At 67.2% G+C, this 49439-nt stretch carries 40 protein-coding genes and 5 pseudogenes; 29 read left to right on the top strand and 16 right to left on the bottom strand.

Features of this window, described 5'->3' with window-relative positions:
• Nucleotides 1-90: 90 nt before the first annotated feature.
• From ACIQNU_RS39425 to ACIQNU_RS39440, 4 genes are all read right to left on the bottom strand, one after another.
• Nucleotides 91-345, bottom strand: coding sequence for a DUF6087 family protein (locus ACIQNU_RS39425; RefSeq protein ID WP_401376193.1), 255 nt, complete (start codon nt 343-345; stop codon nt 91-93).
• 208 nt (nt 346-553) lie between these two features.
• A complete protein-coding gene (locus tag ACIQNU_RS39430) occupies nt 554-2050 on the bottom strand; it encodes an immunity 49 family protein (protein ID WP_401376196.1) in 1497 nt (498 codons plus the stop codon).
• Between the two features lie 546 nt (nt 2051-2596).
• Nucleotides 2597-4591, bottom strand: coding sequence for a hypothetical protein (locus ACIQNU_RS39435; protein WP_401376198.1), 1995 nt, complete (start codon nt 4589-4591; stop codon nt 2597-2599).
• A 1593-nt stretch (nt 4592-6184) separates the two neighbouring features.
• Nucleotides 6185-6907, bottom strand: a complete 723-nt coding sequence (locus ACIQNU_RS39440; protein ID WP_401376201.1) for a type 1 glutamine amidotransferase — start codon at nt 6905-6907, stop codon at nt 6185-6187.
• Nucleotides 6908-7066: 159 nt separating this feature from the next.
• Between ACIQNU_RS39440 and ACIQNU_RS39445 the strand changes: the two genes are divergently transcribed.
• Nucleotides 7067-7258, top strand: coding sequence for a hypothetical protein (locus ACIQNU_RS39445; RefSeq protein ID WP_401376203.1), 192 nt, complete (start codon nt 7067-7069; stop codon nt 7256-7258).
• Between the two features lie 125 nt (nt 7259-7383).
• Nucleotides 7384-7539, top strand: a pseudogene (locus tag ACIQNU_RS39450) (DUF6243 family protein); the annotation flags it as partial.
• Nucleotides 7540-7750: 211 nt separating this feature from the next.
• On the opposite strand, the pseudogene ACIQNU_RS39455 reads toward ACIQNU_RS39450, so the two are convergent.
• Together ACIQNU_RS39455 and ACIQNU_RS39460 are read right to left on the bottom strand one after the other, a co-directional pair.
• Nucleotides 7751-8125, bottom strand: a pseudogene (locus tag ACIQNU_RS39455) (IS5/IS1182 family transposase); the annotation flags it as partial.
• Between the two features lie 78 nt (nt 8126-8203).
• Nucleotides 8204-8656, bottom strand: a pseudogene (locus ACIQNU_RS39460) (DinB family protein).
• Between the two features lie 282 nt (nt 8657-8938).
• Here ACIQNU_RS39460 and istA point away from each other — a divergent pair.
• The 3 genes and pseudogenes from istA (at nt 8939) to ACIQNU_RS39475 (ending at nt 11879) form a co-directional block, all read left to right on the top strand.
• Nucleotides 8939-10547: pseudogene (gene istA, locus ACIQNU_RS39465) on the top strand (IS21 family transposase).
• Nucleotides 10544-11338, top strand: coding sequence for an IS21-like element helper ATPase IstB (gene istB / locus ACIQNU_RS39470; RefSeq protein WP_401376206.1), 795 nt, complete (start codon nt 10544-10546; stop codon nt 11336-11338). Before istA ends, istB begins: the two are co-directional and overlap by 4 nt.
• Before the next feature lie 49 nt (nt 11339-11387).
• Complete coding sequence (locus tag ACIQNU_RS39475; RefSeq protein WP_401376208.1) at nt 11388-11879, top strand: hypothetical protein; 492 nt, start codon at nt 11388-11390, stop codon at nt 11877-11879.
• 252 nt (nt 11880-12131) lie between these two features.
• Here the strand turns inward: ACIQNU_RS39475 and ACIQNU_RS39480 are convergent, their stop codons facing one another.
• A complete protein-coding gene (locus ACIQNU_RS39480; protein ID WP_401376211.1) occupies nt 12132-13091 on the bottom strand; it encodes an AraC family transcriptional regulator in 960 nt (319 codons plus the stop codon).
• A gap of 113 nt (nt 13092-13204) precedes the next feature.
• On the opposite strand from ACIQNU_RS39480, the gene ACIQNU_RS39485 reads away from it, so the two are divergent.
• From ACIQNU_RS39485 to ACIQNU_RS39500, 4 genes are all read left to right on the top strand, one after another.
• On the top strand, nt 13205-13957 hold the full coding sequence (locus ACIQNU_RS39485) for an SDR family NAD(P)-dependent oxidoreductase (RefSeq protein ID WP_401376214.1): 753 nt from the start codon (nt 13205-13207) through the stop codon (nt 13955-13957).
• Between the two features lie 238 nt (nt 13958-14195).
• Nucleotides 14196-14588 (top strand): ester cyclase, encoded by a 393-nt coding sequence (locus ACIQNU_RS39490; protein WP_401376216.1) that lies wholly within the window; start codon nt 14196-14198, stop codon nt 14586-14588.
• A gap of 33 nt (nt 14589-14621) precedes the next feature.
• Entirely contained in the window at nt 14622-14786 is a 165-nt protein-coding gene (locus tag ACIQNU_RS39495) for a hypothetical protein (protein WP_401376218.1), read from the top strand.
• Between the two features lie 836 nt (nt 14787-15622).
• Entirely contained in the window at nt 15623-16279 is a 657-nt protein-coding gene (locus tag ACIQNU_RS39500; protein WP_401376221.1) for a hydrolase, read from the top strand.
• A gap of 460 nt (nt 16280-16739) precedes the next feature.
• On the opposite strand, the gene ACIQNU_RS39505 is transcribed toward ACIQNU_RS39500, so the two are convergent.
• The 6 genes from ACIQNU_RS39505 to ACIQNU_RS39530 form a co-directional block, all read right to left on the bottom strand.
• Entirely contained in the window at nt 16740-17573 is an 834-nt protein-coding gene (locus ACIQNU_RS39505; RefSeq protein ID WP_401376335.1) for a GPP34 family phosphoprotein, read from the bottom strand.
• 211 nt (nt 17574-17784) lie between these two features.
• Complete coding sequence (locus ACIQNU_RS39510) at nt 17785-18627, bottom strand: alpha/beta fold hydrolase (protein ID WP_401376224.1); 843 nt, start codon at nt 18625-18627, stop codon at nt 17785-17787.
• Nucleotides 18628-18765: 138 nt separating this feature from the next.
• Nucleotides 18766-20073 (bottom strand): glutaminase, encoded by a 1308-nt coding sequence (locus ACIQNU_RS39515; RefSeq protein ID WP_401376227.1) that lies wholly within the window; start codon nt 20071-20073, stop codon nt 18766-18768.
• Between the two features lie 122 nt (nt 20074-20195).
• A complete protein-coding gene (locus ACIQNU_RS39520) occupies nt 20196-20552 on the bottom strand; it encodes a GNAT family N-acetyltransferase (protein ID WP_401376229.1) in 357 nt (118 codons plus the stop codon).
• A 112-nt stretch (nt 20553-20664) separates the two neighbouring features.
• Nucleotides 20665-21333, bottom strand: coding sequence for an NADPH-dependent F420 reductase (locus tag ACIQNU_RS39525; protein WP_401376231.1), 669 nt, complete (start codon nt 21331-21333; stop codon nt 20665-20667).
• A complete protein-coding gene (locus ACIQNU_RS39530; protein ID WP_401376234.1) occupies nt 21330-22400 on the bottom strand; it encodes an LLM class flavin-dependent oxidoreductase in 1071 nt (356 codons plus the stop codon). The genes ACIQNU_RS39525 and ACIQNU_RS39530 overlap by 4 nt, the downstream gene beginning before the upstream one ends.
• A gap of 652 nt (nt 22401-23052) precedes the next feature.
• Here ACIQNU_RS39530 and ACIQNU_RS39535 point away from each other — a divergent pair.
• Nucleotides 23053-24315: a serine hydrolase domain-containing protein gene (locus tag ACIQNU_RS39535; RefSeq protein ID WP_401376237.1), complete on the top strand. Its 1263-nt coding sequence runs from the start codon at nt 23053-23055 to the stop codon at nt 24313-24315.
• Between the two features lie 378 nt (nt 24316-24693).
• On the opposite strand, the gene ACIQNU_RS39540 is transcribed toward ACIQNU_RS39535, so the two are convergent.
• On the bottom strand, nt 24694-25161 hold the full coding sequence (locus ACIQNU_RS39540; protein WP_401376240.1) for a MarR family winged helix-turn-helix transcriptional regulator: 468 nt from the start codon (nt 25159-25161) through the stop codon (nt 24694-24696).
• Between the two features lie 209 nt (nt 25162-25370).
• Here ACIQNU_RS39540 and ACIQNU_RS39545 point away from each other — a divergent pair, with 209 nt between their 5' ends.
• The 3 genes from ACIQNU_RS39545 to ACIQNU_RS39555 are packed head-to-tail and all read left to right on the top strand — an operon-like array spanning nt 25371 to nt 26789.
• The gene (locus ACIQNU_RS39545) at nt 25371-25679 is read left to right on the top strand and encodes a GNAT family N-acetyltransferase (protein WP_401376243.1); all 309 of its coding nucleotides are present in this window, start codon (nt 25371-25373) and stop codon (nt 25677-25679) included.
• 32 nt (nt 25680-25711) lie between these two features.
• A complete protein-coding gene (locus ACIQNU_RS39550) occupies nt 25712-26029 on the top strand; it encodes a (4Fe-4S)-binding protein (protein ID WP_401376246.1) in 318 nt (105 codons plus the stop codon).
• A complete protein-coding gene (locus ACIQNU_RS39555; protein WP_401376248.1) occupies nt 25956-26789 on the top strand; it encodes an NADP-dependent oxidoreductase in 834 nt (277 codons plus the stop codon). The genes ACIQNU_RS39550 and ACIQNU_RS39555 overlap by 74 nt, the downstream gene beginning before the upstream one ends.
• Here ACIQNU_RS39555 and ACIQNU_RS39560 read toward each other — a convergent pair whose 3' ends face one another.
• Nucleotides 26790-27218 carry a MarR family winged helix-turn-helix transcriptional regulator gene (locus ACIQNU_RS39560; RefSeq protein WP_401376250.1) on the bottom strand — a complete coding sequence of 143 codons (429 nt, stop codon included), beginning with the start codon at nt 27216-27218 and terminating at the stop codon, nt 26790-26792. It lies immediately after the preceding gene.
• A 107-nt stretch (nt 27219-27325) separates the two neighbouring features.
• Between ACIQNU_RS39560 and ACIQNU_RS39565 the strand changes: the two genes are divergently transcribed.
• The 13 genes from ACIQNU_RS39565 (at nt 27326) to ACIQNU_RS39625 (ending at nt 41732) form a co-directional block, all read left to right on the top strand.
• Nucleotides 27326-28240, top strand: a complete 915-nt coding sequence (locus tag ACIQNU_RS39565; protein ID WP_401376252.1) for an alpha/beta hydrolase — start codon at nt 27326-27328, stop codon at nt 28238-28240.
• Between the two features lie 93 nt (nt 28241-28333).
• Nucleotides 28334-28600 carry an NmrA family NAD(P)-binding protein gene (locus tag ACIQNU_RS39570; RefSeq protein WP_401376254.1) on the top strand — a complete coding sequence of 89 codons (267 nt, stop codon included), beginning with the start codon at nt 28334-28336 and terminating at the stop codon, nt 28598-28600.
• A complete protein-coding gene (locus tag ACIQNU_RS39575; RefSeq protein ID WP_401376256.1) occupies nt 28597-28725 on the top strand; it encodes a hypothetical protein in 129 nt (42 codons plus the stop codon). Before ACIQNU_RS39570 ends, ACIQNU_RS39575 begins: the two co-directional genes overlap by 4 nt.
• 602 nt (nt 28726-29327) lie before the next feature.
• Nucleotides 29328-30281, top strand: a complete 954-nt coding sequence (locus ACIQNU_RS39580) for a DUF5996 family protein (RefSeq protein WP_401376258.1) — start codon at nt 29328-29330, stop codon at nt 30279-30281.
• A gap of 401 nt (nt 30282-30682) precedes the next feature.
• On the top strand, nt 30683-31408 hold the full coding sequence (locus ACIQNU_RS39585) for a flavodoxin family protein (RefSeq protein ID WP_401376259.1): 726 nt from the start codon (nt 30683-30685) through the stop codon (nt 31406-31408).
• Nucleotides 31409-31837: 429 nt separating this feature from the next.
• On the top strand, nt 31838-33874 hold the full coding sequence (locus ACIQNU_RS39590) for a hypothetical protein (RefSeq protein WP_401376262.1): 2037 nt from the start codon (nt 31838-31840) through the stop codon (nt 33872-33874).
• A 187-nt stretch (nt 33875-34061) separates the two neighbouring features.
• A complete protein-coding gene (locus tag ACIQNU_RS39595; RefSeq protein WP_401376265.1) occupies nt 34062-34994 on the top strand; it encodes an RICIN domain-containing protein in 933 nt (310 codons plus the stop codon).
• Between the two features lie 521 nt (nt 34995-35515).
• Nucleotides 35516-36190 (top strand): SDR family NAD(P)-dependent oxidoreductase, encoded by a 675-nt coding sequence (locus ACIQNU_RS39600; protein WP_401376337.1) that lies wholly within the window; start codon nt 35516-35518, stop codon nt 36188-36190.
• Nucleotides 36191-36343: 153 nt separating this feature from the next.
• Entirely contained in the window at nt 36344-36709 is a 366-nt protein-coding gene (locus tag ACIQNU_RS39605; RefSeq protein WP_401376267.1) for a WXG100 family type VII secretion target, read from the top strand.
• Nucleotides 36710-36791: 82 nt separating this feature from the next.
• The gene (locus ACIQNU_RS39610; RefSeq protein ID WP_401376268.1) at nt 36792-37106 is read left to right on the top strand and encodes a WXG100 family type VII secretion target; all 315 of its coding nucleotides are present in this window, start codon (nt 36792-36794) and stop codon (nt 37104-37106) included.
• A gap of 63 nt (nt 37107-37169) precedes the next feature.
• The gene (locus ACIQNU_RS39615) at nt 37170-38516 is read left to right on the top strand and encodes an EsaB/YukD family protein (protein WP_401376271.1); all 1347 of its coding nucleotides are present in this window, start codon (nt 37170-37172) and stop codon (nt 38514-38516) included.
• Nucleotides 38517-38547: 31 nt separating this feature from the next.
• Entirely contained in the window at nt 38548-41331 is a 2784-nt protein-coding gene (locus tag ACIQNU_RS39620; RefSeq protein WP_401376273.1) for a right-handed parallel beta-helix repeat-containing protein, read from the top strand.
• Nucleotides 41332-41411: 80 nt separating this feature from the next.
• Nucleotides 41412-41732, top strand: a complete 321-nt coding sequence (locus ACIQNU_RS39625) for a WXG100 family type VII secretion target (protein ID WP_401376276.1) — start codon at nt 41412-41414, stop codon at nt 41730-41732.
• Between the two features lie 119 nt (nt 41733-41851).
• On the opposite strand, the gene ACIQNU_RS39630 is transcribed toward ACIQNU_RS39625, so the two are convergent.
• On the bottom strand, nt 41852-42490 hold the full coding sequence (locus ACIQNU_RS39630) for a hypothetical protein (protein WP_401376279.1): 639 nt from the start codon (nt 42488-42490) through the stop codon (nt 41852-41854).
• Between the two features lie 213 nt (nt 42491-42703).
• On the opposite strand from ACIQNU_RS39630, the gene ACIQNU_RS39635 reads away from it, so the two are divergent.
• The 3 genes and pseudogenes from ACIQNU_RS39635 to ACIQNU_RS39645 form a co-directional block, all read left to right on the top strand.
• Entirely contained in the window at nt 42704-43138 is a 435-nt protein-coding gene (locus tag ACIQNU_RS39635) for a hypothetical protein (RefSeq protein ID WP_401376282.1), read from the top strand.
• Between the two features lie 57 nt (nt 43139-43195).
• On the top strand, nt 43196-47377 hold the full coding sequence (gene eccCa, locus ACIQNU_RS39640) for a type VII secretion protein EccCa (protein WP_401376285.1): 4182 nt from the start codon (nt 43196-43198) through the stop codon (nt 47375-47377).
• 81 nt (nt 47378-47458) lie between these two features.
• A pseudogene (locus ACIQNU_RS39645) lies at nt 47459-49439 on the top strand (hypothetical protein); the annotation flags it as partial.

Below are 49439 nucleotides of genomic sequence, written 5' to 3' on the forward strand. Positions count from 1 at the left end.
GAACGGGGCTATCCAGGACGGCTCCGACGCCGTGATCACACCAGCCACCACAAGATCATCTCACTGTGACCAGCAGTTACGGGACAACCCTTAGCTGAAGGCGAATCCGATGAACGTAGACCTGGTGTGCGGCTTCTTGGCCTCAGCGAGATCGTCGACGGAGCTCCCCCATTCGGTTTCGTTCCATTCCTGTATCAGGTGTGGCGCGTTGGGGTCGCCGTGTCGACCGTGATGTGGGCCTTCGGTCAGCGGCAATGCGCGGCGTTTGCCTTTCGCGGCCTGTCGGCGTTCCTCCGCGACGTCGTGCTCAGTCTTCCAGTGGCTTCTGTTCGTGCATGTCAGCATTCTGGCGCAGAGACGATGGCCGCTGCCACCGGCTTGGCCAGACGGTACGCGCGCCCCAGCGCGGGCGGGAATCACCGTCGCTGCAGCTCGCCCCCGGCTGCGGCGTCCGCCGTGTCTCCTTGCCCGGCCCGCCGTGAGCAACGTCTGCCGCGGTACAGCGCCCGCGGCCGCCGCTTGGGCACCCGCGGGCCGGGTCGAGGGGGTGGGGTCAGGGGCTGGGGATCTCCTCGATCCGTTCACGGTTGAGCAGGAACAGGGGGAGGTACGGTTGGGCCGGATCGATAGGGAATCCGTAGTCGAAGGCGAGGCTCGCCATGGCCAGCGGGCCCAGGGCCACACGGGCCCGTGGCGCCGCCGACTCGCCCCAGTGAGCGGCGTGTTCCGGCAGGGCTTCGCCGAGCGTCTTGGCGAAGGTTTCGGGGTCCCGTGCGAGGAGCCGGTGGAAGAGCGCGATCGGCTGGTAGTCGATCCCGTTCACGAATTCCATGGGCGCGTGGGACGCTTCACCGGGCCCGGACGTCTTCACCGTGGCGACCAACTTCTCCACGACCTCGTCCGTGGAGCCGTGTTCGGAGAAGTACGTCTGCAGCGTGTCGATCCAGTGCAGCACATACGCGTCGACGGAGTCGTCCCGCCGCAGAGTCTCCAGCGGCACCCGGCACAGTCGCTGGATCCGCTCCTCCTGCCGGCACACGATCGCCAGATAGAGGGCGTCGAGCCAGGTGCGGGCGTCTGCGGGCGGCACGGCGGGTGTGGCCGGCAATCGGAATACGAGGCCGTCGCCCAGTTGGCACTCCTGCGGCTGAGCGCCGGTGAACAGGGCGGAGCCGAGCTGTACGGCGGTGGCCCAGGCATCCCATGTCTCGACATGCGACGCACTGGGGTCGGTGGCGCAGCGGGCATGAGCGAGGGCGAGGGCAGAGACGAAAGCGTCTCTCAGCCCGGTGTCGGGCCTCTGGGCGAGAGCGGCTAGCGCCTCCGCCGCGGAGCGGGTGATTTCGGCCGGATCGCAAGTGGCCGCATCGGCGGCGCTACGAGTGACAAGTCGGCCGTCGCGGCTGAGGCGGACCAGACCCTTCATCAGGCTGAGTAGGGCCGGCGGCGGTTGGATGGAGAAGGCTCGGGTGTCCTTGTCGATGACCGTGAGCGAGGTAAGGGAGCCGCGGTGCCACCAGTAGACCTGCGGGGAAAGGGCCCCCGGCCCGTCCTCGAAGGCGCCCAGCGCATAACTGGCGAGGTGGTTGACGGCGTCGACCACCATGCCGTCGGTGATCGGGTGGTACACCAGATTGTGTCGGCTGGGCATGACGACAAGGGCGCCGGCCTCCGGAAGCGACTCGCCCGTGACCCGCAGGACGGCCGCGGACAGGAAGAGAGCCAGGCTGCCGACGAAGTGCGAGTCGCCGTAGAAGGAGTGCAGGATCGTCCCCTCGACAGGGATCTCCTCGTGTGTGACGGGCACCCGCATCAGATTCTCGTACGCCGCCCGCCCCAACCTCTCCAGGCCGATGCGCTCCACATCTGGGTCGGTGAGGACCCGTACATCGGTGGGCCGGTCAAGGGCATAGGCGAAGACGAGGCTATCGGCCACCAGACGCGCATAGCGCAGGGAGCCGACGATCTCGGGGGTTAACGCGTCGACGGGCAGCAGTCGGGCGTATGTGCCGTGCAGGAGTTCGTTGTCGGAAGCCTGATCCGGGTTCATACCTCCGACCCTACGAGGACGACGCGCCGCCGACACGGCCCGGGGTGGCTTCCCTGGGGGATCCGTAATTGATGGCGAGCCGGGCCTCCCGGCACCGCGAGGACCTGCGGCGCCACCGCATGAGCGACGTGATGGATCTTGCGTTCATACGCCCAATCGGCACCGCTCAACTGCGTGTGCGCACCTGCACCTACCCGCCTGCGGGTGGCAAGCAGCCCCACACGCTGACCTCGGGTCACCACTGTGAGCCCGACCAGTACCGCAGTGATCACCGACGGCAGCGCCGAAGGCCGTAGCTCATCACCGGTACCGCGCCAATGTCACGACGCAGTCGGGCAACCATATGCGAGGAAGTACTGCAGTCTTCTCCATTACGCACCCTCAAGGTGAGGTTGGAAAAGGCTCACTGTCCTGCACCAACAACCGCATCAGCCACGGCGCGATCCGGGCCCCGTACATGCGGGAACCGTCCTTTCCGTCGCCGCTTTCGGCGGGCTCCTTTCGGCGGGCTCCTTCCCTTCGGGGTCCGAGCCCGCCGACAAAGCGTCAGCCTGTGGGAGTCTGTGGCGTTCCGGCCACCTTGAAGGAGTACGACACCGCGAAGGGGCCGTGTCCGTACGTCACGGTGACGGAGTCGTGGGGTTTGGCGCCCAGTGCGGCGAGGTCGGGGGTGGCGCTGAACTTTTTCGAGTTCTTCGCTGTCTGCGTGACGGTCAGATCTTGCGCGGCGCGGTCGCCCACGCGCACGACAACAGTGCCTTGACCGAGGGCGTCGGCGTCCAGATTCAGGGGCGCTTCCAGATCGATGCGCACCTTCGCATCCGCCCGTACTACGCGCGCCGGGGCGCGGTCCTCCGTGCTGACCTTGAGCCTTGTCCGGTCAGCCGCCCGCCAAGCCAGTGTTTCGTTCCATGCGGAATTGAAGGCGACCCAGCCCTCGGTATGACCGATGTTGCCTTGCTCGGGATGGAAGGGATAGTGCCCGTTCTTCGGGCTCCCGTCGAGTACACCGGGAACATCTTCCAGCAATCCCGCCCCGCCGTAGTATTTGGAGAACCATCCGTTCTCCACGCCCTCAAATCCCATCTTCTCTCCGGGAGCGTCGTACGAGGCGTGCCGCCCGGTGGGGTTGCGGCCGAAGATGCTGTCTACGTGCGCGGTGGCGATCTCACGGAGTCGATCGGCCAGCGGATCGTGACCCAGCAGCTTCGCCGCGGCGAGTGCGGAAGCCGGGAATCCGGCTACGTTTCCTACCTCGTTGGGGTCGTCGGCGCCGCCGCCGCTGAAGGCCGGAATGGTCCAGCGCTCGTCGGAGTATCGGCGGAAGTCCCAGAGATTGTCGGAGCGGTCGACGGCGATAAGAGCCCAGTCTTTGACGAACTTCTCGATACCGCGGGGAGCATGGTCCGGATACGCTTCGGCGAACTGCACCAGGCCGGTGATCAGAACGGATTCACTCTGCCGCTGCCCCTTGGTGACGCGCGGATCCTTGAGATCCAGGTTGTCGATCAACCAGGTGGCCTGGTTCCTGGCCGCGAGCAGATAACGGTCGGCGTCCTCACGGCCTTCACGCTTGGCCACCTCGTACATCATCAGGTTCGGCCACACCGAGTGCCCCGGTGCAAGCTCCCCCTTACCGGTCCCCACCTGCGTGTACACCTGGAACAGGTTGCCGGTGTGGGGTGTGAAAGCCTGCCAGGAGTACCGATCACGGTCGGCATCACCCCAGGAGGCGAAGAGGTGATCGGTTGCGCGCCGGTAGACCGATTCCGGAATGTACTTGTCGAGCTGTGGATAGGCGTATACGAAAGCGGCCAACTGCTCCTTGAACTGCGGATCATTGACCTTCCCCTGGAGGAGCGACTCCACTCCCCAGTAGATGAGTCGCATGATGTCCGGAGTGTCGTCCGGCAGGACCACCGGTAGACCCTTGTAGTCGGCTTTCACGTGAATCCGGTCGAATGCGCTGGGGTTGGCCAAGTACATGTCGATGAGTGTTTGGATCTCCCTTGAGTACTGCGCCGCATCGCGCCAGGCGACTGCCTTCATGCAGTCGCGTGCGCCGTACTCGTCGCTCACGGGATCGACCGTCTTGCGCGTGTAGTCACCGAAGTAGCAGCGACTCCCCGCCATGAATTCGAGAGCGCGCTGGTAGGACACGCGGTCTGTCCAATACGCGCCGATTCCGAAGGGAACCGACGTTCCGGTGCCGGCCGCCGCGGTGACAGTGACGACGAAGTCACCCGTGTCGCGCGGGTCGAACGCGGTGAAATCCCCGACGTGGCCTGTGACGTCGCCTCGGTACCGGATCCTGCCGGATACGTCGGTGATGGTGAACTTCGCACCGTCCTCGGCCAGTGGGGCGGTGAAACGCTTGGACTCGCCGAGTCCGAAGCCGCTTTGGTTGAGCAGCACCGGTTGCGCGGCCAAGGGATCCCCTGCCGCCGTTCTGGCGGAGGAAAGGTCATTCACAGCGGATGCCGTACCGGGAACGGCGCTCAGGACGAGCGCTCCTACAGCTACGAGCAAACGAATCTTCATGGCGTACCTCACTGTCCGATGGATGCTTGGGCGTTCGGAAGCCGTCAATGGGGCGATCGGGGTGTAGTCGGCGCCGTGGGCGGGGCGCGGGGGCCGATGGGCCCTGTTTCGGGCTGCGGATGCCGAGCGGAAGAGCAGGGGCGACGGAGCTGCCGCCCTTCGCGCAGCGCAACGGGGGCGGTCGGGGCCACAGGCACCGTCGGGATGGGTGAGCAGAGCCGGCGCGTCCGCGCTCGGACATACCGCAGGCGCGCCCGGAACAACGTCCGGCTGAGCGGCGATGTGCGCACGCATGAGTGCGCTGGAGGGTCATCGGGGACCTTTCCACAGCGCCACCAGCACCCAGCGTTAACCGGCCTGGGCAGAGGGTGGCTTGGCCACGAGAACGTGCGGGATCGGATGATCGGACGTCAGTGGGACGAGGGAGGTATGCGCGAGGTCCCGTCGTGGCGCGCAATGCGGAGGAGGCGGGCGGCAGTTGATGCTGCGCACCGCAAGCGCGCTCAACTTAGGCTGGCCGTACGGGGGTGTCAATGCCGGTGCGCATGGCAGGAACGGCACACCGGAACGATCCGCCCGTTGCTGCGCGGCAGCCTCGACGGCACAGGACCACGCGACGACTGCGGGAACGTGGGGCGCGGGATCACGTGGGCTGATGACACCAAACCCTCATGCACTCAAAGCCGTTGGCTACGAGATTGCGCAAGTGCGGTGCTGGGGAATCCCGTTGGAAGCCGGTGGGGGACCGATTTCCTGAGGACGACCTTCCCGTCGCACTCTTGACGCTCTCGCGCAACGTCCGTACGGTCCCCGGTCATACGTAGGAGCAGAGGCCCCGTCACCCTCGTCAATGATGCTCATACGTATGAGCAATGGTTTGGTACCCGACCGCCCTCATGAGGAGTCAGCGATGCTCACAAGAAGAGCCTCCCCGGCGCGCACAGGCGCGGTGGCCGCGACGACAACACGTCAAGGTGTCGGAACAGCGTGCCTCCAGGGCATGCCAGGAAACGCCGAGGAGAACCCGGGCGCCACCGGCACCGACCCGGGCATGCGGCCGGGCACGGGCCCCGAATTGAAGTTGCGTCCCGTCAACACCCCGGCCGACGTCTTCGTCGGCAAGTTCGCCCTTGTCGAGGTCCGGATCCACGCCTCGCATGCCGCCGGCCCTCTGGTGCGCGCCGGCGCGATCGAGGGCACGACGGACAGCACCGCCGAGGCCATGTTCCATCTGCGCAACGCCGGACCGGGCCGGATATCGGGTACGAGTCTGCGCATCACCGTCCCCGAGGGCCTGAGTGTCGTGGCACCCACGCCACCGCCCGACCCCGACAACGAACTGGAATGGCAGGGGGAGTGCTCCCGCATCGACGAGCACGTGTACACCTGCGGCCCTGACAACCCCCTGGAGCGGGGGCGATACCTGGGAGTCGACCCTCGTCCACGAACTGCTTCCCGAGGCTCTCGGCGAACTCGGCCTCGCCTTCCATCCGGCCGCCAGTGTTGCCGGCCAGGAAGCCTGCGCCCGAGCGCTCGCACGCCGTACGTACGCTCGTCGGCGCACTCACGCCTTGGGAGTTCACAGCGGGGACGCTATCCACGCCGCCGGTGGTTTTGGACGCGTACGGCGAACCGTAGTGCCACCTCTCGCCACACCCGGGCGGCGGCCGGGTCGTCCCGCAGTGCGAGGCGGTGCAACTCCTTCGGATCCACTTCGTAGCGCTCCAGCCGTCCGGCGGGCCACTGGGGAATGCGGTCCGGGCCCGTCTCGGGGTGAAACTGCACCCCCCACGCCTCTTGCCCGACCCGGAATGCCTGATAGGGACAGTGCTCGCTGCTGGCCAGCCACTGGGCACCTTCGGGCAGCCGGACGATCGCGTCCACGTGGTTCTCAATCGCTGTCGGCCGCTCGGGTAGCCCTGTGAACAGCGGGTCCTCTGCCGCCTCTGGCAGCAGTGCCAGTGCCGTGCTCCCGAACTCGGGCCTGCCGTGCTCCGCTTCCACCTTTCCGCCTGCCACGTGCGCGAGCATCTGTCCCCCGAGGCAGATCCCGAACACCGGTACATTCTGTTCCAACGCCTGGCTCATCAAATCCCGAGCCGCTGCCAGCCACGGTGCCCGGTTGTCGTCGTCGGGCAGGTACCCTCCGCCCAGCACGATCAGCGCGTCATGCGTCAGCCGCTTCGGCAACGCATCGCCCATATCGCCCCGGACCACGTCCAACCCCACCCCGCCCTCGGCCAGCCAGTCAGCCCACCGCCTGGGCCCTCCGCGCGCGCTGTTCTGCACCACCAACGCTGTTGCCGCACTCTCCATGGCCCGATCCTGCCCTTCGCCCGCAATGGTCCGGCCCGAATGGCAGCCGGACCGTGGTCAGCCCGGATGCGCTGTTCGTCAAGGCGGTGCCACCGCTGCTCCTCTGCCAATGGCCGCCGTCGTCGGACCCTCATTCTGACCCTGCGCCAGATCAGGTCGATGAACAACTCCAACAACTGCCCCTCGACGTTCCACGGCTTCAACGGCTACCGCACCTGCTACTACCCCGCTTTCGGGATGGGCGGCGCGATATCGGTGCAGCGCGACGCATACACCCGCGCCCGGGAGTGGATGGATTCCCCCATAGGGATGGTCAGAACCGGCGTCACCACCGACCAGGTGAGAGCGTGATGGGCCCCTGCTGACGTCCTTCGACGTCGCCGCGCCCGTCCCCCCCCACCCATCGATGAATCCGTAGATCACTTCACATCATTCCGGGAGAACCCGTGAGCAAGGACATCAACAATCCCGTGGGCATGGGCGGCGGTCAGCACAAGAAGCTGTCGCGTGCCGAACGGCAGAACCACGGTCCGCACCGCAACCTCGACCGCCAGAGTGCCGCCGACAAGAAGGCGGAACTGGTGCGCAAGATGTGCGAGCAGGCATCCGCAGTTGAGGGCGCCGAGCAGACGCCCAGGTCTTGCGCCAGCGCTGTACGACCGAACACTGACCCGCAGGTCGAGCGCGATGACCGCGTTCTCGTCCCCCGGGCGAACCGCTCGGCCGCCTCCATCCTCAGCTTCTCGCGGAAGGCACGCCGCTCGTCGGTCAGCCCGCCTCCTTGCGCATACCTCACGCATTCGGCATACCGGATCACGAACCGTCAGCCCCCGCCGACACCACGCTTGCCGCAGCGACCAGGCCGAGCGGGACGCCGCGAACATCAGTGGCTATCGAGCGTCTCAGGCCCTGCTCCCCGCGATCCACCGGGGACCGGCCCGCGCTCTGGCCGCCGCACGGGACCGTGGTGATGCAACCATCCACGGATATCCCGGACAGTTCCAGGCCGATCATCCGGTCGTACGCTTCCAGGGCGAGGACATGCACTACTTCGGATATCCCCTGCTCAGCCCACTCTTTGACATGGCGACGGATGGCCCGGTCAGAGCAACCGGGGCTGGAGACCCGTGCGTAGCCTGAGCCGTGAACAAAGGCGAGCACCACATGCTCGAACACAGTCCGGTCGGGGACACGGCGGCGGTGGCAGCCAAACGGGTAGCCCGCGGCGACCGTGCCCGTTCTGCTACTCACCCCATTTCCCGGGCACCTGCTGCCGATCCGGTCTGAGGGCGGATCTCAGTCACCCGTTGCCCCGTCGGTCCGCTCCCGCAGAAAGTCGGCGTGGCCGTTGTGGCGGGCGTACTCCTGGATCATCAACACGTAGACCCAGCGCAAACTGAGGGAAACTCCGCGAGAGGACATGAAGGTCTCGTCGACGCCGTGCCCGGCCGCCGCCGCGTCGCACGCTTCGACCTCGGCCTGGAACAATCCGAAGTCCCTCTCCGCATCGGCTGCGTGAACTCCGTCGAGTCACTTATTGCCATCTGACGGGCCGGTGAAGACATCACCGATAGCCTCACCGGCGAAGCTTCGCCGGAACCACCATCGCTCCACCTCCGCCATGTGCCGGACCAAGCCAAGGAGGGTGAGGTCCGACGGCTCTACGGTCGCCCGCTCCAATTGGGCCGACTCAAGCCCGGCACACGTGGCCAGCAACGTTTCCCGATGCCAGCTCAGCCAACCCTCCAACGTCTGACGCTCAGTTACCGTACCAAGGTCGCCTAGCTGCTTGGTGCGCTCGACCGGCGGTGCTGTCCATGTCGTGGATCCACCCTGCACGGCCACCTGGAAGGGGTTCAAGCAGGCAACATGTACAACTGGGTTATGTGGACGTGTTCGAGCAACGTTCGTCGTTCAGTGCGGACAACAGCGGGAGTCCGCGGGGAACGGTGTTGATGAGTTCCAGCAACACCCTCGGGCTTGCGGTGGGAGCATGGGGGTGCTCCATGTTGCTGGGGGCCATTGATGACTTTGAAGTCGAGGACCGATCTGTACGCCGCGATAGGCCGTGATCACCGTGCCGGGTTGGGCAAGCGCGCTCTGATACGCAAGTACGGGGTCGGTCACCCCACGGTGCAGAAGGATCCGGAGTCCGCGTGGCCGCAGCCGCGGAAGAAGCTCCCGCCCCGGCCGACTCGTCTTGATTCGTTCAAGTGGTAGACGACATGCTTCGGGCGGATCTGGACGCGCCGCGCAAGCAGCGGCAGACAGCCAAGCGCGTCTTCGACCGGCTGCTCGACGAGCATCACGGACGGCATCTCCTACGGCATGGTCCGTGCCTATGTCGCGGTCCGCCGCGGTGAGATCCGGGCGGAGGCCGGACGTGGCAGCGCGGAGGCGTTCGTGTCGCAGTCGCACCGACCTGGGCAGGAGGGTGAGGTCGACTTCGGGGACGTCACGGTGTGCCTGGCCGGGCAGACCCTGGTCTGCAGTCTGTTCAACCTGCGCCTGTCCTACTCCGTCAAGGCAGTGCACCGCGTGTTCGCCACCAGCGGGCAGGAGGCGTTCTTGGAAGGACACGTCCGCGCCTTCAGCGTGCTGGGCGGGGTGCCCCGGGGCAAGGTCCGCTACGACAACTTGAAGTTCGCGGTCGCCAAGGTGATCGGGTTCGCCCGCGAGCGGAAGGAGAGTGCCGGGTGGGTCGCCTTTCGTGAGCACTACGCGTCGACGGTTTCTACTGTCGGCCAGGCTTGGTCGGCGCCCACGAGAAGGGCGGGGTGGAAGGCGACATCGGCCGCTTCCGCCGCAACCACTTCGTTCCGGTGCCCGAGGTTGGCTCGCTGGCCGAGCTGAACCAGTTGGTCGAGCGGTGGGACGAGGAGGACGACGCCCGCCGCATCCGGATGCGTCCGCGCACAGTCGGGGAGTACTTCGCCGTCGAAAAGACCCTGCTGGCACCGCTGCCCAACGAGGTATTCGACGCTGGACAGGGCGTCGAGACCCGGGTGGACCGGCACAGTCGCATCTGGGCCGCACCGGGTTCTACTCGGTACCGGCCCGCTACATCGAACGCCGGGTCCGTGTCCATCTGCACGCCAACGAGCTGGCCCTCTACGACGGCGCCACCGAGATCGGCCGGCATGAGCGGCTGGTCGCCAAGGCTGGCGAGCGCCTCGAACTCGACCACTATCTGGAGGTCCTGCTGCGCAAGCCGGGCGCCCTGGCCGGAGCGACCGCACGCGAACAGGCCCGTCAAACGGGCGGGTTCACCCCTATCCATGACGCGTGGTGGGCCGCGGCATGCAAAGCGCGCGGGGACAAGGACGGCACCAAGGCCCTGATCGAGGTGCTGTTGCTACACCGTTGTATCCCGCACGAGTACTTGGTGGCCGGCCTGGCCACGTCATTGCGGGTGGGCGCATTGACCGCAGATGCAGTCGCCCTGGAGGCCCGCGAGGCCGCCGAATCCGATGACGACTCCTTTCCGGAACGACAGCCCGAAGAGCCGTCTTCCGTGGCCTTGTTGACCGAGCGCCGGCTCGCTCACCTTCCGCCTGATCTTCGTCCGCTGCCCTCACCAGCCGCTTACGACCAGCTGCTACACCGTCGTCCCGCCGCCGAGAAGGAGTCGATGCCATGAGTACTCCCAGCCGTCACCGGATGAGCGAGCAGGCGTCCGAGACTGCCGTGGTCGGCGCCTGCCGCATGCTGCGGCTGCCCACCATCCGCACGAAGTTCCTCGACCTGGCTGAGCAGGCATCTCGCGAGCAGATGTCCTACCTCACCTTCCTCGCCGAGCTACTGCTGGCCGAATGCGATGACCGGGCACGGCGCCGCTCCGAGCGCCGGATCAAAGCCGCCGCGTTCCCGAGGCAGAAGTCGATCAGGGAGTTCGACTTCGACACTAACCCCACCATCGGCCCCGCGGTGATTCACACCCTCGCCACATGCGAGTGGGTGAAGAAGGCGCAGCCTCTCTGCCTGATCGGTGATTCCGGCACCGGCAAGTCGCACCTCCTGATCGCGTTGGGCACCGAGGCGGCGATGGCCGGCTTCCGGGTGAAGTACAACCTGGCCACCAAGCTCGTGAACGAGCTGGTCGAGGCTGCGGACGAGAAGCAGTTGACCAAGACCATCGCCCGCTTCGGACGTGTCGATCTTTTGTGCGTTGATGAGCTGGGCTACATGGAACTCGACCGGCACGGCGCCGAGTTGATGTTGCAGGTGTTGACGGAGCGCGAGGAGAACAAGGCCATCGCCATCGCCTCCAACGGATCTTTCGGCGGCTGGACCAAGACCCTCACCGATCCACGACTCTCCACCGCAATCGTCGACCGGCTCACCTACAACGGCACGATCATCGAGACCGGTACCGACTCCTACCGACTCGCCCACACCCGCAGCAAGGCCGGGCAGCCAGCTGGCACCTGACAAAAGAAGCGCCTTGCGGTCTGAGCCGGGAAGCACAGATGATCGCCCCATGCCCATGCGTCGAGGGACCTTCGACAACGCCCCTTTGACAACGCTCTTTCCTGACTTGTCGCTCGCTGACGTGCATTCCCTGCAGTCCGCGGCCAGTGCCGTGGACCGGGCAAGCGCAAACAGAACCGAGTGGGAATGGGCACTGCAGCTCGTGGTCTTCCATGACTCGGAGCCGGGGTCACCCGTCATCCTTGGCGTGGATGTTATTGAACATGCAGACGGAACTGACCGGCTGGAGTTCCTGCTCCAGGTCGTATGGACGGAGAAAGGCCAACTTGCTGTCGATGCGGCGGTCAACGTGGCCTGCTGGTGCGACTCCGAGCACGCCACTCATGACATCGACGCTGTCAGAGTTGTTGTCGACGACGAGACCTCACTGGTCAATGCGTTCCGGGCCAGCGCTGAGCGTCTGACCGGGTGGCTGGCGGATCCTCGGGACGCGGACCACTGGCGCGCTCGGGCTGGACTGCCCGTCCGTCGACCCGAATGACAGGGCGCGCTCACAAGGACCACCAGCAAGGCATAAGGTCCCGCGGTGTTGCTGGAACTCATCAACATTGCCAGCACCGATCGCTCACCTCGTTGCCGGAACTCATCGACAAGCGTTGCTGCCCCTCATCGACATACTCATACAACAGTTGCGTCTATGCGTGTCCGCGTCGCTGGTAGTGGTCTCGGCAGGTGGGGTGCTGATGTTTTCGTCGCCGGCATGAGAGGCGCGGTTGAGCGCAGGACGCCTCCTTCACCCTCCGTTCGCGGCCAAGTGCGTTGACTGCCGGGCCTGGTTGCGGAATTGCGCGGGCGATGAGCCGACCACGCGGCGGAATGCGGTGCTGAACGCGCTCTCGGACAGGTAGCCCGTGGCCCGTGCCAGCTCGGAGATCGACAGAGTGTCGCGGGCGAGGGCGTCGCGCGCCAGGCTCATGCGCCATTGGATCAGGTACTCCAACGGCGGGACCCCGACGTGGCTCTTGAATGCCTGGGCGAACGCGGAACGCGACATGTGGCTGATCTCGGCGAGTTCCTTCAGGCTCCAGGAGTGGGCCACGTCCGCGTGCACGGCGCGCAGGGCGGTACCGATGCCGTCCTCGTTCAGAGCGCCCAGCCAGCCGGTGGGCCGGTCTGTCTGACCGGCGTGTGCACGCAGCATGTGCACGAGCAGGATTTGTGCGAGGTGGTTCTGCACGAGTGGGCCGCCCGCGGCGGCGACCCCGACTTCGGTGGCCAGGAGATCGATCAACTGCGCGAGCCGCTTGCCATGAGGATCGTCCACGTGGACGACCACGAGCGGCGGCAGAAGATCGGTCAGGAGGGCCGCGTTCCTGTCGTCGAACGCGATGTGCCCGACGCAGAGGTAGAGACTCTCCTCGGACTCCGGGCCGATCCGTACGAACCCGTCTTCGGCACCCGCCAACACCGGCTCCGCAGGGCGTGGGCTTGCGTCGAGCGTGCTGGCGAGCACGTAAGGCGGCGGGTTGCCCAGCATGAAGGTGTCACCCTCCCGCAGGAGCACCGGCTCGTGCCCTTCGAGCTTCAGCCAGCATGTGCCGCGCACGAGGCCACCGATCCGCACATGCAAGAACGTGTCGAAGCGCAGGGCCCACTCTCCTGCGGCCCGGAGACTGGGTCCGATCACCGTGCGGGGCCGGAGCAGGCCGATCGCGTCAGCCACTGGATCCCGAAATCCGAGCACCGGCGTCACCTCCTGGACGATACGTAAAGAATGCAGGACTTTGCATCATGGATAGTATCCGCGATCTCCCGCAGTATCGATGTCGAACGGATCGGCATCGAGAGAGTGATGGAGACACCCACATGGGACAGCTGGAAGGCAAGACGTCGGTGGTCACCGGGGGCAGCACAGGTATCGGTCTGGCCACCGCCGTACGGCTGGCGGACGAGGGTGCGTACGTGTTCGTCACCGGGCGACGCGAGTCCGAACTGGAGGCCGCCGTCAAGACCATCGGAGCAGACCGGGCCACGGCGGTCGTCGGCGACATCTCGAAGCCGGAGGACCTGGACCGGCTCTACGAGGCGGTCCGGGCGCGAGGCGAGGGTTTGGACGTGCTCGTGGCGAACGCGGCGGTCGGTTCGTTCGTGACGCTGGAACAGACCACCGAGGAGCACTTCGACCACACCTTCGCGGTCAACGTCCGAGGCACGATGTTCACCGTGCAGAAGGCGTTGCCGCTGCTCAACGACGGAGCCTCCATCGTTTTGGTCGGTTCGACGGCCGGCGATCGTGGAGTGGAGGCGTTCGGCGCGTACGCGGCGTCGAAGGCGGCCGTCCGGTCCTTCGCACGGACGTGGTCGAACGAACTCAAGGACCGTGGCATCCGTGTCAACGTGGTCTCGCCGGCATGGATCGAGACCCCCGGGGGCACCGCCGCCTTCGGCGACGAGGAGACCGCACGGGCCGTGAAGGAAAATGTCGCCGCGACCGTGGCCAAGGGCCGCATGGGTCAGCCTGAGGAGGCCGCCGCAGTCGTGGCCTTCCTGGCCTCGGAGCAGAGCAGCTACGTCGTCGGCGCGAACATCTACGTCGACGGCGGCACGAACCAGATCTGAGCAGGCACCACACGGGGTCGTGGGGTTCATAGCTGTCCACGGACCTGTTGTTCGCGGACAAGGTGCATGACGTGGTCGCGGTCTACCTCGACCACCCATGACTACGTGCGGGCCGTCACGACCACTCTGTTCGCGGCCCTTGAGGTGGGTACCGGCAAGGCGAGCGTGGAGCTGACCACCAAACAGATCCGTCCCGGAGTAACGACTACAGCCTGGACACCGGGCGAGAAAGGCAGTCATGTCCGACTTCAACATGCGCGAGTTCTACGACCGCTACTGCGAGGCGCTCAACGCGCATGAGTTCGACCGCATGGACGAGTTCGTCCACGAGTCCATCCTCTCGCACGGCGAGCCGGCCACTCGCGCGGACGTAGTCGCGGCGCTCAAGAACATCGCCGACGCGGTTCCCGACTTCCACTGGGAGATCAAGGAGGTGGCGATCAACGGTGAGATTCTGGCCTGCCACTCCGTCAACCACGGCACACCCACCAAGGAATGGCTCGGGGTGGCTCCCACGGGCGCTCCGATCGAGATCGACGAGTTCGCCATCTACCGGATCCACGACGGGAAGTTCGTGCAGATGTCTGCCGTCCACGACGCCGAGGCCCTGAAGAAGCAGCTCGCAGGCTGACCCAGTCGGGCTCAGCCGAGCAGAGCCCGACGCATGCTTACGACGGCTCGCACGCGACGGGCCTACCCGCTCTACGACGGCCTCCTGGGCGAACGTGAGAGCCAGGCCCCGCCGGTCGGTACCACCAACCGCGTCGTCACCGAAGTCCACTACAACACCTGTGGCTTCGCCTGGAAGTCCCGCGCCGTCTACCGGTAGTTCGTCAGATCCGACGGTACAGGTCAGTGCCGTGTCCGCTGGGGACCGCGTCGCAGATGGCGCGGTCGGGATCGGCCGGCGGGTGCGGGTCGGTGGTGGCCACGACCAGCCGACACAGTGAGTCGGGCCGTATCCGCCCAGGCGGGCATCGGCGGCCCACCAGGTTTCGGTGTGCCCGTCGCGGAAGTGACGCTTCACGGGTGTCGTCCAGTCGCCGGGGCGCTTGGCATCGCGCCATTTCAGAGTGTGGGCCGCTTCGACGAGGGTGTGCGGCTGGTCTGGCGGAGCCCAGGTGCCGCGGTGGGGTTTGAGGGTGACGACGTATGCCAAGTTGGCCTCGCGCAGTGCGAGGTACCAGTCGTCGCTGAAGGAGTAGGCGCAGTCGGTGACCACTCCCGACAGCCGAGGCCCGCACGGCCGTCGGTCCACACGGTGGTCACCGTCACGATGCCGTTGTCCGTCTGGCCCAACCGGCCCAGCCACTGCCGGTCGCGTACGTGCGGTAGCTGTGCCGTCCTTGCGGGGTCCCCGGAATCGTCGATCACGATTACCTCGCCCTCGTACGGAGCTGTCGCCGACTCCGCGCGCCGGATTCAACGAACCACCGGCAGTTGTGCTTCACGGACGCCGATGGGCGTGCCTGACCTGCTCACCTGAACACACCCAAGACCTACGCTAGTTGACGTATCAATCATCGAACATCTAGCGTAGGTGACGCGTCAACCGAATGGTTTGGGTCGCCAACCCGGTCAGCCGTATCTGCCTCACTGCGAGGCATCGAGATGTTGGCGCACTGCCGGAGACCCGCGGACGCGAAGTTCGAGAAGGGGAATCTCGTGAGTATGGAGAACAAGGCCGGACTCGGCGCGCTTCTGACGCCCGAGGAGAGTGTGCTTGCTCTCATCGACCACCAGCCGTTCCAGGTCGCCAACCTGCACAGCCACGAACCGACGATGGTCATCAACAATGCCGTCGGGCTCGCCAAGGCTGCCAAGGTCTTCGACGTTCCGACCATTCTGACAACCGTTCTGGAGGAGCGCGGTGGCCTTCTCATACAGGGCCTGCAGGATGTGTTCCCGGAGCAGAAGCCGATCAACAGGACCTTCATCAACACCTGGCAGGACGAGCGTGTCGTGGATGCCGTCAAGGCGACAGGACGCAAGAAGCTGATCATCGCCGGTCTCTGGACGGAGATCTGTGTGGCCATGCCGGCGATACAGGCGGCGGGCGAAGGCTTCGAGGTCTTCGTCGTCACCGACGCGTCGGGCGGTGTCTCGAAGGAGGCCCACGACATGGCGGTACAGCGCATGATCCAGGCGGGCGTGGTCCCGATCACCTGGATGGCTGTGCTGGGCGAGTGGCAGCGCGACTGGGCCCGCGAGAAGACCGTGCAGGGGGCTGCCGAGGTCCAGGCGCAGCACGGCGGCGCCAGCGGTGTGGCCTTCGCCTGGGAGATGCAGCTCCTGGCCACGCCCACCGGAGACGAGGCCTGACACAGCCGCCGCCCCGGCACCGATCCGTATCGGGTACTGCCTGTCGTTAGCCAGTTCCCTCGCGTACAACAGCTGCTCGGCCCGCTGTTCAACGGTTTCGTGAACTATGAGTACTGGGCGCCGGTGCCCAAAATCCCGGAACGGGTCGAGGCAGATCGTCGTATCCCCACCGGAACCTTCTTCCGGCAAGCTCAACTTCCCTTACGCGAAAGCCCTCCCCGCCGAGTGACGGAGGCCAATCGCAGGCTTTCGAGAACGGGCCGCCCGAGATCCGGCGGCCCGTTCGTCGGCCCCGAGGGTGGGCCATCTTCCGCACTGCTTCTCGGCGATCCGGCAACCGCCACAGTGTCTCTCGGGCCGGCGGAGCTTCACGGGGAGATCGCTCGCAAAGACGTTGCCGCTATCCTTGCTGAACTGCTTCACGAGCCCCGGATCGGTTCAACGGGCCGCTCTGAAGTACTCACTGACGCGACGACGCTGCGGCGGCTGTGCTGATGACGCTATTGACGATGACAGCGGTCATGGTGCGTGTGACCGCATCGCTGGTGGCTCCGGCACCCCAGTTGCCACGTTCCAGCTCCTGAGCACGGTTGATCACCGCCTGGGTCCAGGGGATCTGCGGGTCGAACTGGGGGAGCGCACCGCCGGCCCAGATCAGGGCCGCAAGCGCGGCGGTGCGAGCGGTCGGTTCCGTACCGTCGACGAGGACGTCACGGACTTCTTTGAGGAGACCGGCACGACGGCCGTTATGGCCGTTCTTGAGGACGGTCGTGTTGAAGAATCCGAGTACCTTGCGGCCGTCCCTGCGAATGTCGCCGCGTGCGATGAGGCGTTCCAAAAGGGGATGACGGAGTCTCGGACCGATCGCGGGGAGCACCGTCTGCACGTCGCGCGGTGTGTCCGACACATACTCCCAGGCGGAGCGGAGGATCTCATCCGACGGCGGCGCCTTCTCCCGGACGGCCTCCACGGTGATGGACCCGGTCCGGGTTGTCGTAATGGCCACGGATTCGTGAAGGGCAAGGTCCGCGAGCACAGCCCCGGCGAGCACGTAGAAGAGAGTGTTCTCGCCTGCGATGACTCCGGACTCGGGTTGAAAGAGCAGAAGCAGGAGGTCCTCGGGCAGGATCGGGGAGTCAGGACTACTGACCGTCCGGGGTGTCTTTTCCCCCCCTTGCCTCGCTGGATGGTTCGTCAGGCTGCCGAGCCATTGTCGGTACCCCCTCCTGTGGTGTGAGCTTCTGTCGATCGAGGCTGAGGACGTCGAAGTAGCGCTCCTGGTCCGTTGGATCAGATCAACCCAAGCGAGTCATTGCGCCGCTTCACTTCCCTGTCCGTCAGATCGGCGAGCTGGTGAGGCTCCACGGCATGTCGTGTCCCTCCGCGTTCGAAAAGCGTATGTGGCGCCTCGACATCAGTTCGGAGCCACATACGCCTCTCGTCGACGGCGATGACGCGTTTCCGCGTCATGAGAAGCCGTCAGGGGAACAGCCAGTCATCCAAGGTCACTTCGAGAGGAAGTCGAGCAGCGCGGTGTTGACCTCGTCGGCGTGGGTCCAGAGGAGGCCGTGCGGCGCTCCTTCGATTTCGACGTAGTCGGCTTCAGGGAGCGCCTTGCGGAATCGGCGTGCGGTGGCGTCGATCGGGAGGATGTTGTCCTTTGTCCCGTGCAGGATCAGTGCGGGCTTGCCGCTTGAGCGGACGTCCTCGACGTCGGCGCGGAAGTCCTCGATCCATGCAGGTACCACAGCGTACGCAGCCACCGGAGCGCTGCGGATCGCGACGTTCCAGCTACCGGTCACGACCTCCTCGCTGATACGTGTGCCAAGGTTCTCGTCGAGGTTGTAGAAGTCCGCGTAGAACTGCTTGAACCAGGCGTACCGGTCCGCTTTCGCGGTCGCGGCGATCCCGTCGAAGACCTCCTGGGGCACCCCGTCGGGGTTGTCGTCGCGGGCGACGAGAAACGGTTCGAGCGAGGCGAGGAAGGCGAGCTTCGCGACACGCTCATGACCGTGGCGACTCACGTAGCGGGCGAGTTCGCCGGTGCCCATCGAGAAACCGACGAGGACGACATCGTGCAGGTCGAGGGTCTCCATGACCGCCTTCAGGTCAGCGGCGAAGGTGTCGTAGTCGTAACCGGAGTTCACCTTCGACGACTGGCCGAAGCCACGACGGTCATAGGTGATGACCCGATAGCCCTGGGCCAACAGCTCGCGCGTCTGACGTTCCCAACTGTGCCCGTTCAGTGGGTAGCCGTGGATCAGGACGACCGGCTGCCCAGAACCCTGATCCTCGTAGTAGAGCTCGATCGGCGCACTGTTCTCCGTGCCGACGGTGATGTAACCCATGATTTCTTTCCCTTCTGACCGACGTAACGAATGCCGGTCCATCTCTGTATGTGGAAAACTTCGTGTTGTCGGAGGTGGGTCAGAGGTCTCGCAGTTCCGCATCGGCCTGAGGTGGGGCACGAATTCCACCATGCGCTTTCAACCGCTCTGACCTCCTGCCGCGATCGCGGCGTGCTGGTCAGCGTGTTCGACGTTGTCGACGACTGTGACTCGGCCACCATCGCCGGGATCGGGATCGGGCATGATCGACTCTGGGTCGACAAGGTAGACTTCGTGACCATTCAGTGTTAGTCGGCGTGCGATCTCAAGCAGCACTCGCCGCGCCACGTCGTCGATCGAATAGACCCTTGTCAGGTCCAAAGCCACCCTGACTTCCGAAGGTGAAATATCCATGGCTTCCTGAACGACTCTCTCGGCTCCGGCGAAGCCGATACCACCTTGCATTTGCAGGACCCGAAGTGTGTTCGGTTCGCTGCCAAGGACATGGTTGGACCGCACGACGGCACGCGCGGCGGCGGGCACCTCCATCACATGCAGACCCATGTCTGAAGAGAATCGTTCGAACAGTGACACGCCGCGAACGCTGTTCCCGTGACGATCCAGTCGTGGTGAGAACGTGGCAATGCCGATCTGTCCGGGGAGCGCGCCGATCAGACCACCGGCCACCCCGCTCTTTGCCGGAATACCGACCTGCGTCGCCCAGTCACCGGCCGCGTCATACATTCCACAGCTGAACATGACGCTCAGCACCTGACGTACAACCCGTTCTGGCACCACCTGCTCACCCGAGAGAGGGTTTATCCCACGGTTTGCCAACGTTGCGGCCATCATGGCCAGATCTCGCGTGGTGACGAGCACGGAACACTGGCGGGTGTAGCCGTCCACGATGGCCCTTGGGTCCTTGGTGAGGACGTTGTGACTGCGGAGCATGTGTGCAATGGCGAGGTTGCGGTGCGCGTGCTCGATCTCTGACGCGCATACCGCCTCATCCATCTTCAGCCGACGACCGGCGAACGCCGAGAGGCCGCGGAGCACGCGTTCCACACGCTCTGTCGGATCCAGGTCCTCCGCGCCGGCCAATGAGTGCATGGTGATCGCGCCGGCGTTGATCATGGGATTGCGAGGGCGCCCCGTATCGCTTTCGAGAGAGATCTCGTTGAATGCCTCTCCAGATGGCTCGACACCGACTTTGGCGATTACGGAGCCGAATCCGCGATCAGACAGGGCCAACGCATATACGAACGGCTTGGAGATCGATTGGATGGTGAACTCGATATCGATGTCACCGGCACCATAGACCTCTCCGTCAATCATGGCAAAAGCGGCACCGAGCCGCTCGGGGTCCGCTGATGCAAGCTCAGGGATGTATCCCGCCGGCTCTCCGGATGCGTCCGGCTCCACATCTCTCAGTACCTCGGCCAGATAGTCAGGGATGATTGGCCGCATTCGTCCTCCACGCACAATTGTGATCTTCGCAGTGAGAACTGCGTTGCGTCCGTCCTGGCATCAGGCTCCACCTGGCGGCGCTTCACGGCGTCACATCGCCGATGCAACCCGGGGAGATGACCTCATACTTCACCGAGCGCGGCGCGCGTGATTACTCCTATGTCGTCAGGTATCGGCTGACGGAACACACCACCATTCGCGATGAACTCATCGCCATGCACCCGCAGATGGCGAGCGAACATCGGGCACAACGGCACGACGGTGACGTCTTCGCGAATGCAGTCTGTGAGTGCCTTGCTCACCAGCAGCGCAACCACTCCACGTCCACCGAAATCCTGGCACACCTCGGTATGGAAGAATATTCGTTCTTCGCTTGCGCCAGGCACGACGACGAAGTCGGCCGTGCCGAGGGCGGTTTGGTCGGCACGAACAATTGTGTAGGAGCTGATCGGGGTGGCGCGGTCCAGCTCGACAGTCACGGACGCACCGGTGTTGTCAGTCAATCCTTGAGTCATCTGACTGTCTTTCGTCAGGGCCCGTCACGGCGTGGCCACAGTTCTCCGGTCCGGCCGAGGTGCTTCTGTATTTCTGTTACGAGTGCTCAAAAAGTTCTGTCGGAGCAGGGACGTCGGTGAGCGCGCGAAGCTTGTCGGCGTCGACATTGGCACCGAAGGCGGGGGTTCCGGGCTCAAGCCGGACACCCGCTGAGAGGTCGCCGATGGTGAGTGGGTCGAATCCGAGACTGTCGATGAGCGCAGACACGACGGCGAGATCCTCGGGCGTGTCACCGGCGATCGCGATGGCCTTGCGTCCGGGGCCGCCGGCTGGATGAGCCCCGTCTTCGAGGTCGTGGTAGCCCATGTGGTTGAGGGCTTTGACGACGCGTGCGCCCTTCAGGAACCGCTGAACGACTTCGCTCGAAGAGGTATCGGGCGGGAGGATGGCATCGCGGGGGCCATCGACCTCCCACCAGTGGTTCATCGCGTCGATGACCAGCTTTCCCTCCAGCTTCGGAACGGGAAGGTCGCGGTGTTTGCCGAGCGGGAGAGCCAGGACCACCACGTCGGCGGCTTCCGCGGCCTGGGCCGGCCACACGGCGGTCGCTCCGGGGGTGAGGATTTTGGCGGTAAGCGCGATCTTGGAGGGGTCACCGGACCCGGAGATCAGGACGCGATAGCCGGCGGCCACCGCCAGGCGCGCAAGGACGGTGCCGACCTTCCCGGCTCCCAGGATCCCGATAGTGGCGACCGGGTTGGTCATCGCGTCGCTCCCGCCATGGACGCGGGCTGTTCGGCCAGAAGTTCACGGACCCGAGGGATGACTTGAGTGCCGTACAACTCGACCGAACGTAGACGTGCGGAGGCCGAAACGGTGCCGGCGGCGGAGTAAATCATGTCGAACCGGCCCGCGTTCAGTACCCGGACGGCATGGGCGATCTTGGTCGCGACCGTCTCGACCGAGCCGACATACAGCGACCCGCGGTCCACCTCGGCGTCGAACTCTTCCCGGCGCAGCGGCGGCCAGCCGCGCAGCCCCCCGATCCGGTCGCGGATCTCCTTGTACCCGGGGTAGAACAGTTCCTTGGCCTCTTCGTCAGTGGAGGCGACGAAGCCGGGCGAATGCGTTCCGACCGGCTGTGCGGTCGTACCGAACTCCTCACTGGCACGCCGGTACAGATCCACGTAGGGGGCGAACCGGTCAGGGGCGCCGCCGATGATCGCCAGCATGAGCCGGAAGCCGTACTGAGCGGTGCGGAGCACGGACTGAGGTGTCCCGCCAACCCCTACCCAGGTGTGGAGACGTCCCGAATCCGTCTTCGGGTACACGTCTGCATCGTGCAGGGCGGCGCGCGTGGTGCCTTCCCAGGTGACCGGCTTCTCGTCCAGGAGTCGATGGAAGAGGTCGATCTTCTCTTCGAACAGCACCTCGTAATCCTTGAGGTCGTACCCGAACAGGGGGAACGACTCGGTGAAGGAACCGCGTCCGAGGATCACCTCGGCGCGGCCGTTGGACAGCGCGTCGACCGTGGCGAACCGCTGGAACACGCGCACCGGATCGTCCGAGGACAGCACGGTCACGCCCGAGGCGAGCCGGATGCGCTTCGTGGCTGTCGCGATGCCCGCCAGTACCGTCTCAGGGCTGGAGATCGCGTACTCAGGTCGGTGGTGCTCGCCCAACGCGACAACGTCGATACCGATCTGGTCGGCGAGGACCGCTTCGGTCACCGCCGCGCGGATCGCCTGCGCGTGCGAGACGATCACGCCTTGGTCGTTTCTGGGCCGGTCTCCGAAGCTGTCGATACCGAACTCAATGTGCGCAACATCCATCGTGTTCACTTCGCTCAACGCTTTCGTTGTGTCGGGGCGTGGTTCGTGACGGTCGCCCGGGACGTCCGTCCCGGGCGACCTGCGCGAGTTCTCTACCGGTCAGGTCCCGCGCCCGCACCGCCTCCGCCGATCTAGTTGACACGTAAACCATGACACCCTATGGTTTACGTGTCAACTAGATCGTGCTGGGTGTGCGGCTGCGCCTCGCCGGTCGGTCTGTATGGGCGTTGAAGCCGTCGTTGGCGGCCTCTACGTAGGAGCCGGCAGGATTCTTCGGTGGCGGCTTCGGACGTACAAGGGATCGATCGCCCGTCGGGTGGACCAACTTTCGGGAATCTGCATCCTCGTGCTCGCTGGTGCGTTGGCTGTGAGCAGTGTTTGACGGCGGTCCGCCTCTGATCAGGTGTTCTGCCGGGCGTACTCGGTGGGTGTGAGTCCATAGCGCTGCTTGAAGGCGCGGCCGGCCTTCCTTGCCGGCTCCGTCGCCTCGTACGTCAACGGCGCGCACATCTCCTTCGACGGTGGCCTGACCGCGTCCAACGGCCGAACCGATCTCTTCCGCCGGCCGCGACGCGACCACCGCGGCGCCTCGAATCCACACCGGCAGGTCACCCCACTCCAGGGTGGGAGCCGTGAAATGAAGGGGGAAGTAGTGGTCTTCAAGCTCGATGTGCCGGCCCACATGGTTCGCGGTGACGTGGATGAAGGCTACGGTGCGGTGGCCGATGCCTTTCGCGAGAACTTCGCCGTACGTAACGAGATCGGCGCTGCCTGCGTCGTCTACCACGACGGGCAGAAGGTCGTGGACCTCTGGGGCGGCTACCGTGACGGCCGCAACCGTCTCCCCTGGGAGGCGGAAACCATGGTGCCGGTCTTCTCGACGTCCAAGGGCGTGGCAGCGGTGGCGCTCGCGGTGTTGCACGCACGTGGTCTGCTCGACCACGATGAGCGTGTGGCGGCCTATTGGCCCGAGTTCGCCGCCGCCGGCAAGAGCGATGTCACCGTCCGTCAACTGCTCGCCCATCAGGCAGGGTTGGCGGTGATCGACCGGCCACTCGGGCTCGGCGACCTGACCGGCTCCCGCACCCTCGCCACGGCTCTTGCCGAGCAACGTCCGGCATGGGAGCCGGGCACCCGGCACGGCTACCACGGCCAGTCGTTGGGCTGGTACGAGAGCGAACTCGTGAGCCGGATCGACCCTGAAAAACGTCGTCTTGGCCGATTTTTCGCCGACGAGGTCGCGACGCCGCTCGGCCTCGACTTCCACTTCGGCCTGCCGCAGGACACTGATCGCGATCGGGTCGCCCGTATCCACGGATTTCGCCCCTGGGAGGTGATGCTGCACCTGAGAGCGATGCCGGCATCATTCGTCCGGGCATACGCGAATCCACGCAGCTTGACCGCCAGGGCGTTCGGCAATCCGCGGGTACTGGGCACCGTGGAGAACTACAACCGGCCGGATGTGCAGGCCGCGGAGATTCCGGCGGCCAACGGCGTCGGCCAGGTGCGGTCGATCGCCAAGCTCTACGGCGAGGTGGCAACCGGCGGCGCCGCCCTGGGTCTCACCGATGCCACGAGGGACGCGTTGCGCGTCGCTGCCCCACCTCCGACGAATGGACTGTTCGACGAGGTGCTGCGCGTCGAGACGAGGTTCTCCCTGGGGTACGTCAAGCCGTTCCCGGCGTTCAGGTTCGGCTCCGCGTCGGACCGGGCCTTCGGGACGATGGGACTGGGCGGGTCGTTCGCCTTCGCGGACCCGGATACCGGTACGGGCTTCGCGTACGCGATGAACCGCACTGGATTCAGGCTCTGGGACGATCCTCGTGAAGTGGCGCTGCGGGAGGCGCTCTTCGCGCGGGTCCTCGGCGAGCGGCCTCAACGGCCCGACCCGGCCTCCGGGCGTTCCGGTTTCTGATTCGCGGGGTGTGCCACGGCGGCGAACAGCGTCTGAGGACTGCCAACCAGGCCGAACGTCGCTCACCTCGGGGTCCCGGCCCGCCCCGCCAACGGCGGCCGAGGGGCGCGATGCCGGCCCCGCGACCGCCATCACTACCGGCCAACTGCGCGACTGCGGAAGCCAGTTGACGCAACACGAAGGCCGGCGGCAACGGCGAAGCTGCTGCGGGGGTACGGCTACTTCTGTCCCGATCATCGCAAGTTGACAGGTCAACCACGCTGTCCTAGGGTTCCGGGTGAAAGCTCAGCAAACCCAGGCGGCCCGGCGCCGGGATGTCACGTCGCGCCGACGCGAGGTCGACCTCTCCTGATCCACAGTCCACGTCCCCCCGACCGGTCAGTCCGGCTGCATCTCCATGTGGTCCAGGACGCGATTGGAGATCCGGCCGAGCGTGCTGAGCTGGTTCGGGGTCAGGGCATCGATGAAAAGGCGGCGGACGTGCTCGACGTGCTGGGGTGCGGCCTCTTCGATCGCCTTGTAGCCGGCCGGGGTGGCGACGATGAACGCTCCGCGTCCGTCGTCGGGACACTCCTCCCTGGCCACCAGCCCGCGTTTCGCCATCCGTGTGACCTGGTGGGACATCCGGCTCTTCTCCCACTCCACGAGTTTGGCCAGGTCCAGGAAGCGCATCCGCCCGTTGCCTCTATCGGTGAGGCTGTTGAGCACGACGTAGTCGGCTGCTGACATTCCGGAGTCGGCTTGGACGTGTCGGGACAGTCGTCCGATGAGTGTCTCCTGCATTCGGATGAAGCTGTCCCAGGCGGCCTTCTGCTCTGGGTCGAGCCACCGCGGTTGTGCGTCCATGAGGGCAGTCTAACGAAATCGTTGATAGCTCATCTACTGGCGGTGGCGGCGATTCAACCCTCAGTGCGGCTGAGTGCGGCGGTGCCCGTCGGGCGGGCGGGCACCCACGAATTAAGTTGATGCATCAACCTAATCGGGCTAGGGTGAAGTTCTGGCTGACGGATTCTGCCGAGTTGAGCGGGATCGGACCGACCCCACGAGGAGGACACATGACGGTCGAAGTGAGCGACGTGCCCGAGGCGAAGCGCTACGAGGCCCGTGTCGATGGAGAGTCCAAGGTGGCGGGCGTCGCGGAGTACATCCGTACGACCGAACTCGTTGCGTTCGTGCACACCGAGGTCAAGGCGGAGTACGAGGGCGCGGGAGTCGGGTCCGCGCTGGCCCGCACCGCCCTTGACGAGGCACGCGCCGCGAACTTGCGGGTGCTGGCCACCTGCCCCTTCTTCGCGGGCTGGATTAGCCGGCACCCCGAGTACCAGGACCTGCTGTACCAGTCCCGCAGCAAGGTCAGTGACTGAAAAGCCGAGCAGGGCAGGAACGGGAGGCACGCATGAGCGGCGAATCCGAGCAGAAGGCGTACCAGACGGAGTCGATCACGGTGACCTTCGAGAGCAGGCGCTGCCTTCACGCCGCCGAATGCGTCCATGGCCTGCCCGAGGTGTTCGACCCGACGAAGCGACCGTGGATCCAGCCGGGCAACACTACGGCCGAACGCCTGGCGGAAGTGGTGCGGCGTGCTGTGTGTCGTCGATGTTCCGCCGCTCACCGCGGGCCCCGGGCAGGTACGGCTCGCGGTGCGCGCCGCAGGCGTCAATCCGATCGACTGGAAGATCCTGCATGGCTACATGCGCCAGGTGATGCCCATTGATCTCCCGGGCGGCCTCGGCTCCGACGTGGCCGGTGTGGTCGACCAGGTCGGCGGGGGCGTGACCGCCTTCAGTATCGGTGACGAGGTGCTGGGGGCCTCCCTTACACCCTCCTACGCGCAGTCGGCACTCGCTGACCCCGCCGCACTGGTCGCCAAGCCCGGCTCCGTCCCCTGGGAGGTCGCCGCGACCCTGGCCGGTTCGGGCAACACCGCCTGGGCGGCTCTCGACAAGCTGAAGATCTTCACGGGGGAGACGCTGCTCGTCCATGCCGCAGCCGGTGGCGTGGGCACGTTTGCCGTGCAACTGGCCGTCGCTCGCGGTGCGCGTGTCATCGGCACCGCGAGCGAGCGCAACCATGAACAGCTCCGCTCCTTCGGCGTGGAACCGGTCACCTATGGCAAGGGCCTGGTCGACCGCGTACGAGCGATGTCCCCCCAGGGCGTCGACGCGGTCCTCGATGCCTCCGGTCGCGGTGAAATCCCGGACTCGATCGAACTCGCCGGTGGTCCGGCACGCGTCCTCTCACTCGTGGCCTTCGACGCCGCGAGCACGGGAATCCAGATCCACATGACGGAGCCGGGAGCGGGCGGACGCGAAGCACTCCGGGACATCCTCGCCCTCATCGAGGCGGGACGGCTGCAGATGCCCATCGCGGGTACCTACCCCCTCGACGAGGTCGCGGCGGCATTGGCAGTGAGTCGGTCCGGGCACGTGAGCGGCAAGCTCGTAGTACTCCCTGCCCAGCCTGGGCCCGCGTAGTCAGACCTCCGCCCCGTCGGCGGGCGAGAGCATCTCCTGAAGGATGCGCCGCAGCTCGGTGCGGTCCTGTGGGGTGATCCTCGCCAGCCTGCGGTCGTACTCCGCCGCCAGGGCTGCCAGCGCACGATCTCGCGCCTTTGTGCCCGCGGAGGTGAGTACGAGGCGGTGACGCCGCAGGTCCGCGTCGTCGATCTCGCGCCGGATGAACCCCTTGGCGACGAGGTTGCGGACGTAGACCGTCACGCTTGCCTTGGGCAGCAGCAGTGCCGCCGCGATCTCTGCCGGGTACGGCGACGCGGCCACCTCCGCCAGGACGAAGAACTCCTTGGTCTCCAGCCCGAGGTCAGCCAGATCCTCCGTGCAGGCATCCATCACGACACTCAGCAGCCGCTGGTTCAGCGTCCATAGCTGCGCACCGTCGACCGACATGCTTCCCCCAACAAGGTGGTACCGTTACGTACTAGTTCCAAGCTGTACTAGTAGATATGTTGTACTGGTACGGCTATGGAACAACGATCTCACGGAGGGCGCTGTTCATGCTTCAGCACATCACGATCCCGCGCGGACCGATCGAGCTGGCGGCCGACCTTCACCTGTCCGACAATCTCGACAGCACCGCGCCGCTGCGCGCCGTGGTGCTCTCCACACCCGGCAGCAGTGTGAAGGAGCAGATCGGCGCGCACTACGCGTCCCGCCTCGCCGCCCGCGGTATCGCGGTGCTCGTCTTCGATCCCACTCACCAAGGGCAGAGCGGAGGCGAGCCCCGCGACCTCGAAGACCCCTACCGCCGCGGTGAGGACATCTCCTACGCCATCGACGCGCTCACCACGACCCCCGGCATCGACCCGCAGCGCATCGGCGTCCTCGGTATCTGTGCCGGCGGCGGCTATGCCGTGCACACCGCCCGCACGGACCACCGCATCAAGGCGGTCGGAACCGTGGTCCCCGGCAACATGGGTACCTCCTTCCGCAGCTTCCAGCCCGACGGCCCGGCCGCCGCACTCGACGCCCTCGCCGACGCGCGCATCGAGGAGGCCCGCTCCGGCGAGATGGTCCGTGCCCATTGGCTGCCCGACACCCTGGAGGACGCCGCGGCGGCCGGTCTGACCGACATCGATACCGTGCAGGCGATCACTTACTACCGAATCGAACGGGGCGGCAACGAGCACTCCACCAACCGCCGCCTCTCGCGGAGCGATTCCCTCCTGCTGGGGTACGACGCGTTCCACCTGGTCGACCAGCTCATGACCCAGCCACTGCAGGTCATCCTCGCCGGACGCATCGGCAACACCGGCTCCTACGAGGCGGGCATGCAGCTCTGGAAGATGGCCCCCAACCCGGTCGACCTCATGGTGATCGAGGGCGCCGGTCACTACGAGATGTACGACGAGCCTGAATACGTCGACGCTGCCGTCGAACGGCTCACCAACTTCTACGTCGACAACCTGTAGGGCATCCAAACCCGCGAACCCGTGTGGTCACAGCGCTGGCGGGTGACCCGAAGACCGGCGTGCGCGGGTGTGGGAAGCCAGGCCGGTGCCCACGTGACCAACCAGGACGAGGTCCGCTTCGGCGTGGCGGTGGCCGAGATCGCCGAGCGTTGCGGCGTCGCGCACCTCGTCTGCAGCTCGGCGGTCACCGCAGGTTCGGCAACGGGCGTGGACCATCTCGACGCCAAGAACCGTATCGAGGCCCACGTCCGGAATCGGGGCATCGCCGGCACCATCATTCGGCCGGCCACGTTCATGAAGCTCCTGCTGACCCCCGGTTGGAAGCACTCGTGGACGACGGCCGGCTGGCGGGAAACGTGAAACTCGACGCGTTGCGCGCGGAGTTTCCCTTCCTGCTGCGCTTCGATCGCTGGCTGGCAGGCCCCGGCGCGGGCCTCCTCGTTGACGCGCTCCGTTCCTCGGACGCGGGCATCGCTCCGCGCTGACGTGGGTCTTCCGGGTGCGCTCGGCCGTGGTGGGCGGACGGTGGTCGTCCACGCGGTGCTTTGGGTTCGCGGTGCGCTGTTCCGGCCACGGGACGGCATCCCGCACAGCCACTTCAAGATCCTCGCGTTGCTCGCCGGCGCGGATCGATACACGACGGGCCTCACCCGACTGAGTCGGGCGCTGCGGTTCCACAGGCTCCCGCTGCAGGACGCGTGCGCCCGTGACGCGGAGGTCACGCAACTGCGCACCATCGCAGAGAGGATCATCGCGAACCTGGATGATCGGGGGAGTGACCCGACCGCCCCGGGGCGGGACGTTGTGACGGAAAGGGATCCTGGGCCACCTCGCACTTGAGCGTGGCGTTGAAGGGCTCGGCGAGCGCGGACACGTATAGTTGACGCATCAAGTGTCGACGCTAATGTAGGTGATGCATCATCTACGAGGTGGTGGTGGACATTACTGTTCCCTGCCGCCGCCTGCTCCACCTCGCGTCGAACCAGCGCTCGGCCTGGGACGCCGACTGCTGCCCCGGCAACGATCGACATCTATGTGTCTCGGCGACCGACACCCTCTCAAAGCGCTGCCAAGGATGTGAGAAGCGATGACTACCTCAGCGACGAACTGGCCGAGCCTTCGAGTCTCGGACTGGACCGCCACCCGCGACACTCTGCACATGTGGACCCAGATCGTGGGCAAGATTCGGATGGCCCACGCGCCCCTGATCAACCACTGGTGGCAGGTGACCTTGTACGTCAGCCCCCGCGGGTTGACGACGTCGACCATCCCGTACCGCTCCGGAGCATTCGAGATCGAATTCGACTTCGTCGGCCACCAGCTCGAAGTGCGCAGCAGCGACAGCGGCGCGCGAAGTTTCCCGCTCCGGCCCATGCCCGTCGCTGAGTTCTACGCCCAGATCCTGCACACCCTCGATGAGCTGGGGATCGAGGCCCCGATCCATCCACACCCCAACGAGGTCGAGCCGACGATCCCCTTTGCCGACGACTACGACCACGCCTCCTATGACGGTGAAGCGGCTGCCCTGTTCTGGCGACAGTTGCTACAGGCGAACCGGGTAATGGGCGAGTTCCGGTCGCACTTCGTCGGCAAGGTCAGTCCGGTGCACTTCTTCTGGGGCGCGATGGATCTCGCCTGCACTCGTTTCTCCGGGCGGTCAGCTCCTCCGCACCCCGGCGGCGCACCCAACTGCGGGGACTGGGTCATGGTCGAGGGCTACTCCCGGGAACTGTCCAGCTGCGGGTTCTGGCCCGGCGGGGGAGAGGAAGGCGCTTTCTACGCCTACGCCTACCCCGAACCCGACGGGTTCGCCGATTACCGGGTCGGCCCGGAAGGTGCCTACTTCAGTGCTGAGTTCAAGCAGTTCCTTTTGCCTTACGAGACCGTCCGCTCCGCGCCCGACCCCGACCGCGCTGTCGCCGAGTTCCTCCAGGCAACCTACGAAGCCGCCGCGGTGCGCGGGCAATGGGACCGTTCCGCGCTGGAAGATGACCCTTTCCGGTGGGACGGTACCTCTTCGTCTCGGCGGGCTTCGAAGTGAGGAAGACCGAGAAGCTTGTCCAACCTGACTGATCGTTTCAGGATGAGTTGAGTTGTGGGTCTTTCGGTTCGGCGACGGTGGTCGGCAGGGTCTGCTGTCGCCCGCTGCTTCGGGACCATCGCCTGGCGCCGCCGAGGGACTGGACCGAGGCGTGGCATCTAGTTGACGCATCAAGCAAACGAGCTAACATGGGTGACGTGTCATCTACTTATCGGGCGGGCCGCTCCTGGTGGGTGCCGCGGGCCGTATCTGTGCGGTGGCCGCGCAAGTCCGGGGTCCGACGTCAACCGATTCAGCTTGGTGGTTGGCCGGTTCGGACTCAGGGGTGTCTGCGCGGACGCGTGCGGCCGTAGCTCCGGCGTCGAGTTCGACGGCGTCCTGAACTGAAAGCAAGGGTCCCCATGAACGTACCCGTGAACGGCAAGCCCGACTTCACCGGGCTGCGCGCGATGTACATCAACTGCACTCTCAAGCGATCCCCCGACCGCAGTCACACCCAGGGTGTGATCGACCGCAGTGTGGCCATCATGGAGGCGAACGGGGTGAGCGTGGACCAGATCCGCGCCGTCGACCACGACATCGCCACCGGAGTCCGCCCGGACATGACCGAGCATGGATGGGACACCGACGAGTGGCCCACACTGCTGCCTCGTGTCCTCGCTGCCGACATCCTGGTCATCGGTGGATCGATCTGGCTCGGTGACAACAGTTCGGTGACCCGGCGGGTGATCGAGCGGCTCTACGGCTACTCCGGCGTACTCAACGAGCAGGGCCAGTACGCCTACTACGGACGCGTCGGTGGCTGCCTCATCACGGGCAACGAAGACGGCCTCAAGCACTGCGCGATGAGTATCCTCTACAGCCTGCAGCACATCGGCTACACCGTCCCGCCCCAATCCGACGCGGGCTGGCTCGGCGAGGTCGGCCCAGGCCCGTCCTACCTCGACGAGGGTTCCGGCGGCCCGGACAACGACTTCGCCAACCGGAACATCTCGTTCATGACCTACAACCTGCTCCACCTCGCGTCGATGATCCGTAGCACTGGTGGCTTCCCGGCCTATGGCAACCAGCGCTCGGCCTGGGATGCTGGTTGCCACCCCGACAACATCAATCCTGAATACCGCTGACCACACGCGGCTGAGGGGCGACAATTCCCGGCGCGCGCCGGTTCCAGGCACAGGGTTCAGTGGTGTCGTCATTCCGGGTTCGGCTGTCGACGCTGCCGCGAGCACGGTGGGGGAGGAGACCGGGTGCGCGGGCACAAAATCACCGTGCGCTCGGTGACATCATTGTCGGGAGATTGTTCATGGATTGCCTTTTGATTGCAGCGGAGAGGCCCGGAAGACGTTGGGCAGGCGGGAGAATCCCTGTTGTCCCTGTTGTTTCACGCGGCGGACCCTGTGAACTGTTGCAGGAGTAACTCGCCACTTCTTACGATGGATTGAGCAATCCACCTCCTCAGGAGCAGTGCCCCGTCCCACGTGTCTTCTCCACTCGCGAGGGCGAGCGATCGAGGGCAGCTCACAAAGTTGGAAGATACGGAAGTACCTACCCCCATGCCTGTCGACTCCCACGGAAACGTGCTGGCCGCGCTGCGGAAAGAATCCTTCACCGGGCGCGTCGCCGAACTGCGGCTCCTGCGGGAGCTGATGCGTAACGAGGCCCGCGGCTGCTTCGTCGTATGGCTGCACGGCATGGGGGGTGTCGGCAAGAGCACCCTGCTGCTCCAGTTCGCAGACGAGGCGCGGGCCCAGGGCACTGCCGTACGCACGATCGACATGCGTTGCACGGATGCGACACCGGATGCCTTCGGGGCCGCGCTGGAGGCGCAGGGACCGCCGGAAGAGGCGCAGTTGCTGCTGATCGATTCCGCGGAGTCGCTGGGGCCGCTGGAGAGGTGGCTGCGCGACCAGTTCCTGCCCCGCATGCCCACGCACCTGCTCGTCGTGGTGGGCTCGCGCCGGCCGCCGGAGACCGAGTGGCGCACCGACCCGCAGTGGTGGCACGCGCTGTGCAGTGTGCGGCTGTCGGGCATGGACGAAGCCGAGGCACTTCTGCTCCTGCGTAACCGGGATGTTCCGGAGACCTCGGCGGCCGACATCGTACGGGCCTCGCACGGACTGCCACTCGCCCTGGTGCTCTTCGCCGACGCCAGGGAAGCCACCGCCGGGGCAGCCGGGCCGAGCGGCGGGCGGGAGCTGCATGAATCGCCCGAACTGGCACGGCAACTTCTGAGGTTGCTGCTGCGGGAGACCCCTACACCGGCCAGGACCGACGCGCTCCAGGTAGTGGCGCTGGCCCGGGTCACCACCGAGGAACTGGTGCGGCGCACCCTGGATGTAACGATGGCCGAGGCGCAGGTGCTGTTCGCCTGGTTACAAGGGCTGTCGTTCGTGGACAGCACCGCCGACGGTCTCCTACCGCACGGGCTGGTGCGAGAAGCGCTGCTGGTCGATCTGCGCTGGCGCGATCCGGAGAAGTACGAGCGGCTGTTCCGCCGGCTGCACGCGCATCTGGCCGAACGACTGTCCCAGCGTACCGGGGGCCGTTGGGCGTTCGGTGCCGGCCTTGTCCACCTCGGGAGGGCGAGTTCCGTCGTCCGTGAGGCGGCGGACTGGAACGGTGCGGACCGTTTCCAACTGCGGCCCGCACGCCCGAAGGACCTGCGACCGCTGCTGGCCGCCATCGAGGAGGAGCACGGTGTCGCGGCCGGTCGTCTCGCCCGGCAGTGGTGGGATCGACAGCCCTCGGCGTTCATCGTCGCCGAGGACGACCGTGGTGGCGTCGTCGGCACGCTCGTGGCGCCCTGTCTGGGACCGGGCGTCGCGGACCTGCCCGACGATCCGGTCGCGCACGCCGCACTCGAACACGTGACGGACCGGTCGTCGCCGCTGCGACGCACCGCGCGACTGCTGCTGGGGCGTTGGAGCACCGGCAGCGCGGTGGCGGCGTGCTTCGCGCTCACCACCCTGTGGGCGACCACGCCGGGTCTCGCGGTGAGCTGGACCTGCGCGGCACGGAAGCAGGAGGAACTGTCGCGGCTGCTCGGCCTGTTCGACCATCAGCCTGGGAAGACGGTCACCTCCGCGGACGGTGAACCGATCTTCTCGTTCGTGCGGGACTGGCGCAGCATGCCGTTCGGCCGCTGGGCGGAGGCACTCAGCACCCGGCTGCTGGCCGACGAGCCCGCAACCGTCCCGGCCCCGGCTCCGGCCGCCGAGCCGGTGACACCCGCCATGCCGTGGCCGGAGTTCGTGGGCGCCGTCAAATACGCCTACCGGAAGGTCACGGAGCCGGAGCAACTGGCGCACAGCGCCCTTCTGCATACCCGGCTCGTGGCGCCCGACGCGGGCCCCGCCGAGCTGCGCCAGGTACTCACGGAGGCCGTTTCGCAGTTGCGGGCGCAGCCGGGCCGGCGGCAGTTGGCCGACATTCTGGAGATCACGTATCTGAGCGGGCCGCGCAGCCAGCAGGCCGCGGCCAACCGGGCGGCGCTGTCCTTCAGCACCTACCGGCGCCGGCTGTCCGCCTCGCTGGTGACGGTGGCGGAACTGCTGCGGGAGCGCGAGTTGTACGGTCCGGTGCCGCGATGAGTCGAAGCCGGCCCGGTCCGCCCGACCTGTGCTCCGGCAGCGGTCTTCGTGTCCCGGGACCGGCCTCGCGCGCGCCCCCGGCTGCCCGGAGCTGGATCCGAGGGCCGCGTCCGGGGCGGGAACGGAGCGGGCGGGACGGACGTTTGGGCACACCCACCCTTGAAGCCTCTGCGAGTTGGGAACGGCATTGAGTGAAATCGACCAGGACGAAACGAAACGGCGGCAACGGGCGCGGTTCGTCGACGCGTTGACGACCAGTGCCCAGCAGTTGGGGGAGCGCTCCCGCATGGGGACCCGGGTCGCCGGTGCGGTGGCCGTGCTGGCACTCGCCGCGGGCGCCACCCTGGGGGTGGGCGCGTGGCGCAGTTACCAGGCCGACGAGGAGGCGCGGAAGGCGGAGCTGGCAGCCGAGCAGGCTGCGGCGCACAAGAAGCTCACCGCGTCCCCGTCGCCGTCCCCCGAACCGAAGGTGACGAAGAAGGAGACGAAGAAGGAGACGGTGACGGAGCCCGGGACGAGCGCCGAGCGGCGGGTGCCCGACCCCGTCGTCATCCCGTCGGCCCCTCCGACGAAGAAGCAGACAGAGGAGCGGGCGGAGGAGCGGGCGGAGGACGTGGCCAAAGCCGAGCTGCGGAAGCTGACAGCGGTCTCCCGCACGGTGCTGCTGAAGAACGTGTTCACCGGGCTGTGTGCCGACATCCCGTTCAACGGAGCGGGCAAGAAGGGTGAGCGCGTCAACCAGTACTACTGCGACGGCACCGACAAGGACAACCAGTTGTGGAGGATGACGTCCCCTCGTCCCGGCGCGGGCCCTGGCGGCCGTGATCTCGTGCAGTTCGCCAACCTCAAGGACGGTCTGTGCATGGACCTGCCGACGCGCGGGGGACAGCCTGTGGGGACCGGGCTCCTGGAGGCCCACTGCACCGGAACCATGGGTGACAACCAGCTGTGGTGGTTGGAACCGGCCGGGGACGGCAGCGTCAGCATCCGCAATTACGCAAGCAACCATCTGTGCCTCAAGGTCGATGGCCTGGGCGCCGAGAAGAAGAAGCTGGACCAGCGGCTGGTGATCGGCTTGTGCGGTGCGCCGGATGACAGCCGCTGGCGGCTGATCGAATGACCCTGCCCGGCTGACGCGGTCCGGGTGTGACCGCCCCGAGGCCCGGCGGGAGCCGGCGTCCCCACTTCGGGGCGGCGCCCGTCGCGTCGGACGGGCCGTGTCCGCCGACGCGCCTCCCTCCCGGGCCGGCCCTTCAGGCGACCGGCTCCGTTGACCTGCGTCGAGCACTCCGTGTCGTCGAAGCTTGAACCGCCTCCGTTCCGCGCACCATGGAAGATCTGGACGTTACTGACCGATTCAGGCCGATGAGTTCAATTCGCTACAGCCATGCACAGAAAATCGCTCATCTGCTGAAGTGGGCGGTCGGATGGCAAGGAAACCAGACAGGGGAAAGTGCGTGGTCCTACTCCCTCCGGCTCGGGGCCGTTCGGCGGCACGTTGCGTATACCTTGTCGGCAGGTTGTCGTGGAATTGCCGCCGGTGTTTGCGCCGCCACGGACGGCGGTCTCGGCGATGCGCATCCTGTGTGCTACGTCAGTTGAGCCTTGGACCTCACGCACGTCAGACTTTATGGTACATCCGTGAATCTCAGTAAAGCCACGGCACTGATCACCGGAGCCAATCGTGGTATCGGCCGCCATATTGCATCCCAGCTCGTCACCCGGGGCGCGAAGGTCTACGCGACCGCGCGTCGGCCGGAAGCCGTCAACATTTACGGTGTGGAGGTCTTGCCCCTCGACATCACCGACCCCGACGCCGTAGCAGACGCCGCCAAAAAGGCCGACGATGTCAATCTGCTCGTCAACAATGCCGGCGTCAGGGGTCCGTCCTCGCTCGGAGACATCGACGATGTCCGCGCCGCCATGGACGTGAACTTCTGGGGCACCCTTTCCATGGTCCGGGCCTTCGCACCGGTCCTGGCGAGGAACGGCGGGGGCGCCATCTTGAACGTGGCCTCTTCGGCGTCCTGGTTCGCCTTCCACGGAGGCAGCGCCCCGGGGCCCTCCGAGGCCGCGGTCTGGAGGATGAGCGATGAGCTGCGCCGGGAATTGGCCGGGCAGCGGACCCTGGTCACCTCGGTACACCTCGGGGCGGCCGGCACCACGACGACAAGCGGCTCGGACGCGCCCGAGATGGCCCCGGCCGATGTCGCGCACGCCGCGCTCGACGGGATCGAGGCCGACGCGTTCGAGGTGGTCATCGATGATTTCACCGTCATGGTCAGGGCTTCACTGCGCAGGAGCCCGAGGTGGTGAGAGCGCGAGGTGCCGAAGACCGCGAGGCCCGTCAACCTGAGCACGTCCCACCTGTTGTGTTCAGAAGCTGCCCAGGCTCTGCTCACCTGCTCCTGTCATCGGCACGGCGATGTTTGACTAGCGGGACAATGGTCGAGAGGACGGATTCCACTCATGGCTGTCGAGCCTTCCGTAAGCGTCGGTGGTGTGACGTACCGGGTGACACCGGAATACCTGGCTGAAGCCTCCGCCAATACGGCTACCACGGCGACGGAGATCGCCGGAGAACTGGCTGAACTGAAGCTCTATGTGACCAGCCTGGAGCAGAGCTGGCAGGGTATAGCCCACTCAGAGTTCCAGAACTTGATGGCGAAGTACGACATTTACGCCCACATGCTCAATGATGCCCTGGACGGAATATCCAAGGGACTTCAGGGCAACTACGTGAACTACAAGGACACCGAGCAGCAGAACCTGAACAACCTGAGCGCGCTGGGCGAAGACGTTCCGAAGCCGCCGACCGGCACGAACTTCAACTGATCCGCACGCTGACCCATCCGCGTATCCAGCCGATTAATCCGCGCGTTCATCCACAGCACCGAGCGCGTGCGAGGAGCGTTTCATGGCCAACATCGACGGCACGCCTATCTACGTAGGCGAAGGGCTTGAGGCCGCGGGCAGCACCATCAACGCCAGAGCCGGAGAGATCACCGGAGATCTCCTGCTGTTGAAAAACAAGTTGTCGCCACTTGTCGACGCGTGGCGGGAGAGCGAGGCCGCCACCTACTACCAGGACATGCAGAACGGCTGGGACCTGGCAGCCAACGGCCTTTTCGGAGAGGACGGCGTGCTGGGCCGCATTGCGCATGCCATGAATGTCAACTGGAACAATTACAGTGACGCCGAGTGGGCGAACGTGTCCACCTGGCGGCAGTGAGACACCGCATTTCCCACCCCAACTCTTTGCGGCTCCGCTCTCCGAATACCGAAGGAAACGTCCATGCCCGATGAACGCTGCCGGGTCACCGTGGTCGGCGAACGCAGGCAGGTCGACCTGGCACTCCCAGCCCAGACCCCGATCGCCGAATACGTCCCGCGACTCGCCACCCTGTGCGGCCAGCCCGAGTCCGAGGGCATGCCCCAGGTCTGGACACTCGCCCCGTCGGGAGGTTCCCCCATGGCCCCTGGCGACACCCTGTCGGGGGCGGACATCGTGGACGGTGCCACCTTGTACCTGCGCGACCAGCGGGCCGCGGAGCTGAGCGAGCTGACCGTCACCGACCTGGACGCGCAGATCGCGAACGCCCGGGAGGACGACGGCCTGTGGAGCGCCCGCCGGCGTGCCCAGAGCGTTCTCGGCGCCGGTCTGGTGGTCATGGTGATCTCGGCCGCCTGGCTCGGCGCGCATCGCATCGCGGGCGTGACGGTGCTGTTCTTCGTACTGGCCGCGCTGTGCTCGGCGCTGCTCGCCTGGTACTCCGAGCGCAAGAACTGGCCGCTCCCGCGTCCGGTGCGCCAGCTCCTCGCGCTGGCCGCCTGCCCTCTGCTGGTCTGCGCCGGCCTGGGAGCGCCGGTCCATGGCCCGGTGGTCACTCCGTTCCTGGTGACGGGCGCCGCGGTGATCGGCGCGCTCGCCGCAGTGGTCGCCCTTCCGGCTCCTGCCACGGTGGTGCTCCAGACTCTGACGCTGGTGACCGCCCTGTTCGTGGCGCCCCTGGTCGTGTGGGACGCGAGTGTGATCAGCTCGGCGGCGCTGGTGGCCCTGGTGCTGTTCGTGCTGACAGGGCTGTTGCCCCGGGTCACCAGCCAGATCGCGGTGCTCGTGCCCGACGGTCCGGACACCGGCGCCCCCGCCCTGGACAGCGCGGACGTCGCCGCCGTCGTCCGCCGGGGCAATGGGCTGCTCACCTTCCTCAGCATCGTCACCGCGACCGTCCTCACGGCCGCCCTGCTCACCCTGACCACCTCGCGCGACGTGTACGCCCTCTTCCTGGTGGCCTGTGTCAGCGTCGGACTGCTGCTCCAGGCGGGCTCGGTGCGCGTGCTGTCCAGCGTGATCCCCCAGGTGGCCGTCGGAGTTCTTGGGCTGCTCGCGCTGGCCGTACGAGTGCCCGAGTACCTCTTCGACTCGCGCACAGCGGGCCCGCAGGCCGCCTTCGCGGCGGGTGCCGTCCTGGTCGCCTGCGGGCTGTTCCTCGCCTTCGGAGCGGCCCTGCGTCCCATCGAGCCGGAGCGGCCCACCTGGCCCGGAGCCGTCGTCACCGCTCTCGTCGTCGCCGCCCTGCCGCTGACCGCTGGTGTCTTCGGCTTCTTCGGCTGGCTGGCCAACCTCGGGGGCGACCTGTGACCGAGGGGCGGACCGGGCACAGGTGCGTGAGGTGAAGTCGGTCGCACAGCGTGTGGCACCGGGCAGTTGGGGCGCGCACCGCTCCATCGGTGCCGCCGTCAGGGACGCCAAGCCCGGCGGAGCGGTCACCGTGCAGGCCGGTACGTACACCGAGAGCCTGGTGCTGGACAAGGACATCGTCCTGGTCGCCAAAGGCACCGTACGGCTGGTCGCGTCGCGCGGCCCGGCCGTCACCGTGCACGCCGGCCGCGCCGAGCTGCGCGGATTCACCCTCGTCTCCCCGGCGCCCCGGGAGGCCGCGGTGCTGCTGCGCGGCGGTGAACCGGTGCTGCGGGACTGCGAGATCACCGGCGGTCGCGTCGAGGTCGCCGCAGCGGCGGCTCCGTTCCTGAGCGGCTGTTCGGTGCGGCAGGCCGAGGGCATGGCGGTGTGTCTGACGGGCACCAGTCGCACCACGCTGGAGGCCCTGACGGTCGGCGGCTGCACCGGGGACGGAGTGGTCGTCGAGGACGAGGCGGCCCTCGAACTGACCGATGCGCTGGTGGACGCCGTCACCGGACGCGGCATCGTGGTGACCGCCGGGGCGCACGCGGCTCTGACCCGCTGCGAGATACGCGGCAGCGGCGCCGCCGCCGTCCTCGTGGACGGACATGCCTCCGCGGCGCTGCGCGAATGCCGCCTGTACGAGGCGGGCGGTCAGGGGGTCTGGGTACGCGGTACGGCGGGCCGCTCCCCGCGCCCGCAGGGCCACCGGCCGCAGGACGTCGGTCGCACTGGCGGGGACCGGAACCCCGCGGCGGCCTCCTCCTCGGCCGATGCCGCAGACCGCCCCGTCGGCCGGCCCCAGGGCGTACGGCTGCGCGACTGCGAGATCTTCCGTACGGGACGCTCCGGTGTGCTGGCAGAGGACGCAAGCGCGATCGTGCTGGACCGCTGCCACGTGCACCGCACCACTGGTGCCGCGGTGCTGGTCTCGGGAGAGGCCGTCGCGGAACTGGTCTCGGTCCGGGCCGTGGACTGCGCGGACACGGCGCTGGTCGTCAGCGCGACCGGGAAAGCCACCGCGCGTGACTCCACCTTCGCCCGCAGCGGTGCCAACGGCCTGTACGCGACGGGCGAGGCCGAGGTCTCACTGACCGAATGCACCGTGCGGGAGACCGCCTACACGGCCGTGCATCTGGGCGGCGCGGCGCGGGTGAAGGCACGGGACTGCGGGATCGGTGGCACCCCCGAGCACGGTGCACGCGTCACCGAACGGGCCGAACTCCTCGCGGAGCGGTGCGAGGTGACCGACGTCGCGCTGACGGGGTTGAGCGTGGAGGGCGGCGACGCGGCCCTGCGGGACTGCCGGATAGAAGGCGAACGCGAAGGCGTACGCCTGATCACCACCCACCGGCCCCTGCTGGCGGACTGCGTCGTCACCTCCAGCGGTGAGACCGGTGTCCGGGTCGGCCGTGACACGGGCGCCCGGCTGGAGAACGTGACGATCACCGGTGCCACCACAGGTCTGCTCCTGGAGGAGGACAGCACCGTCCTCGTGGAGGGCGGAGCGGTACGCGAGTCCCGGGGCAGCGGTGTCGTCGTGCACGCGGGGGCCCGTCCCACGGTCCATGGCCTCACGGTCGCGTCGGCGGCGAAGAACGCGCTGTACGTCGGGGACGGCGGCGAAGGCCGCTACGACGACTCTCACTTCACCGGGAGTCGTTTCCCCGCCGTCTACGCCGGTGCCCGCTCCAGGATCGTGCTTCGCCGCTGCGCCGTGGACGGCACCGACGCGGATCTGCTGCGGGACGAGGAGGCCGAGGTGTACGCGCAGGACTGTCATGTCGAGGACGTGGCCGATCCGGTGCTGCCGACCTTGCCGCCCCCGGCTGCGCAGCAGGGGAGTACTCCGGTGCCCGGCGTCCGCAGGGCGGTGGCCGGCAGCGGCATCGCGGGGGAGGGCGAGCAGGACGCCGATGCTCCCGAGGCTGCCGTGGCGAAGCTTGAGGACCTGCGCGCGGAGCTGGACCGGCTGGTCGGCCTGGACGGTGTCAAACGCGACGTGGTCACGCTCACGAGGCTGATGCAGATGGTCAAGGCCCGCCAGGACGCCGGGCTCGCGCCGCCGCCGCTGAGCAGGCACCTCGTCTTCGCGGGAAACCCCGGAACCGGCAAGACCACCGTGGCCCGCCTCTACGGCGGCTTCCTCGCGGCGCTCGGTCTGCTCAGCCGCGGTCATCTGGTCGAGGCCGACCGGGGCGACCTGGTCGGGGAGTACGTCGGGCACACCGCGCCCAGGACGACCGCCGTCTTCCGGCGCGCCCTGGGCGGGGTGCTCTTCATCGATGAGGCGTACTCCCTCGTGCCCCAGGGCCAGTTCACCGACTTCGGCTCGGAGGCCGTCTCGACGCTGGTGAAACTGATGGAGGACCACCGCGACGAGGTGGTCGTCATCGTCGCCGGATACCCGAACGACATGAACCGGCTGCTGGAGTCCAACGCCGGCCTGGCCTCACGCTTCACCCGCACCCTGCACTTCGACGACTACTCCTCGCCCGAGCTGGTACGCATCGTCGAGCACCAGGCCGACAGCCACCAGTACACCTTCGCGCCGCAGACCACCGCCGCGCTGCACGACTACTTCGAGATGCTGCCGCGCGGCGAACAGTTCGGCAACGGACGCAGCGCCCGGCAGGTCTTCCAGCGGATGACCGAGAGGCACGCGCAGCGGGTGGTCGAACTCGGTCTGAGCGCCGTCGACCTGGCTTCGGCCGACGAGGAACTGCTCACCACTCTCCTGCCCGTCGACCTCCCCCCGGAAGGGGTTCTCTGAGCAGGACGGCGCGGCAGGACGCCAGAGGACTTCGGACCACCAGAGGACTTCGGACCAGGTGAAAGGCAGGTGCTTCCCCGATGGCGGAACCAAGCATGGACGAATGGCTCGCGGACCTCGCGGCGCTGAAGGAGGCGATCGGCGCTGTGGGGCGGGAGTCGACGGAGATCACGACCGGCATGGCGTCGATCGCCACCAGGATGAACGACATCGGCACATCATGGAACAGCCCGTCCTACGCCACGTTCGACGACATCAAGTCATGGTTCCTGACCTGCCAGAACGACTTGGAAGCGCTGATGGAGGACATCCTCCGCCGGATGAACACCACTTACGCGAACTACCACGACGCGGAGGGCACGAACTACGGCAACGTCACCGACGGGCCGTCGGATGGCTGAGCGGCGCCGCGGCGCGCCCGGGGCGTCGCAGACCGGACGGCCGTGCGGGGCGCCCCCGCGGCACGGCGCACGACCGCCCCGCTCCGCATCCGCGGAACGGGGCGGCGCGGCCCGCCGGTTCAGGCTTTGGCCGGAGGAGGTGGAAAGCGGGATGTGCGGTCGGCCTCCGCGTAGACCTGCCCGGAGTGGTTGAGCAGCGCGATGTACTCGCCCAGTTTCTCGATCGTGGAGCCGACTTCGAGCAGCGCGCGCTCCATGGCCGGGTTCATCTCGGCGGCGAACGTCTCGCCGGTCTCGGCGAACGGGTTGTCAACGGACTTGCCCTGCTGCGGGTCGTACGACATCGAACTACTGTTGTCTCCCCCTCGCTCGTACGTGTCCGTGGCGCCCTGTCCGAAGACGGTGTCCTTGACGGCTGCGACCAAGGCGCGGACCTCCTCGTACTTGTCCACCGCGCCGCGTGCCTCGGTGAGCATCGACTTCTCCGCTGTGCGCAGCGCGCCGAGGTCGACCCTCAGATCCCCGGAGGGTTCGGTGATCTCCTCCGGCTGCGGTCCGTCCCCGCCCCCCGACAGGTCCGTCGGGTCGATGTTGAAGGAGGGCGGCACGTCCCAGACGACCTCCGTATCCGGTACCAGGTGGCTGAGGTCCTTGCCGTTGTCCTCCGAGGGATCGGCGACTCCGTCGCCGTCCTCGTCCACCATCTCCGGCTCGGGAAGGGGTGTGTCGTCGTACTGCGAGTCGATCGGTCCGGTCACGGTGTCTCCTTCGTCTCTCACGCGTCGACTTCCCGGCCCGGTGTGCGGACGACACGGTATGCCGGACGGCGTGTGGGGGCAGCGGCCCCGAAGAGCCACCGCCAGCTTAACCATTTATGTGACGAATTATCAGGGTGGTCTCTTTTCATCGACCTTGAGGGAATCACCCCATATCTTCCAGATCATCGGATCGTCACCCGAGGAAGGTGAGCCATGGCTGACAGCGAAGCCGCCAACTACGACCTCTCCGTCATCGATGTGTCCCCGGCCGGCATGAACGTCACGTCCAAGACGCTGGTCGAACTCTCGCTTGCCGTCGCCGAGCGCATCGGCACCATCCTCACCACACTGAACGGGCTGCGTCTGGCGTGGCAGGGCCAGGCCGCCATGGACGCCGAGAAGGTGCAGAACGAGTGGACGCGGGTCATGACGGAACTGTTCGGCACCGAGGAAGATCCGTCCCTCGGGGTCCTGCCCGCGCTGGCGGACGGAGTGGGCATGGCCTGGGGCAACTTCAGCGTGGCCGAGCAGGGCGTCACCAAGATTTTCACCGAGTTCCTCACCAACCTGACCGGGACGGGCGGCGGTGATCCCGAGGAGGTCACCGACACCAACCGGACAGCGGTCACCATGACCTTCCCCTACTGAGTACCGCCTTTCCCCTTCCTTGTGTCCCACACCCCGACAGGCAGCCAGGCAGCCCCCATGAGCCGAATTCCGTTCCACCGCTCCGTCCGGATGACACCCCCACCGATGCCGGAGGGCATGACGAAACTGGCCTCCCCGCCCCAGCGGCCCCAGCCGCAGGGCGCGGCCGGATGGCTGATGCTGCTCCTGCCGCTGCTGTCCAGCGTGAGCATGGCCGCGTACATGGTGGCTTACGGCAGGGCATGGATGATCCTGCTGGGGTTCGCCTTCGTCGTGGTGTCCGTGGGCATCACCATCGGTGTGCGGATGCAGCTGCGCAGCAGTCGGCGCCGCAAACAATTCCGGCAGCGGGACCGGTACCTGGAGTACCTGGCCGGTGTACGCAAGCGCGCTCAACTGAGCAAGGTCGGCCAGCAGGCCGCCGACGCCTGGCGGCATCCACACCCCGAGCGGCTGTGGGCGATAGCCACCCAGCGGCGCCGGGTGTGGGAACGCCGTCCCGGCGACAAGGACTTCCTCCAACTGCGGCTCGGCACCGGAACGGTGCCACTGGCCGACGCGCTGCGCCTCCCGGAGCAGAGCGATCCGACCATCGAGGTCGACGTCCAGTGCCAGCACGCCGCCGCCGAACTCGTCGAGGCGCACAGCACGGTGGGCGGCCAGGCCGCCTGGCTGGACCTGCGGGCGTCCGGCGTGGTCAGTCTGCTGGGCCCACCCCCTCGCACCCGTGAGCTGGCCCAGACCCTGCTGATGCAGCTCTCGGTGCTGCATGCCCCCGACGACGTCCGGGTAGCGGTCGTCACCGGCGGCAACTCCGCGTGGGACTGGGCGAAGTGGCTGCCGCACACTCAGGACCCCGATCCGCGGACCCAGAGGCGAGAGCAGGAGGTCGTCCCCCTTCTCGCCGACGACCTCGCCGGGCTCCACGATCAACTGCGGGCCGCCCTCGACGAAGCGGTCGCGGCCCGCACCGAACGCAACGGCCGTCTCATCGCCCAGCGTGAGAACGGGCCCCGCCGCCACCTGGTCGTCTTCCTGGACAACTACGAACCCGGGGCCCCCTGGGCCCGATCCGCGCTCCTGGCCGACCTGTTCACCGAGGCGGGTCCGGACGTGGGGGTGCACTTGGTGTGTCTCGTGGAGGAAGAGGGCTCCGAACCGGGCCGGGTCGACGTACGCGCCCGTACGGACGCACGCGGTGGACTCGTCCTGGAGGGACGCATGCCGGGCTTGTACGCGGCGATCGAGAAGGGCGCCGCCGACGAGCCGGAGCCCGCAGTCCTGGCAGCCACCGCGCGTGCGCTGGCACCGCTGAGGCTGTCCGGCGAACGCGAACAGGTCCTCGCCGAGGACGTCTCCCTCTCGGGGATGCTCGGCTTCCCGGACATGGCGGCCTTCGACCCGGCCGCAGGCCGGCGCAGCCCCGACGCGAAGGACCTGCTCAGCGTCCCCATCGGGGTGACCGGCACAGGCGAACCGCTGCACCTCGACCTCAAGGAGTCGGCGCAGGGCGGCATCGGCCCGCACGGGCTGGTCGTCGGCGCCACCGGGTCCGGCAAGAGCGAGCTGCTGCGCACCCTCGTCACCGGCATGGCCATGGTGCACGCGCCGGAGCACCTGGCCTTTGTCCTCGTCGACTTCAAGGGCGGCGCCACCTTCGCGGGCGTCACCGAACTGCCGCACGTATCCGGCCTGATCACCAACCTCGCCGACGACCTCGCGCTGGTCGACCGGATGCGCAAGGCCCTCCAGGGCGAACAGCAGCGCCGGCAGCGCATGTTGCGTGAGGCCGGGAACCTCGACTCCGTGCGCGAGTACCAACTCCGTCAGGCCGCCGGCGGAACCGACGTCGACGGCAAACCGCTCGACCCCCTGCCCTACCTGTTCGTCATCGTCGACGAGTTCGGCGAGCTGCTCTCACAACGCCCGGATTTCATCGAGCTGTTCGTCCAGATCGGCAGGGTCGGGCGCTCGCTCGGCATGCACCTGCTGCTCGCCACCCAGCGCCTTGAGGAAGGCAGGCTGCGCGGCCTGGAGTCCCACCTGTCCTACCGGATCTGCCTGCGGACCTTCAGCGCCGCCGAGTCCCGCGCCGTCCTCGGAACCCCCGACGCGTACGCGCTTCCCGCTATCCCGGGCTCCGCCTATCTGAAGGTCGACGAATCGGTCTACGAGCGATTCCGCGTCGCACACGTGTCGGCCCCCTACCGCGAGCAGGACCCCGACGCCGCCGCCGTGGCCGTCGAACCGGTTCCCTTCGCCGTGCACGGGGACCTCGCCCCGCTCGCCCCCGAGGAGAGCGAGGCGACCCGCCGGGAATGGACCCCGCCGGGCGGCGCGACCGAACTCCAGATCGCGGTGGAGCGACTGGTGAACAAGGACATCCCGGGCCACCAAGTGTGGCTGCCACCGCTGCCCACGCACTTCGCCCTCAGCTCGCTGCTCGGTGAGCCGGAGGTCGACCCGGAGCTGGGCCTGCGCTGCTCCCAGTGGCCCTACACGGGCCGGCTGGTGTTCCCGGTCGGCGTGATCGACGTGCCCGCGCGCCAGGAACAGATCCCCCTCACGGCGGATCTGACGGGACGCCAAGGGCACATCGCTCTGGTGGGCGCCCCCCAGAGCGGCAAGTCGACCTTCCTGCGCACCGCCATGCTCAGCGCCATGCTCACCCACACCCCCGAAGAACTGCAGTTCTACGTCATCGACATGGGTGGCGGCTCGCTGCACGGACTGAGCGACGCACCCCATGTCGCCGGCATCGCGGGCCGCCGCGACGAGGAGCGGGTACGCCGGGTGCTGGCCGAGGTCGGCCGACTGGTCACCGCGCGCGAGCGGATGTTCCGCGACCTGCGCATCCAGTCCGCGGCCGAACTGCGCACCCGCCGCGCCGACGGCGACCTGCCCGAGGGCGTGCGGGCCGCGGACATCGTGCTGGTCGTCGACAACTGGGCCGCTCTGCACACCTCCGACGACAACGCCGTCACCACCCTCACCGACATCGCCGCCCGCGGCCTCGGTGTCGGAGTCCACCTGTGGCTGACCGCCAACCGGTGGGCGGAGATCCGCGTCGGCCTGCGCGACAACATCCCGGGCCGTCTCGAACTGTGGCTCAACGACCCCTCCGAGTCAGAGATCAGCCGCCCCGCCGCCCGTGCCCTGGGCCAGAGCGTTCCCGGCAGGGGGCTGGCCTCACCCGGACTCACCCACCACATCGCGCTGCCCCGGCTGGACGGCGTGGACGGCATGGACGGGATCGCCGACGCCGAGCGCCGGCTGGTGTCCAGGATCGCGGAGAGCTGGCCGAGGGCCGCTGCCCCGGCGCTGCGCGTACTCCCCGACCGGATCACCGTCCGCGAGTTGGCGGCGCCCGCGGCGCCGACGCCCGCCGAACGCTGGGAGGGCCACGGCGCCGCCCTCGGCGAACGCGAGGTACCCGTCGCGCTGCGCGAGTCCGACCTGGCTCCCGTCGGACTCGATCTGACGTCGAGCGACCCGCACTTCGTGGTCTTCGGCGACTCGGGATCCGGCAAGACCGCGTTCCTGCGTGCCTGGATGCGCGGTCTGGCCGCCCGCCACACCGCCCACGAGCTACGGTTCATGATCGTCGACTACCGGCACAGCCTGCTGGGCGTGGTGGCCGACGAGTACATCGGTGCCCGCGGCGGCAGCTCCGACCTGGTTGCCGGACAGGTCGGAGCCCTCGCCGAGACCCTGCGCTCCCGGATGCCTCCGGCCGACATCACTCCCGCCCAGCTCGCCGAGCGCGGCTGGTGGGAGGGCCCCGAACTGTACGTCGTCGTGGACGACTACGACCTGGCGGCGGGCGGCATGGGGCGGGGTCCGCTGGCTCCGCTGGCCGAGTTCATCCCGCAGGCGGACGAGCTGGGCTTCCATCTCGTACTGGCCCGCCGGGTCGGTGGCGCCGCCCGAGCCCTGCTGTCGGACCCGCTGCTGAGCAAGCTCAAGGAGATCGGCTCCGGTGGCCTGCTGCTGTCCGGGGACCACCGCGAAGGGGTCCTCATCAACGAGCAGCGCGCGTACCGCCGTCAGCCCGGTCGCGGGACGCTGGTCCGCCGGGGCCACGAGCCCACCCTCGTCCAGGTCGCCATGGACGAGCGGGACGTACCGGCCGAGGCGTTGACCATGTCGCCGAGCACCGGTGCCGGTGATGAGGGGGGCGCGGGGCCCGGCAACGAAGCCCCGCCCGCGACGCGCACACAGCCGGTGACCCGGACCTAACCACCCGTCCAGACCGCCGCGTGCGGCACCAGCAGCCAGGCGACCGTCGAACACATCACGCCCAGGGAGGGCGGCCCCACCATGGAAGACGCGGATTCCGTACTCGGCGACATCAAGGTCGAGGAGATGTACGCCCTGGGCAACGCCTGGATCCAGCTCGGTGACGCTCTTCACGAGCGCCGGGTCGCCGTCAATGGCCACGTGGACGGGATCGGCATGACCGGAGCGGCGGGCGATGAGGCGCGCAGGGCGTGGGAGGAAGGGCTAGCCCCGACCTTCGACGCCACAGCCGAGAAGGCGTGGACGATCGGGCAGACGATCAACCGCTACGCCGATGAGTTGTACAAGGCGGCCGAGGAGTACGCGGAGCAGCTCAACGCCGCCATGTGGGCGGACATCCTGGGCGTCATCTTCGGGCTCGTCCTCATCGGCCTCGGGCCGATCCTCGCGCGGGTGATGTCGATCATCAGTTCGCTGCTGGCCCGGCTGATCCCGGTGGTGACCGCGATCGGGAGCCGACTCGGAACCGTGGGGGGCGCGGTCGTCGGTGCCGCCGGGGGCGCCGTCGCCGGTGCCGCGGTCGAGGCGGGCCTCGACATCGGCATCGGTGCGCTGGGCGCCGAGATCGCGGGTGCCGATTTCGACGTGACCTGGTCCGTGGCCATCAGCGCGATCGTCGGGGCGGGCTTCGGCGCGCACGGCGGCGGCTTGATGGGCTGGCATTACGGCAGTGGGGGGCGCTCCTTCGTCCCCAAGCCCACCCCTGTTGGCGACGCCCCGTCGTCCGTGCCCCCCGGCGTCACCCCGTCCACCGTCAAACCCATGCCGGGTAGCGGCGATGGGACGGTTCCGCCCCCGTCCCGGACGCCCGGGGGCGACCTTTCCCTGCCCACCCCTGACGGCCTGGGCAGGGGCGACGGATCGCTGGCTCCCCCTCCGTCCGGCGGCAGGGACGGCGTCTCCGTCAAGGAGAACACCCCCACCAACAGCGGCCCCGGCAACGGACGTTCAGGCGACCTCGGCATGCCCGCCCAAGCGACGAAGACCGACGGCTCCTCCACGGCACCGCCCCCCACTCCGCTACCGGCTCGCGGGAACTCGGGGACGACGGAGACTCCCGGCTCGGCCCCCCGGCCGGGTCCGTCCGGACGTGACAGCGTCAGCCCCCCTGCTCCGCAGCCGCCGGTCACCACGCATCCCATCGGCTCCGGGGACGGGACCGGCGTCGCCCCGCCGGGCGGGAAGCGCCCCGATGGCCCCCCGGTCGCTCCGGACTCCCGGGTCACCCCGGACTCCCAGCCCGGTGGCACACCGCCCAGGAACCACGGTTCCGATTCGCCTGCCCCGTCCAGCATCCGGCCGACCGGCAACCCGGACGGGTCGAACGTCACCGGGTCGGGAAACCGCTTCGGCGGCCCGACGCGCGACCTGCACGGGCAGACATCACCGCGTCCGGAGGGCAGTTCGAGGTCGGTGGGCTCGGATATGAGTGCTGCCCCCAGGCCGGCTACGCGTTCCGGACCCGACTACGACCAGCCCGCCAAGCTCGACAACCCGCCTGGCGGGAAGCAGTCCGGCGGCGGGAAGGGTTCGGATGCTGGTGAGGGCGGTCTGCGTTCCAGTAACGGCGGCGGAGATGTCGGCCGTTTGCCCACGTCGAGTAGGCCGCAGTCTTCGGGGAGGACTTTCAGTCCTGATGAGGCGGGGCAGGGTTTGGCTCGTCATGCGGAGAGTCGTGGTATGTCGCCGGGTGAGGCGAGGAAGTGGGGTGATCAGTTCGCGGACGCGCGCCGTATCGGTGATTCCGTCGCTGAGCAGCGGGTACAGGCTGATGTGCATCGGCGTCTTGGCGATATTGATGCTGAGAGGGTGGGGAAGGGGACGGTTGAGGAGAGCCCTGCTGGTGAGGGCGGTCTGCGTTCCAGTGAGGGCGGCGGGGATGTCGGGCGTTTGCCCACGTCGAGTGGGCCGCAGTCTTCGGGGAGGACTTTCAGTCCTGATGAGGCGGGGCAGGGTTTGGCTCGTCATGCGGAGAGTCGTGGTATGTCGCCGGGTGAGGCGA

It is taken from the genome of Streptomyces sp. NPDC091292 (genome assembly GCF_044757265.1).
GTDB lineage: Bacteria > Actinomycetota > Actinomycetes > Streptomycetales > Streptomycetaceae > Streptomyces.

Bases quoted from the DNA above. Each gene is read 5' to 3' on its own strand.
- ACIQNU_RS39425 (WP_401376193.1), bottom strand. From the start codon at position 345: ATGCTGACATGCACGAACAGAAGCCACTGGAAGACTGAGCACGACGTC.
- ACIQNU_RS39430 (WP_401376196.1), bottom strand. From the start codon at position 2,050: ATGAACCCGGATCAGGCTTCCGACAACGAACTCCTGCACGGCACATAC.
- ACIQNU_RS39435 (WP_401376198.1), bottom strand. From the start codon at position 4,591: ATGAAGATTCGTTTGCTCGTAGCTGTAGGAGCGCTCGTCCTGAGCGCC.
- ACIQNU_RS39440 (WP_401376201.1), bottom strand. From the start codon at position 6,907: ATGGAGAGTGCGGCAACAGCGTTGGTGGTGCAGAACAGCGCGCGCGGA.
- ACIQNU_RS39445 (WP_401376203.1), top strand. From the start codon at position 7,067: ATGAACAACTCCAACAACTGCCCCTCGACGTTCCACGGCTTCAACGGC.
- istB (WP_401376206.1), top strand. From the start codon at position 10,544: ATGAGTACTCCCAGCCGTCACCGGATGAGCGAGCAGGCGTCCGAGACT.
- ACIQNU_RS39475 (WP_401376208.1), top strand. From the start codon at position 11,388: ATGCCCATGCGTCGAGGGACCTTCGACAACGCCCCTTTGACAACGCTC.
- ACIQNU_RS39485 (WP_401376214.1), top strand. From the start codon at position 13,205: ATGGGACAGCTGGAAGGCAAGACGTCGGTGGTCACCGGGGGCAGCACA.
- ACIQNU_RS39490 (WP_401376216.1), top strand. From the start codon at position 14,196: ATGTCCGACTTCAACATGCGCGAGTTCTACGACCGCTACTGCGAGGCG.
- ACIQNU_RS39495 (WP_401376218.1), top strand. From the start codon at position 14,622: ATGCTTACGACGGCTCGCACGCGACGGGCCTACCCGCTCTACGACGGC.
- ACIQNU_RS39510 (WP_401376224.1), bottom strand. From the start codon at position 18,627: ATGGGTTACATCACCGTCGGCACGGAGAACAGTGCGCCGATCGAGCTC.
- ACIQNU_RS39515 (WP_401376227.1), bottom strand. From the start codon at position 20,073: ATGCGGCCAATCATCCCTGACTATCTGGCCGAGGTACTGAGAGATGTG.
- ACIQNU_RS39525 (WP_401376231.1), bottom strand. From the start codon at position 21,333: ATGACCAACCCGGTCGCCACTATCGGGATCCTGGGAGCCGGGAAGGTC.
- ACIQNU_RS39530 (WP_401376234.1), bottom strand. From the start codon at position 22,400: ATGGATGTTGCGCACATTGAGTTCGGTATCGACAGCTTCGGAGACCGG.
- ACIQNU_RS39540 (WP_401376240.1), bottom strand. From the start codon at position 25,161: ATGGACGCACAACCGCGGTGGCTCGACCCAGAGCAGAAGGCCGCCTGG.
- ACIQNU_RS39545 (WP_401376243.1), top strand. From the start codon at position 25,371: ATGACGGTCGAAGTGAGCGACGTGCCCGAGGCGAAGCGCTACGAGGCC.
- ACIQNU_RS39550 (WP_401376246.1), top strand. From the start codon at position 25,712: ATGAGCGGCGAATCCGAGCAGAAGGCGTACCAGACGGAGTCGATCACG.
- ACIQNU_RS39560 (WP_401376250.1), bottom strand. From the start codon at position 27,218: ATGTCGGTCGACGGTGCGCAGCTATGGACGCTGAACCAGCGGCTGCTG.
- ACIQNU_RS39565 (WP_401376252.1), top strand. From the start codon at position 27,326: ATGCTTCAGCACATCACGATCCCGCGCGGACCGATCGAGCTGGCGGCC.
- ACIQNU_RS39580 (WP_401376258.1), top strand. From the start codon at position 29,328: ATGACTACCTCAGCGACGAACTGGCCGAGCCTTCGAGTCTCGGACTGG.
- ACIQNU_RS39585 (WP_401376259.1), top strand. From the start codon at position 30,683: ATGAACGTACCCGTGAACGGCAAGCCCGACTTCACCGGGCTGCGCGCG.
- ACIQNU_RS39590 (WP_401376262.1), top strand. From the start codon at position 31,838: ATGCCTGTCGACTCCCACGGAAACGTGCTGGCCGCGCTGCGGAAAGAA.
- ACIQNU_RS39605 (WP_401376267.1), top strand. From the start codon at position 36,344: ATGGCTGTCGAGCCTTCCGTAAGCGTCGGTGGTGTGACGTACCGGGTG.
- ACIQNU_RS39610 (WP_401376268.1), top strand. From the start codon at position 36,792: ATGGCCAACATCGACGGCACGCCTATCTACGTAGGCGAAGGGCTTGAG.
- ACIQNU_RS39615 (WP_401376271.1), top strand. From the start codon at position 37,170: ATGCCCGATGAACGCTGCCGGGTCACCGTGGTCGGCGAACGCAGGCAG.
- ACIQNU_RS39625 (WP_401376276.1), top strand. From the start codon at position 41,412: ATGGCGGAACCAAGCATGGACGAATGGCTCGCGGACCTCGCGGCGCTG.
- ACIQNU_RS39635 (WP_401376282.1), top strand. From the start codon at position 42,704: ATGGCTGACAGCGAAGCCGCCAACTACGACCTCTCCGTCATCGATGTG.
- eccCa (WP_401376285.1), top strand. From the start codon at position 43,196: ATGAGCCGAATTCCGTTCCACCGCTCCGTCCGGATGACACCCCCACCG.